The organism is Streptomyces sp. AP-93 (genome assembly GCF_022808175.1).
Classification (GTDB): domain Bacteria; phylum Actinomycetota; class Actinomycetes; order Streptomycetales; family Streptomycetaceae; genus Streptomyces.
Genome location: NZ_JALGBX010000004.1, coordinates 371,388 through 427,983 on the forward strand (window position 1 = coordinate 371,388; position 56,596 = coordinate 427,983).

A 56,596-nucleotide genomic window follows, 5' to 3' on the forward strand; every position below is an offset into this window, starting at 1 on the left:
GCCGCCGCGCACCCCCTGGTGACCCCGCTCCTCGTCGGGCTCGGCTGCGACTCACTCTCCGTCTCGCCCGCGGTCCTCGACGAGGTCCGGGCCCGCATCCGCCGTCTCAGCCATCAGACCTGCGCCGACGTGGCCGCCACCGCCCTGTCCCGGGAGAGCGCCGAGGACGTGTGGGAGCTCGTACGACAGCACTGCCTTCCCTCATTGCCCTGAACCGTGCCGTAGGGCCCCTGCCACGCATTCGCGGGCGCTTCAGGCGGTACGGGTCACCCGTCCAGCGCCGCACACCTTTCGCGGCCCTATCCGCCGCCATTGTGGCCCGCGGACACTGACGCGTGTCCGCGGGCCGGTTCACCGCCGGCCCCTTGCTACCTCAGACGGGCACGCCGCCGGCTCGCCCTTGCCCCGAAACCCTGTCGCGGATCACCACCCGCAACAGGGTTTCAGCGCATTCACACGGCTGCGCATTGCACTGACTCGCCTACCCGCTGACACCTCAAGTAGCCCTGAACATCGGTCAGTTGATCGCTGCGGAGTAAGACATTCTGTTAATGGTCTGGACCTCTTGACTGATTGGTCCAGACCTTTCTAGTCTCGCCGCAGCGCCATCGGCAAACGCCGCACAGTGCGCATCACGGACCACCCCCATGAGTTGCCCGTCCGCACCTTGAGGAGCACCGTTGAACACCCAACCCACCCCGAAACGCAGCCGGTTCAGATCCAGGACCGTCGCAGGTCTGACCGCGCTGCTGCTTCCGCTGGCCGCCATGGTCGGTCTCGCGGCCCCCGCGGAGGCCGCCACCTCGGCGACCGCCACCTTCAGCAAGCCCTCCGACTGGGGCTCCGGCTTCGAGGGCAAGTGGACGGTGAAGAACACCGGAACCACCGCCCTGACCTCATGGACCGTCGAGTGGGACTTCCCCTCCGGCACCACCGTCACCTCCGCCTGGGACGCCGTCGTCACCAGCTCCGGCAACCACTGGACAGCCAAGGACAAGGGCTGGAACGGAAGCCTCGCCCCCGGCGCCTCCGTCACCTTCGGCTTCAACGGCACCGGCACCGGCTCACCCAGCGGCTGCAAGCTCAACGGCGGCTCCTGCGACGGCACCAGCACCCCCGCCGACAATGCCCCCTCCGCCCCCGGAACCCCGAGCGCCTCCGACATCACCGACACTTCGGTGAAGCTGTCCTGGGCCGCCGCCACCGACGACAACGGCATCAAAAACTACGACGTCCTGCGCGACGGCACCAAGGTCGCCACCGTCACCGACCCGGCCTACGCCGACACCGGCCTCACCGCCGGCACCGACTACTCGTACACGGTCAAGGCCCGCGACACCGCCGACCAGACCGGGCCCGCCAGCGAGGCACGTTCCGTACGCACCACCGGCGACTCCACGACACCGGTCCCCAGCTCCACCGTCAAGCTGGGGTACTTCGCGAACTGGGGCGTCTACGGGCGCAACTACCACGTGAAGAACCTGAAGACGTCCGGCTCCGCCGGCAAGATCACCCACATCAACTACGCCTTCGGCAACGTCAAGGACGGCAAGTGCGTCGCCGGTGATTCCTACGCCGACTACGAGCGGTCCTACACGGCCGAGGAGTCCGTCGACGGGGTCGCCGACGTCTGGGACCAGCCGGTGCGCGGCAGCTTCAACCAACTGCTCAAGCTGAAGAAGGCCTACCCGGACCTCAAGGTGCTGTGGTCCTTCGGTGGCTGGACCTGGTCCGGAGGCTTCGGCAAGGCAGTGGAGAACCCGGACGCCTTCGCACAGTCCTGTTACGACCTGGTGGAGGACCCGCGCTGGGCCGGTGTCTTCGACGGCATCGACCTCGACTGGGAGTACCCCAACGCCTGCGGCCTGACCTGCGACACCAGCGGCCCGGACACCTTCAAGGCCATGATGAAGGCCATGCGCGCGAAGTTCGGTACGAGCAACCTGCTCACCGCGGCCGTCACCGCCGACGCCTCCGAGGGCGGCAACATCGACAAGGCCGACTACGCGGGCGCCGCGCAGTACATGGACTGGTTCAACGTCATGACCTACGACTTCTTCGGATCCTGGGCGGACAAGGGCCCCACCGCCCCGCACTCCCCGCTCACCGCCTACGACGGCATCCCCAAGGCCGGCTACGACTCCGCCGACGCGATCGCCAAGTACAAGGCGAAGGGCGTCCCGGCCGACAAGCTCCTCCTGGGCATCGGCTTCTACGGCCGCGGCTGGACCGGCGTCACTCAGGCCGCCCCCGGCGGAACCGCCACCGGAGCCGCCGAAGGCACCTACGAGAAGGGGATCGAGGACTACAAGGTCCTCAAGGCCTCCTGCCCGGCCACCGGCACGATCGCCGGCACCGCCTACGCCCACTGCGGCACCGACTGGTGGAGCTACGACACCCCGGAGACCGTCACGTCCAAGATGGGCTGGGCCAAGGACCAGAAGCTGCGAGGAGCGTTCTTCTGGGAGTTCAGCGGCGACACCAGCGACGGTGAGCTGGTCGGAGCCATCGACAGCGGTCTGAAGTAGCCGATCCCGGCAGCGACGGTCCGCCCGCCCTGCCCAAGGGCCGTCGCTGCCGGTTCGGCCCGGTGCCTCGGGGCCACGCGGTCCCGGGGCACCGTCTCACCCGGACCCCCTCAAGCCGCTCCCGTCCCCCCTCGCGCACCGATCCCGCGTGCGCCGACGCTCCCTCCTGGAGGAACGAGTGTTGATCCGATCCAAGGTCGCGCAGCGCCCCACCGCCGCCGGCCGTCAGGCGTCCGGCAGCCGGGTGGCCTTCACCGCCGGCGGCGCGGCGGCCGCGATGGCCGGACTGCTGGTCGCCGCCACCCTCGGCGTCGCGCCCTCGCAGGCCGCGGCTCCCGCCGACCACCAGTCGTGCCGCCCCGACGGCATGTACACCACGCCCGGCGTGGACGTCCCGTACTGCTCGGTCTACGACACCGAGGGCCGCGAGAAGATGGGCGCCGACCACCAGCGCCGCGTCATCGGCTACTTCACCGGCTGGCGCACCGGCAAGGACGGCACCCCGGCCTACCTGGTGAACAACATCCCCTGGGACAAGGTCACCCACCTCAACTACGCCTTCGCTCACGTCGGTTCCGACAACAAGCTCTCGGTCGGTACGGACGGCCCTGACAACGCCGCAACCGGGATGACCTTCCCCGGTGTCACCGGGGCGGAAATGGACCCGGACTACTCCTACAAGGGTCACTTCAACCTGCTGAGCAAGTACAAGAAGCAGCACCCGGACGTCAAAACCATGATCTCGGTGGGTGGTTGGGCCGAGACCGGCGGCTACTTCGGCGACGACGGCACGCGCGTCAACTCGGGCGGCTTCTACTCGATGACCGTCAACGCGGACGGGACCGTCAACCAGGCCGGCATCGACACCTTCTCGGACTCCGCCGTCGCCTTCGTCAAGAAGTACGGCTTCAACGGCGTAGACGTCGACTACGAGTACCCGACCTCGATGAAGGACGCCGGCAATCCGCTCGACTGGTCGATCGCCAACGACAAGCGCGGCTCACTGGTCAAGGGATACGCCGCCCTGATGAAGACCCTGCGCGAGAAGCTGGACCGGGCCGGCGCCGCCGACGGCAAGCACTACCTGCTGTCGATCGCCTCGCCGTCCTCCGGCTACCTGCTGCGCGGCATGGAGACCTTCCAGGTCACCCAGTACCTGGACTACGTCAACATCATGTCCTACGACCTGCACGGCGCCTGGAACAAGTACGTGGGCCCGAACGCCTCGCTCTTCGACGACGGCAAGGACGCCGAGCTTACGGCCGCCAACGTGTACGGCACGGAGCAGTACGGCGGCATCGGCTACCTCAACACCGACTGGGCCTACCACTACTTCCGCGGAGCGATGCCGGGCGGGCGCATCAACATCGGCCTGCCCTACTACACCCGCGGCTTCAAGAACGTGCAGGGCGGCACCGACGGCCTGTGGGGCACGTCCTCGACCAATACCTGTCCGGCCGGCTCCGGCCTGACCAGCTGCGGCGACGGCGCCTCGGGCATCGACAACCTCTGGCACGACAAGGACGACAACGGCAACGAGTCCCCGGCGGGCTCCAACCCGATGTGGCACGCCAAGAACCTGGAGAAGGGGATCGTCGGCGACTACGTCACCCAGTACGGCTTCCCCGCGAACACCACGCTGACCGGCACCTACGCCCGCAAGTACGACTCGACCCTGGTCGCGCCGTGGCTGTGGAACGACACCAAGAAGGTGTTCCTCTCCACCGAGGACGAGCAGTCCGTGGCCGCCAAGGCCGACTACGTCATTGACCAGGGCGCCGGCGGCACCATGATCTGGGAGCTCGCGGGCGACTACCGCTGGGACGCCACCGCCAACGGGGGCAGCGGCCAGTACGTCTCCGGCTCCACCCTGACCGCTTTGATGTACGACAAGTTCAAGAACGCCACGGCGTACAACGCGACCCGATCGACCATCGCGCTGCCGCAGCAGACCCTCCCGATCGAGGTGACGTTCACCGGCTTCGCCCTGGGCGACTCCAACTACCCCATCAACCCCAAGATCCACATCGTCAACAACTCGACGGTGAGCCTGCCGGGCGGCAGCGAGTTCCAGTTCGACTACGCCAACTCGGCCCCCGGCAACGCCAAGGACCAGTCGGGCTTCGGCCTCAAGGTGATCCGACAGGACCACACCGCCGCCAACAACATCGGCGGCCTCAAGGGCACCTACAACCGCGTCTCGGTCAAACTGCCGTCCTGGCAGGCCCTGGCCCCCGGCGAGTCGGTGGACATCGACTTCACCTACTACCAGCCCGTGTCGACCCCGGCCAACTGGACGGTCACCGTCGGAGACATCCTGTACGGCCTGACTGGCGACCTGACCCGCGGCACGACGGCCGGCAGCACTCCGTCCCCGTCCCCGACCGGGAGTCCCTCCAGCTCACCGTCATCCTCCCCGTCTCCGAGCGGCAGCCCGTCCAGCTCGCCGTCATCTTCCCCTTCCTCAACGCCCGGCACCTGCACCGCGCCGAGCTGGAAGGCCGACACCATCTACCCGACCGCGGGCTTCCAGGTCTCCTGGAAGGGCCGCACCTACACGAACAAGTGGTGGAGCCTGAACGAGGACCCCTCCGCCAGCGGCCCGGACGGAGTCTGGACCGACAACGGACCCTGCTGATCCCACACGCATCACCCCGGAAGCGTCTGGCCTGCATCCCGTGGGATGCAGGCCAGACCCGCGCTCAGTGAATGGTCGGATTCCATTGCGCGGTGTACTCGCGGAACTGCATTGCACCGAACTTCTGGATCCCATGCGGAGCCGCGGATCTGGATTACCCCGGCCCGGTACGCAGTCCAGACGGTCGACGAGCTCGCCGAGGCGATCGCCGAAGCCCTCGGTCCGCATCTGCTGGTCCATGCCAGCCTCGCTGATCAAAACCTGGCTGACGAGGCCGCCCTTGTCATCCCAGTAGCCATAGATCCAGCGCCCCGGTTCCCGGGGTGCACCGTTCACGTGCAACGGCGCCCCCCGGAAGGCCGCGAAGAACCCCGGCCCCAGGGGGCGGCACCGGCGTACAAGAGCGACGAGCGCGCTCCTGCTTCTTTTCGCCATTCACCATCGCGGTACGCCCGGAGGCGACTTCAGCCGCTCGCCGCAGGTGAGAGACACCCGCTCGGTGAATCTGCCAGGGCTGCGACGGGTGGGGCTCAGTGGCCGCGTAGGAGCCCGAGGCCCATATCCCGAGGTCAGCAGCCCAGGCTTCGAGTCATATGGGCAGCCAGGCAGTGCAATGGAGCTGGCTTGATGACGGCCTGGCCCAGATCGCTCTCGTGATGATCCATCAGTTTCTGTCAGTGGCCACTGCTACATCAATGAGTAGGGACGGGCCGCAACCGCGGCTCGCCGACGGGAGGGGACGTCATGTCGAAGGCGCCGGACGGGTTCCACTACGTAAGCCGGCACATCCGCCGCAATCCGAAGCCGGGCAGCGCGAAGCGGATGAGCGGCTGGATGATCGCCGGTCTTGCGGCCGGCATCTGGTTATGGGGGCAGGTGTTCGGGTTCGGCGAGGCCTCCACCACGAACCCGCCCACGCAACCGCAGCCGGCTGTCTCCGCTCCGGCCGCCCGCTGATGGGACGTAAGCGATTGCGCCTTCGGCGTCCTCACGGCGCGCCCGAGGTCCTCTCGGCCGCGGTCGTGGCCCTGGCGGCGCTGGTCCTGGCCGTTCGGATGGCCGTCGCGGCCGTCGGAGCACTCAGGGATGGATGGCCGTTCCTCCTGGTTCTTGTCCTGCTGGCGGGGGTCATCGGGGCCTGGCGGATGGCGCGTGCCGTGCGCGGTCGGCGGCGTGACGCCGAGAGGCTGGCTGCGCTGCGGATCACTCTGGCCGAGATCGATGCCCTGGACGACCGGCAGTTCGAGCATGCGCTGCGGGACCTGCTCGTCCGCGACGGCTGGCCGGCACGCCGCGTGGGCGGCGGCGGTGACCAGGCCGCCGACGTCATCGGCGAGCACACCCACCGTGGGCGGATCGTCGTCCAGGCCAAGCACACCCGGGTAGGCGGGAAGGTGGGGTCCTCCGTCATGTACGGGGTGAAGGGAACTGCAGGACCGGCCCACCGGGCCGACCACGCCGTCGTCGTCACCAACGGCACCTTCACCCGGGACGCCATGGCCTGGGGCGACCGGCACAACGTCCACTGGGTCGACCGGGACCGACTCGGGCGCTGGGCGGAGAACGGCACCCCGCTGCACGAGCTCCTCGGACTGTCCGCACGCTCCCGCCGCGCCCGGCTCAAGCGCGCCGCGTAACAGGCACTTCCCCATCATCATCGTCCCGGAGGTGCGGTGTTCGACGAAGACGGGTCACTCGACCCGCTGCTGAAGGTCCTGCTGTACACCGTCCTTGCCCTGGCCATCGGCAAGATGGTGTGGGAGTGGCTCACGAACGACGTCATCCAGTGGACCGTGGACCTGTGGGGCCTGGCCGCTGATCACCCGTGGTGGACCGGTCTCATCACCGCCACCGCGCTGCCCGTGATTCTCCTGCTCGGAAAGATCCTTTCTCTCCTATTCGGCGCCGCCACCTACATCGGTCCGGACGAAAACTTCGCTGCTTCGCCGGACGATTCGACCGACCCGGACGTGCCGACCTTCAAGATGAAGCAGCTTGCCGCCATGAGTCCGACGGGCTTCGAGCAGGCGTGCGCCGATCTCCTGGTCCGGGACGGGTTCCGCCGCACACTGCGGGTGGGCGGCGCCGGCGACCTCGGTGTGGACGTCACCGCCCGTGACCACGACGACCGCCTCCTGATCCTGCAATGCAAGCAGTATCAGAACCCGGTCGGCTCAGGTCACGTGCAGAAGTACAACGGAACGGCACGCCCACATCATGGAGCAGACGTCCCGATCATGATCGGCCTCAACGGCTTCACCCAGCCCGCGATCGACTTCGCCGCGCACCATGACCTCATCCTCATGGGCCGACCAGAGCTGAAGAGGTGGGCTCACGGCCAGCACCTATACGAGGTGCTGGGTATCTCGAGCTCAGCACAGTGACGCCAGCCCGAACACCATGCCGCCTGCAGGGCCCCGGCGCACCCGTGAGCCCCGGACCCCCTCCCGGTCCGCCCACGTCGACTCGACCAACACCCGTCCGGCCTTGTGTGCTTCCTCACAAGGCCGGACGGAGAAAGCATCACGATGCGCCGATGCAACGGGACACCGCCCCAAGCGGGATCCGCTCCGCAAAGCGACACGACCTGCGGGGGACACGGTCTGTGCGGAAACAAACCTGTTCCCGCTGCTCGTCGCCACCGACGCCCGGCAGTTCACCCTGCCGCTCGCACTGCGCACCCTGCGCGCCGACGAACAGGTCGGCGTGGGCGTACTGCTCGCCTCCGCGCTGCTCGCCCTGCTGCCCAGCGTCATCGCCTTCGTCGTCATGCAACGGCAGTTCATGCGCGGCCTGACCTCCGGCGCCGTCAAGGGCTGACACGCCCTCCCACTCACCCCCAAGGGGAACTCATGCGCCTGCACGGGCTGTTGTCCTTTCCGCTGACCCCGTTCACCGACATCGACGAGCACGACGAGCACCACAAGCGCTCCAGCCACGACGACCACGACGACAAGGTCGACCTGGCCGTCTTCGCCGAACACCTGGAGCAGCAGATCGCCGCCGGGCCCGCCGGCCTCTTCGTGGCCTGCGGCACCGGCGAGTTCACCGCGCTGTCACCCGACGAGTACCGCGAGGTGATCGCCACCGCCGTACGGGTGGCCGACGGCCGGCTGCCGGTCGTGGCCGGCTGCGGCGGCGGGCCGCGGATGGCCCGCGAGTTCGCCGTGACCGCCGCCGAATGCGGGGCCGACGGGCTGCTGTTGCTGCCGCCGTACCTCATCTCCTCGACGCCCGCCGGCCTCGTCGGCCACATCCGCTACGTCGCCTCCGGCACCGAACTGCCGATCACCGTCTACCAGCGGGCCAACGCCGTCCTCGACGAGGCCGCCGCCCTGGCCCTGCTCGACATCCCCACCGTCACCGGGATCAAGGACGGCCGGGGCGATGTGGACGCCATGCTCCGGCTGGTCACGGCCATCCGCAGCAGCGGCCACCCGCGCGCCGCCGAGTTCGGCTTCCTCAACGGGCTGCCCACGGCGGAGCTGTCCGTCCAGGCGTACGCGGCCATCGGCGTGGAGTGCTACTCCTCGGCCGTCCTCTGCTTCGCCCCGACATCGCCACCGCCTTCCACCTCGCGGTGCGCGCCGGCGACTCCGAGGCGGTGCGGGTGCTGCTCGCCGAGTTCTACCTGCCCTTCGTCGCCCTGCGCGACGCCGCCCCCGGCTACGCGGTCGCCCTGGTCAAGGCGGGTGCCCGGCTGGCCGGGCTGGCCGTGGGACCCGTCCGGCCGCCGCTCGTGGACGCCTCCCCCGAGCACGAGCGGCAGCTGGCCGGCATCATCGCCCGGGGCCGGGCCGCGCTCGCCGGGCTGACGGTGTGATGCGGATCGAGGAGGTCGTCATCACCCCGGTGGCGTTCCCCGACCCGCCGCTGCTCAACTCCGCCGGGGTGCACCAGCCGTGGGCGCTGCGGGCGATCGTGGAGCTGCGCTGCGGGGACGGCCTGGTCGGGCTCGGCGAGACCTACGGGGACGCGCCGCACCTCGCCCTGCTCCGGGCGGCGGGCCCGGCCCTGGTGGGGCTGGACCCGTACGACACCCACGGGCTGCTGCGCCGCATCCGGGCCGTCCTGGGCGATGCCGACACCCCGGACCGGCACGGGCTGACCGGCGGGTCCAGCCCGCGCAAGACCACCCTGCGGGTGCTCAGCCCCTTCGAGGTGGCCTGCCTGGACCTCCAGGGACAGCTCGCCGGGCGGCCGGTCGTCGATCTGCTGGGCGGCCGGGTGCGGGACCGGGTGCCGTACGCGGCGTACCTCTTCTACAAATGGGCCGGCTCCGATCCGTATGGGCAGGCACTCGACCCGGACGGCATCGTCGCGCAGGCCCGAGCCATGGTGGAGACGTACGGGTTCCGCTCGATCAAGCTCAAGGGCGGGGTACGGCCGCCGGGCGAGGAGATCGAGGCGGTCCGGGCCCTGCGGGACGCCTTCCCGGAGCACCCACTGCGACTTGATCCCAACCAGGCCTGGGGCGTGGAGACTTCCGTGAAGGTGGCCGCTGAGACCGCCGGTCTCCTGGAGTACCTGGAGGATCCGACGCCCGGGATCCCCGGCATGGCGGAGGTGGCCCGCTCGGCGTCCATGCCGCTGGCCACCAACATGGTCGTGGTGGGGCCGGACGACATCCCGGAGGGCTTCGGTCGGCGTGCGGTCGGCGTGGTGCTGGCCGACCACCACTACTGGGGCGGGCTCCGCAGGTCGGTCGAACTGGCCGCGGTCTGCGGGATGTTCGGCGTGGGGGTGTCCATGCACTCCAACAGTCACCTCGGCATCAGCCTGGCCGCCATGACGCATCTCGGCGCCTCGATACCGGAGTTGGCCTACGCGGCGGACACCCACACCCCCTGGCAGTGCGGGGTGGACGTGCTCGCCGAGCCGCTGGAGATCGCGGGAGGCTCGGTGGCGGTCCCCGACCGGCCGGGCCTCGGGGTGCGGCTGGATCCCGACGCCTTGGCCCGGCTGCACGAGAACTACCTGCGCTGCGGCATCCGGGAGCGCGACGACACCGCGTACATGCGGACCTTCGACCCCTCCTACGAGAAGAGGCGCCCCCGATGGTGAACGCGGACAGCCCGACGGTGAACGCGGGCAGCCCGACGGTATCGGCTCACGCCTACCCCTGGGACGTCCTGGGCGACCCCGCCTTCGCCGACCGGGTGAGGGCCGCCGGGATCGACTCCGTGACGCTGGCGGTGACCTACCACTCCACCCGGGCCGCCACCCCCCTCCACCCCGGGCGCCGCTTCGTGCACGCCCGCCACGCGGCCCTCTACCGGCCGGTCCGGCCCGGGCCGTGGAGCGGACGGCGGCTCGTGCCGGCGGGGGCCGACTGGGTGGACGGACCCGATCCGGCCGGGGCCGCCGTCGCCGCCCTGGCCGCCGAGGGCGTCCCGGTCAGCGCGTGGCTGGTGCTCGCCCACAACAGCCGGCTCGGCATCCTGCACCCCTCCCTCGCCGTCACCAACTGCTTCGGTGAGTCCTACCCCTACGCCCTGTGCCCCGGGCACCGGGAGGTGCGGGAGTTCTGCGCGACCCTCGCGGCCGAGGCCCTGCACGGGCTGCCGCCGGGCGCCGTGCAGGCGGTATCGCTGGAGTCCGCCGGACAGCTCGGGGCGGCGCACGCGGGGTGCCACGAGAAGACCGACGGCGCCTACCCGGCGGCGGTGCTGCGGGCCCTGTCCGTGTGCTGCTGCGGCGCGTGCCGGGAGGGATGGCGGCAGTCCGGCCTGGACGCGGACGAGGTGCTCGTCCTGCTGCGCCAGGCGGCGCGCACGGACGGGCCCGGGCTCCCACGGGAGGTGGCGGACGTACTGCTGCGGCTCCGGCACGCGGCGGCGGACGCGCTGCGCGGGGCGGTCCTGGCCGCCGTACGCGAGGCCCTCCCCGAGGCGTCCGTCACCTTGCACGCGCACCCCGACCCCTGGGCGACCGGCCCCTCGCCGGGCCTCACGGACCGGGCCGCCGCGGAGGTGGACTCCCTGCTGGTGCCGTGCTGGCCCACCGGGCCCGCGACCGCGGAACTGGTCCGCCGGGCCGCCGGGCGCGGGCCGGCGGTGGGCGCGTACGTCACCGCCCTGCCGCCGGCCGACCCCGCCCTGCTACCCGGCCACGTACGGCGGCTGCGTGCCGCCGGGGCGAGCCGGCTGAGCCTGTACCACCTCGGTCTGCTGCCCGCAGGGCGGCTGCCGCTACTGGCCGATCTGGCAAAGGAGTTCCGCTCGTGAACCAGCCCCGCACCCTCCTCCTCACCGGCGCCGCGGGTGGCATCGGCACCTTCCTGCGCACGAGCCTGCCCGGCTACGGGTACACGCTGCGCCTCGCCGACCTGAAGCCGGTCGAGGGGCCCGACGGCGCCGGGTCCCTGGTCTTCGACCTGGCCGACGCGGACGCGGTGCGCGCCGCGGTCCGGGGGGTCGACGCGGTCGTGCACCTCGGCGGGATCTCCCTGGAGGACCGCTTCGAGGCCGTCCTCGAAGCCAATGTCCGCGGGACGTACCACCTGTACGAGGCGGTACGCACGGAAGGCGTGCGCCGGGTCGTGTTCGCCAGCAGCAACCACGCCGTCGGGTACGTGCCGCTCGGCGGGGAGGCCCCGATAGGGAGCGCGATCCCCACCCGGCCGGACACGTACTACGGCCTGTCGAAGGCCTTCGGGGAGAACCTCGCCTCCCTCTACGCCGACAAGTACGGGGTGGAGACCGTCTCGATCCGGATCGGGTCCTGCTTCGCCGAGCCCCGAACGGTGCGGATGCTGGCCACCTGGCTCAGCCCCGCCGACTGCGCCCGCCTGGTCCACGCCGCGCTGACCGCGCCCGGGGTCGGCCACACCGTGGTGAACGGAATCAGTGCCAACACCCGCGCCTGGTGGGACCTCGCGGCGGCGCGGGCCCTGGGCTACGAGCCCCGGGACGACGCGGAGGTGTACGCGCAGGCGCTGCTCGCCGCGCACGGCGACCCGGGTCCGGACCACGTGGACGCGCGCTACGTCGGCGGCTCCTTCACCCTGACCGACCCGCATCACCGCCCGTCACCGGCTCGCGGTCACGCGCCCCAAGTGACCGGGAGGCTCTTCACCCCGTAGATGTCCGCGGTCTCCGGGCGCAGGGCAACGTCTTCGGCCGGTACGGCCAGGCGCAGTGTGGGGAAGCGAGCCAGCAGCGCGGAGAACGCGACGCGCATCTCGATACGGGCCAACTGCGCACCCAGGCACAGGTGGATGCCGTGGCCGAAGGCCAGGTGCCCGCCCTCCTGCCGGTGGAGATCGAGCGCGTGGGGGTCCGCGTAGCGCTCGGGGTCGCGGTTGGCGGTGTTGTACGAGAGGACGACGGTGGTGCCGGCCTCGATGGTCTGGCCGCCCACCTCGACGTCCTCCAGCGCGGTCCGCATGAACGTCTTGGCGACGCTCAGGTACCGCAGGAGCTCCTCCACGGCCTGGTCGATGAGCGCGGGATCGGCGCGCAGCGCTGCCAGCTGTTCCGGGTTCTGCAGCAGCGCGAAGGCCCCGAGGGCCAGCATGTTCGCGGTGGTGTCGAATCCGGCCGCCAGCAGGATCAGGCTGATCCCCTGCAGCTCCTCGTTCGTCAGGTCACTGTCGGCGAGTTCGCTGAGCACGTCGTCGGTGGGGTTCGCGCGCTTCGCGGCCACCAGCCCCGTGAGGTAGTTCTGGGTCGCGGTGTAGGCCGCTATCAGCTCCTCCTCGCCCGTCTCCCCGCCCATGAACGTGTCGATCTGCTCCTGGAAGGAGGCCCTGTCCTCGTACGGCACCCCCAGCAGCTCACAGATGATGACGGTGGGGATGGGCTTGGCGAACGCGGTCACCAGGTCCGCCGTCGGCCCGGCCTTCTCCATGGCGTCCAGGCAGTCGGTGGTGATCTGCTCGATGCGCTCGGTGAGCAGTCGCATCCGCCGTGCGGTGAACTTGCCCACCAGCGGCTTCCGGTAGCGCCCGTGCTGGGGTTCGTCCATGAGGAGGAACTCCCCGGGCGGCGCCGCAGGGATCTCGAAGTCGACGACGTTCAGCAGCTCCCTGCGCGAGCTGAACCGCGGGTCGGCCAGGACCGACCTGACCAGGTCGTACCCGGTGATCATCCAGCCGGATTTCCCGCCGGGATGGGTGTAGCGGCTTATGGGGCCGTGCCCGCGGGCCTCGATCAGCTCGGCCGGCGGATCGAAGGGACAACCGGGTCGACGCTCCGTCGGCAGCGTCGTAACAGTGTGCAGGGATTCATCCATGGCCATTCCTCACCTCGCGATAGTGCGCGTTCGACACAACCCGAAAGTTACGTTGCGTTCAGGGCGACCGCAATCCGCCACGAGGCATAAGTGCAGGTGAACTGCGTGAAGTTGATGCAATGACGCTGGGCTCGAATGCAACGGCCCGTTGGGCTGAGAGGGCGGTGAAGGCGATGGCGGCGGGCCGCGGCGACTCACCGGCCGCAACGATTCCTGATGCCCTGCGGCCGGGGCGCCGTCAGTGATCCGTATGGACTTGGCCGCCCGTCGTCAAGGTCCCGTCATGGGGCGACCATCGGCGCGGGAAGCGGGGAAGCTTCGGTGTCGTGCCCCGGACTGCCTCCCCGCATCCGGGGCCTCACCTGCCACTCGTGGATCCTCTGGGAGGGCCCCATGTGTTTGTTCCAGTACGACGACGACCCGGAGCCGGAGCCGGAGCCTGAAGCACGCGTCCCGGCCGGACCCCTGTACGTACCGGTCCTGCCGGGAAGGGCGGAGGTGGTGGTACGGCTGTTCCGCACCCCGCTGGGAGCCCGTACCGCCGTGGGCTTCACGACCGCGGAGCGGCTGGCGGCCACGCTCGGCGCCGGGCGGCCCTGGATACGGCTCTCCGCGTCCGCGCTCCGTGCGATCGCCGGGCCCGTCGGAGCGTCGCTGCTGACGGTCGATCCGACGCTGACCGCTCCTGCGGCCGCCCCGGCGGCGACCGTTCCGGTCACCGCGCCAGTGCCGCAGGATCCCGACGTCGCTGCCCGGACCGCCTGAAGGGGAACGCACCATGACCATCACCGACCTCCCCGATGCTGTGACCGCCGCCGGCGAAGGCGAACTGTCCGTGTGGCCCGCGTCCACCACCCCGCTGCCGCACGGCGACCTGGCCGTCGGTGGCGTGTCACTGGCAGAGATCGCCGACCGCTTCGGCACACCGGTCTACGTGCTGGACGAGGGCGAAGTCCGCGACCGGTGCCGCGCCTACCGCGCCGCCCTCCCCGAGGCCGACGTCCTCTACGCCGCCAAGGCGTTCCTCTCCCGCGCGATGGTGCGCTGGGTGGAGGAGGAGGGACTGGGCTTGGACGTGTGCTCCGCCGGGGAGTTGGAGCTCGCTGTGACGGCCGGTTTCCCCGCCGGGCGCATTGTGCTCCACGGCAACGCGAAGTCGCCCCGTGACCTGGAGGCGGCGCTGCGGCTGGGTGTGGGGCGGATCGTCATCGACAGCCCGTCCGAGATAGCCCGGATCGCTGCCGCCGTCGGGCCCGACGGGCGTCAGAAGGTGTTGGTGCGCGTCGTGCCGGGCGTCTCGGCCGGGGGCCACGCCAAGATCCGTACGGGTACGGAGGACCAGAAGTTCGGGCTCTCGCTCGCCGACGGGTCGGCGCAGCACGCCATCGTGCGCGTACTCGGCCGGCCGCAGCTCGAACTGACCGGCCTGCACTGCCACATCGGCTCGCAGGTCACCGAGGTCAAGCCCTACGTGGTGGCGCTCCGCCGGATGGTCGGGCTGATGGCCCGGGTCCGTGACGCGCACGGGGTCGTCCTGCCGGAGCTGGACATGGGCGGCGGTCACGGCATCGCCTACCGGCCCGGCGAACCCGCCCTCGATCTCCCCGCGCTCGCCCGCCGGATCCGCGCCGAGCTCGGCGAATCCTGCGCCGCCGCGGGCCTGCCCGTGCCCCGGCTCGTCATCGAACCGGGGCGTGCCGTCGTCGGGCCGGCCGGAGTCGCCCTGTACCGCGTACTGGCCGTCAAGCACACGGGCGAGACCGTTTTCGTCGCCGTCGACGGCGGCATGAGCGACAACCCGAGGCCCGCCCTGTACGGGGCGCGCTACGCGCCCCGCCTCATCGGCCGCCACTCGACGGCCGACCCGCACAGGGCGACCGTCGTGGGCCGGCACTGCGAAGCCGGCGACGTCCTCGCCGGCGATGTGGAACTGCCGGGCGACGTCCGCCCCGGAGATCTGCTCGCCGTTCCCGTGGCGGGCGCGTACCAGCTGTCCATGGCCTCCGGCTACAACATGGTCGGTCGGCCCCCGGTGATCGCGGTCCACGAAGGCACGGCCCGGACGCTCGTCCGGCGCGAAACACTGGACGATGTCCGCAGGCGCGACATCGGAGGCTAGCGCCGTGCCGTGCCGTGCAGCACCATTCGCCGACTGGAGGGCCAATGCTCTGACCGGGCGCTCGTCCTGGGGTTCCAGCGCGTGCCCGAGAAGAAAGCGGGCAAGAACCGCGTCCACGTCGACTTCGACTCTCCGGACCGCAGGGGCGAGGTCGACCGGCTCGTGAAGATGGGGGCGACGGTCGTCGGTGAGCACACTGCGCCGGGCTTCGAGTGGACCACCCTGCAGGACCCTGTCGGCAACGAGTTCTGCGTCTCCGGCTGACCCGTCCGGGACGGGGGTGTCGGATCTGGAGAGCCGCTGGGCGGCTGACGCCGCAGAACTGGGCGTTCACTCGGGCCGGTAGACGAGCTCGATCACCATCGCCGCGATGAGTCCCCAGACCCCGATTCCCAGGAGCCACATGACGTCGAGGGCAGCGCCGGTGGTGACGACCACCAGGCCTCCGGCCCCGAGGGCGAGTACGGTCCTGTGGATGCCGCGGTCGGGACGCCAGTCGATGGTCACAGCAGTGAGAATCCCGCCGGATCCCCCTCGCGTCGAGGAGCCGGCGGGATTCCTGTCGGTTTCTTGACGCCCCGTCGCCTGGCGTCAGCCGGCGTGGACGTGGGGGCGGCGGGTGCGGTCGGGTTCGGCCTCGCGGATGACCTCGCGGGTGACGGGGGCGACTTCGCCCTGTCCGAAGAGGAAGAAGCGCAGGAAGTTGGCCATCGGGTTGCCCTCGGTCCACTCGAAGTAGATGTGGGGGCGCTGACCGGTCTCGTCGCGGACGTGGAGCAGGAAGGCCGCCAGGGCGTTGGGGATGCTGGAGCTCTCCAGGGTCAGGACGCGGTAGCGGCCGTGGAGCACTTCGCCGCGTACCCGCATGCCGGACTCGAACTCGGACGCGTCCAGGACGGTGACCTCGACGAACATGACGTCGTCGCCGGGCGGGATGTCGTTGTCCGCGCGGATCTGTTCCTTCTTCTGCCGGTACTCGTCGAGGTCGCGGTTGTCGGGCTCGTTGGCGATGAAGCGGATCGTGCGGTTGGACGTGTCGCGGATGAAGCGCTGCGCCATGTCGTCCAGTTCCACGTCCGTGACGCGGAGCTCGAAGACGCGCGCCAGCCGGGAGAGCAGGGAGAGGGCCATGATGCCGGCGATGAAGCAGGCGCCGATCTTCACACCGTCCGGGCGCTCTACGACGTTCACGGCCGTGGTGTAGATGAAGACGGCGGAGATGACGCCGAAGCCGATGGTCCAGCCGCGCTCGCCGGCCCGGCGGGCCGCGATGGTCACCGCGACGGCGGCCGAGGTGATCAGGACCAGGACACCGGTGGCGTACGCGCCGCCCTGGGCGTCGACGTCGGCGTTGAAGATCCAGGTCACCAGGAACGCGACCAGGGTGAACACGATGACCATCGGGCGCAGGGCGCGGGCCCAGTGCGGGGCCATGCCGTAGCGGGGCAGGTAGCGCGGCATCAGGTTGAGCAGGCCGGCCATGGCCGAGGAGCCCGCGAACCACAGGATCATGATCGTGGAGATGTCGTAGAGCGTGCCGAAGGCGGAGCCCAGGTACTGGTGGGCGAGGTAGGCGAGGGCGCGGCCGTTCGCCTCGCCGCCCGGCTTGAACTGATCGGCCGGGATCAGGAGCGTGGTGATGAAGCTGGAGCTGATCAGGAAGACGCTCATGATGATGGCCGCGGTCGTCAGCAGCTTCTTGGCGCCGCGGATCCGGCCGGCCGGGTTGGCCTGGGTGTCCTCGGGGTCGCCCTTGACGTGCGGCATGACCGCGACACCGGTCTCGAACCCGGAGAGGCCGAGCGCGAGCTTCGGGAACACGATGAGCGCGATGGCGATCATCATGAACGGGTTGCCGTGCTCGGTGGTCAGCGCGGTCGTCCAGTCGGTGATGACGTGCGGTTCGGTCATCACGTTCCAGAGCCCGACGGCCACGACCACGACGTTCAGGCCGAGGTAGGTCGCCACCAGGACCACGGCGACGCCGATGGCCTCGCTGAACCCCTTGAGGAACACGGCCCCGAGCAGCGCGATCATGATCAGGGTGATCAGCACTTCATGGCCGTGGAGCGTGCTGGTGAGGTGCGGGTTCTCCACCAGGTGCGCGGTGGCGTCCGCGGCGGACAGGGTGATGGTGATGAGGAAGTCGGTCGCCGCGAACCCGAGCAGGGTCAGGACGAACAGCTTGCCCTTCCAGAACGTCAGCAGACGCTCCAGCATGGCGATGGAGCCCTCGCCGTTCGGGCTCTCCTCGGCGACCCGCCGGTAGACGGGGAGCGCGCCGAAGAGGGTGAGCAGGACGAGCACGATGGTCGCCAGCGGCGACAGCAGGCCGGCCGCCAGCGCCGCGATACCGGGCTGGTAGCCGAGGGTGGAGAAGTAGTCGAGACCCGTCAGGCACATGACCCGCCACCACGGACGGCCGTGCGGCTGGGCCGCCGCCTCCTTGGCGGCGGGCGAACTGTTCTCGGCGGTCAAGCCTTCCAGCATCCACGCCCGCAGGCGCGACGTGCGGGCAGGGGTGGCCATCGTGGTGGGCTCCTGTCGTACGGCAAAGAATCAGCCATCGACGTCGACGGCTGAGCAAGCGTACGCAGCCTGATCACTTATGCCCGGAGTTGAGCCAATCCTGACGCGTCCTTAACGGCCACCCTCCCGATGGCGTAGCGGACACACTCCCGCCGCCGCCGGATCCCCGCCTGCCAGGGCGGCGGTCGGCTGAGCCGGTTCCGCCCTTCGAGGCGCTCGGCCGGCACGCGGACGGCGTCGACGCTGACGTACGCGGCGAGTGCGAAGAAGGAGACGCGAGCCGTCCGGCCCCTGTCCCCCGCCGGGGCCGGACGGCTCATCTGGTGTGCGACGGCTGACCGGCGCGCGGTCGCATCGGCCCGTACCCCCACGGTGGGGCCATGCGTTTCCCCGGCGGTGTTCAGGTCACCGCCCACCAGCCGCGCGCCACCGGACCTCATCCGTTTCCGGCTCCGGCTCCGTCGCCACATCACTCTGCGCCGGGCCGACAGCCGCGACAACACTTCCTGACGCGTTCCTTCCGCGCCGTTGTCGATCTTTGATGCGGACCTGACGACCTGCACGAACCCAGCCGCGATTCCGTCACCAGAAGCGCGTCAGAACACTGTCAAGGACCCGTTCAGAGCCTTGTCCGCCCCTCCCGGATCCGCTGGGATGAGGACATGAACAGCGGTCCGCGCTACGAAGACCGGCCACCGTCACGACGTATCCGTCGCGCCGGGGCCACTTCTCCGCAGCCTGCAGCGCCCGCTGTCCGCCCGGCCTTCTGACACCGGCCGCGCGAGATATCGACGTACCCGCCTCCCCCTTCACCGGGGGCTGCCGGAACGCGTCTCGACCATCACCGCATGAGCTGAGCCCGCACCCCGCCATGTGCCGGGGCGCCGGGCCCGCCGGCCATGCCCGCTTCCAGGAACCAGGAATCCGACATGCCTTCATCCCTGTCCGGACGTACCGTCCTCGTCACCGGCGCCACCGCCGGCATCGGCTACGAGACCGCCCGCCAGCTCGCCGAGCGCGGCGCCACCGTCCTCCTCCACGGCCGCACGCCCGAGGAGGCCCGCGCCGCCGCCGACCGGCTGATCGCCACCGCCGGCGCCGGCGTCGACGGCTCCCTGCTCCGTCCGCTCGCCGCCGACTTCGCACGGCTGGAGGAGGTCGAGAACCTCGCCCACGGCGTCGTACGCGAACACCCGCGCCTGGACGTACTCGTCAACAACGCGGCCATCGCCGCGCCCGAGCGCCACACCCTCACCGCCGACGGCAACGAGATCTCCTTCCAGGTCAACTTCCTCGCCCACTACCTCCTGACCGATCTCCTGGCAGCCGCACTCACCACCGACCCCGGCGGCCGGGTCGTCAACGTCTCCTCCTCACACCACCGCACCGCGGCCATCCAGTGGAACGACCCGCAGCGCATCCGCCGGTACTCCCGCCTCGCGGCCTACGCACAGTCCCAGCTGGCGCTGACCGTCTTCGCGGCCGACCCGCGCGTCACCGCCGTCTCCGTCCACCCCGGCATCTGCGAGACCGGGCTCCTCCCCCTCTACGGCAACGAGGGCGGGTCCGCAGCCGAGGGCGCGGCCCACGTCGTACGGCTCTGCGACCCGGCCACCGAGATCGTCAACGGCGCCTACTACGACCGGGGCGAGCGCGTCGCCCCGGCTCCGGCCGCCACCGACGACCGCACCGTCAAGCGCCTCAACAAGCTCGCCGACCTCCTCGTCGGCCACACCGCCTGAAGGGATCCACAGCCATGTCGAAGCGCGCACGCAAGAAGAGGGCCCGTCGCAAGAAGGCCGCCAACCACGGCGGCCGAGCCTGCGGCTGACCGCTGTCCCACCTCGCGGGGCGGCCCCGACAGGGCCGCCCCGCTTCCCTGGCTAGGGGTCGGCCCTGGTCGGGTCAGTCGTGACGGGCGAGCTTGACCGCGGAGGCGAGCAGGACCACGGCCAGCACGGGGATGAGGACCGCGTTCGGGAACACACCGAGCAGAAGCCCGCCCAGAACGGCGCCGGCGATCGATCCCGCTGCCATCACCGCGGTGAAGCGGAGGTTGGCGCCGAGGACGGCGAAGCTGCCGTCACGGCTGTAGCGGGCGAAGGCCACCAGCATGGTCGGCAGGGAGACCAGCAGGGAGAGGCTCCCGGCGGTCTTGATGTCCTCTCCGAACAGCAGCACGATCGTCGGGATCAGCAGCTCGCCCCCGGCCACACCCATGATCGCCGCGACCACGCCGATCCCGAACCCGGCCACGACTCCGGCAGGCACCCGCGCCCACAGCGGCAGCGCAAGGGCGTCCAGGGGGGTGGTGTGGGTGACCACCAGGGCAGCGGCCATGAGCACCATCAACGCCGCGAGGACCTTGTACAGAGTGGCGGAGCGCATGCGTACCGCCCAGGCGGCTCCGGCCCAGGCGCCGAGCAGGCTGCCGGCCAGCAGGTTGACCGCGACCGGCCAGCGTGCGGCCACCTCGGCGGCCGGGACCGCGGCCAGCCGGGCGGGCAGCGCGACCAGGACCACGACCAGGCTCATCGCCTTGTTCAGGATGACCGCCGAGAGCGCCGCGAACCCGAAGAGACCGATCAGCAGCGGCAGGCGGAACTCCGCGCCGCCCAGCCCGATCATCCCGCCCAGAACGCCGATGGCCGCCCCCGCACCGAAGACGACGGGCGTCGATCGCGTCGATCGGAGGGAGGCAAGGTTCTGGTCAGTGCGCATGAACGACATCGTCGCTGGTCACAGGCCCGACCGCTACGGACCGACCCCACGTTCGGGGGAACCACCGGATACCCGCCCAGGGCTTTGTCAGGACCTCCGAGCACCAGACGCCTTTCGGTCCGCCGACTCGACGCTCTCACGCGTCGAAGCGGTACCCCATACCGGGGGCGGTGATCAGGTGGCGCGGGTGCGAGGGGTCCGCTTCGAGCTTGCGCCGGAGGTGGGCCATGTAGACGCGCAGGTAGTTGGTCTGCGTTCCGTAGGAGGAGCCCCAGACCTCCTGGAGCAGGCGCCGTTGGCTGACGAGCCGGCCCTTGTTGCGGATCAGGACTTCCAGCAGGTGCCATTCCGTCGGCGTGAGCCTGATGGTCTGCCCTCCGCGCCTGGCCTTCTTCGCGATCAGATCGACGGTGAACTCCTCGGTCTCGACGACCGATTCGCTCGCGGCGACCGGGGCGTGCGCGGGCGTTCGGCGAACGACCGATCCCAGCCGGGCCATCAGTTCGTCCATGCCGAAGGGCTTGGTGATGTAGTCGTCGGCGCCCGCGTCCAGGGCCCGGACCTTCTCCTCGGAGCCGTGGCGGGCGGAGACCACCAGGACGGGCACCCGCGACCACACCCGCAGCCGCTTGATCACGTCGATCCCGTCCATGTCGGGCAGTCCGAGATCGAGCAGGACCACGTCCGGGCGGCGGGTCGCCACGGCGTCCAGGGCCGTGCCGCCGTCCTGCGCGCAGTCCACGTCGTACTTCCGCGCTTTCAGATTGATGACCAGCAACCGCGCGAGCTGCGGTTCGTCGTCCACCACCAGCACCCGGGGCATCGGCGTGCCGCCTTCCTCTCGTACGTCAGTCGATGAAACAACCGTTTCCCGCTGCCTGGGCACGCCTTGACAGCGTCCATACGGCGAGGAGCGCGAGCTTGACGACCTCCATACGGGCACCCGCCCAAGGCGCCCCTGAAGCCGCTGCCGGCGCCCCGTCAAGATCTCGTCGCCGAGGCATCAGCAGTCCGTCAGGATGCGCTGCCGAGGGCCCGGTCCTCCTTAACGTCGCACGCATGGGACGACGAATCACCCGGTCGGAGAGCGGCATACGAACCGGACACGCGGGGCCTCCCGGCCCGCTCGCACAGGACGTCCACTGGGCCGGTGAGCGACGATCGGCGATCGGCGTCGCTTCCCTGTTCGGCACGGCCCTGTTCGTGATGGACGCAGGCGCCGGCCGACTCGACGTGACCCGCGGTGCCCTCTGGACCGGGCTGGCCGTACTCGTCTTCGTGATCATGCTGCCGCCCAGGGTCTCCGTCCTGCCCGGCGTACTGAGCACCTGCGGGCTGCTGGTGGCACGCAGGGTCCGCACCGACCGCCTCGTCTCGGTCCAGTGGTCGGACGGGGTGTCCCAGCGGCTGGTCCTCCGGGACACGGAGGGAGGCCGGGTCGAGATAGACCCGACCGTGCTCGTACGGAATCCGGCGATGTGGCGGTGTCTGGACAAGGACACCCGTACCTCCATCCGGCGCGGCACGCTGCGGTACGGCGCGACCGCCCTGTGCCGGTTGACCGCGCGCATCGACCGCGAGACGGCTCACACGGTCTTCAAGGCGTCCGGCCTGCGGTGACCGGCTCACGCCGCCTCCGCTCGCCGTACGGCCGCGGGCGTGTAGCCGGGGTGGATGGGTTGAGAGCGGTCAGGCGCACTGCCCGACGAGTTGGTCCGCGAGCTTGTTCAGCCGCTTGACCGTGCGGTCCCCGATTGCCCCTGCGGCGGGCTGCATCCGCTCGCCGCGGTCGTAGTAGGCGCCGTTGACGATCTCGACTGCCGGGTCGCACAGCCGCACGACGTGTGCGGCGCCCTCGGCGGGCGCCGCGCCCTCATGTCCGTACAGCGGCCTCAGCGCGGTCTCGCAGATGCCCGGGTTGACGGACACGGCGGTGACCCGGGGGTCGGCTGCGAAGACGGTGAGCGCGAGCTGCGACTGCGCGTAGGCCGCGAGGCGCGAGTAACGGCGTGTGCGGTTCGGGTCGTTCCACATGATCGAGGCGGTGCGGTGCATCGAGGAGGAGACGTTCACGACGCGTCCGCCCGGGTCGGTGGTGAGTGCGGGCTCCATGAGGTGCGTCAGGAGGTAGTGGGCGAGGAAGTTGACCTGGAAGGAGAGCTCGTTGCCGTCGCGAGTGATCGTGTGGCGCTCGGGGGCGGCGACGGCGGCGTTGTTGACCAGGACGTCGAGGTAGGGGTGGCCGGTGATGACCCGGTTGGCGAGCCGTTCGACCTCGTCGAGCCGCGTGAAGTCCGCGGCGCACGGCCGCAGGAGCTCCGCGTCGACATCAGCGGTGGCGAGGAGGCGCTTCACGGCCGACCGGGCCTCGTCCGGGGTGCGGCCGTGGAGCAGGACGGTGGCGCCGCTCTCGGCCAACTGGCGGGCGGTCTCGTAGCCGATGCCGGAGGTGGCACCGGTGACCATGATGGTCCGGCCGGACAGGAACGAAGACATGAGGGGATCCAGTCGACGGGCACGGTGGCGGGCGGCCGAAGAAGCCGGGGCTCAGCCGTGCGGTGAAGTGTGATCCCGAATCCCGTAGCGCGTATCGCAGATCGCGTATCGCAGATCGCGCATCCCGTAGCGCGTACGGGCTGGGGGCGCCTGCGGACCGGCGATTGGCCGGCGGGACCACGTCGTCCATCCAACTGGCCTGCAGGGCGCCGCTCAAGCGCCCTGACGGTCCTCTGACGCGGTTTTGCCGGACTTCAGCCGAGGCCGGGGATCGTGGACACCAGCAGGTCGATGAGCTTGATGCCGACGAAGGGCAGGATCAGGCCGCCGAGGCCGTAGACGCCGAGGTTGCGGCGCAGCAGGTCGTGTGCGGAGGCCGGCTTGTAGCGGACTCCGCGCAGGGCGAGCGGGATCAGGGCGACGATGATCAGGGCGTTGAAGATGATCGCCGAGGTGATCGCGGAGGTCGGGCTGTGCAGGCCCATGATGTTGAGGGCTTCGAGGCCGGGGTAGGCCGCGGTGAACATCGCGGGGATGATCGCGAAGTACTTCGCCACGTCGTTCGTGATCGAGAAGGTCGTGAGTGCGCCGCGTGTGATCAGGAGCTGTTTGCCGATCTCGACGATGTCGATGAGCTTGGTGGGGTTGGAGTCGAGGTCCACCATGTTCCCGGCCTCCTTGGCGGCCGAGGTGCCCGTGTTCATGGCCACGCCCACATCGGCCTGGGCGAGCGCCGGGGCGTCGTTCGTGCCGTCGCCCGTCATCGCGACGAGCTTGCCGCCCTCCTGCTCCCGCTTGATGAGTGCCAGCTTGTCCTCGGGGGTGGCCTCCGCGAGGTACTCGTCGACACCGGCCTCGGCGGCGATCGCGCGGGCCGTCAGCTCGTTGTCGCCGGTCACCATGACCGTACGGATCCCCATGGCGCGCAGCTCCGCGAACCGCTCCCGTATGCCCTCCTTGACCACGTCCTTGAGGTGGATGATCCCGAGGACCCGCGGGCCGTCCCAGTCGTGGACCGCGACCAGCAGCGGGGTACCGCCGGACTCGGAGACGGCGGCCGACCACTGGGCGGCCTGCGTCGGTACCGTCCCGCCACGTGCCACCACCCAGTCGCAGACCTGTGTCACCGCGCCCTTGCGGATGGCGCAGCCCGCGCCGTTGTCCCAGCTCAGGTTGACGCCGCTCATCCGGGTGCGGGCGCTGAACGCGGTGAAGCGCGGGTTGCTCAGGTCCTCCACGGCCACCGGCTCCAGGCCGTACTGCCGGGCGAGGGCGACCACCGACCTGCCCTCGGGGGTCTCGTCGGCGAGGGAGGACAGCTGGGCGGCGTCCGCGAGCTTGATGTGGTCCGTGCCGGGCAGCGGGATGAAGGACGCGGCCTCGCGGTTTCCGAGGGTGATGGTGCCGGTCTTGTCGAGGAGCAGGGTGTTCACGTCACCGGCCGCCTCCACCGCCCGGCCGCTCATCGCGATGACGTTGCGCTGGACGAGCCGGTCCATGCCCGCGATGCCGATCGCGGACAGCAGGGCGCCGATGGTGGTGGGGATGAGGGTGACGAGGAGGGCGACCAGAACGGTCGTGGACTGGGCGGCGCCCGCGTAGGCGGCCATCGGCTGGATGGCGAGGACCACCAGGACGAAGACGACGGTGAGCGCGGCCAGCAGGATGTTCAGCGCGATCTCGTTCGGGGTCTTCTGCCGGCTGGCACCCTCGACCAGGGCGATCATGCGGTCGATGAAGCTGTGCCCCGGGCGCGAGGTGACCCGTACGACGACCGCGTCGGACAGTACGGTCGTACCGCCCGTCACGCCGGACCGGTCGCCGCCCGACTCCCGTAGCACGGGAGCCGATTCACCGGTGACGGCGGACTCGTCCACCATCGCGGCGCCGTCGACCACATCACCGTCGGCCGGGATCAGCTCGCCGGCTTCGACGAGGACGAAGTCGAAGGGCTGGAGGTCGGCCGGCGTGACCACCTCGGTTTCGGCCCGGTTCAGGTTCGCCCCGTACGTCCAGTGGTTCAGGCGGACCGCGACCGTGTCCGTACGGGCCTTGCGCAGGGATTCGGCCTGGGCTTTCCCCCGGCCCTCGGCGACCGCCTCGGCGAGGTTGGCGAACAGGACGGTGAGCCAGAGCCAGACGCTGATCACCCAGGTGAAGACGGACGGGTGGAAGAGCGCCGACAGCGTGGTCAGAACGGATCCGACGGCGACGACGAACAGCACCGGCTTCTTGACCAGTTCGCGCGGGTGGAGCTTGGCCACGGCCTCCCGCGCGGAGGCGGCGAGGAGCTCGGGATCCACCACGTTCACCTGACCGGAGCGTTTCCGGGAGGGCCGGTTGACGGGGGCCCGGGGAGGGGTGCCGAGACCCGGGGGAACGTACTGCGCGGAGGCGGCGGGAGGCATGAAGCGACCTTCTGATTCAGTTCGGGGGGTGTGGCGGGGCCCCGGCAGTTCGTGGCCGGGGGGCGCGGAAGAGGGGGTGTCGCCGCCGGGGGCTGCCCTCCATGGACCCCCTCGGCCGTCACGTGAGCAGGCGAGACCCCGGCGGCGCAACATGCAGGAAACTACTGCCCGTTCCACAAATAACTCCCATCCGGGCGGGGGAATTGGCATCTTCTTGACGGCGGCGCACGAGACGCGTCAAGCCGCCGTCAAGGGCGCGTCAGCGTGCGCCGTCGGTGATCCGGAAGCGCAGTCGGCAGATGACGGCGTCGGTGTCGCGGCGGACGGCGTGGGCGACGACGGAGCCTCGCTGGTTCTGGAGCATCCGCTGCCACAGGTGGGCGGGTTCCGTCTCCGGGATCAGTACGGTCACCTGGGCGTCCGGGTGCGTCCGCGCGAGCTCTCGCACGTAGCCGGACAGCGGCCGGCCGAGCGACCGGGTGTCGGAGGAGAGCTCGGTCAGTTCGACGCCGGGCTTCCACAACTCCCAGTCCCTGCGCAGCGCTTCGACTGCCTCCCGGTCCTCGGGGGCCGGGTGCGTGACGGTCACGGCACGGACTTCGTCACCGAGGGAGCGGGCTGCGGTGAGGGCCTGGCAGGTCAGCTTCGACAGTCCGGAGACGGGGACCACGACGAGCGACCGGGCCCGGTGCGGCGGCTGCGGGACGCGGCCGAGTTCGAGGCGTTCGCCGATCTCGACGTAAGCGCGCTGGACCTTCTCGAAGCCGAGGACGATCAGCGGCAGGGCGAGGACGATCAGCCAGGCGCCCTCGGTGAACTTGGTCGCGGTGACGACGACTGCCGCGACGCCCGTCAGGACTGCGCCGAAGCCGTTGAGGGCGGCCTTGCCCTGCCAGCCCTTCGGACGCTCGCCGCGCCAGTGCAGGACCATGCCGACCTGGCAGATGGTGAAGCCGGCGAAGACGCCGATGGCGAAGAGCGGGACGAGGGTGTTGGTGTCGCCGCCCGAGAAGACGAGCAGGACGGCCGAGACGAGGGCCAGCCAGACCACGCCGTGGCGGTGGACCTGGCGGTCTGCCTTGAGGGCGAAGACGTGCGGCAGGTGGTTGTCGCGGGCCAGCAGGCTCATCAGCACGGGCAGGCCGCCGAAGGAGGTGTTCGCGGCGAGCGCGAGGAGCACCATCGTGGCGAACTGGACGACGTAGAAGGCCGCGTTGTGACCGAAGGAGGCGTCCGCGAGCTGAGCGAGGACGGTCACGCCTTCGACGGGCTGGAGGTGGAAGCGGCCGATGAGGATCGACAGGCCGATCAGCATCACGCCGAGGAGGACGCCGAGGGCGACCTCAGTGCGCTGGGCACGGCGGGCGGCCGGGGCCCGGAAGGACGGCACGGCGTTGGCGACGGCCTCGACACCGGTCAGCGCCGAACAGCCGGCGGCGAAGGCCTTCAGCAGCAGGAGTACGCCTACGGTCGTGGCGCCCTCGCCGAGCGCGGAGGCATGGCCGGCGGCGGAGGCGGTGCTGACCGGGCCGTCGCGGAAGAGGCCCACGGTGATCATCGCGAGGATCGAGCCGACGAAGAGGGCGGTCGGCACGAGGAAGGCCTTGGCGGAGTCGACGACCCCGCGCAGGTTCACGGCGGTGACCAGCACCAGCACGGACAGACAGATCCAGACCCGCTGACCGTGCAGGCCCGGGAACGCGGACGTCAGGGCGGCCACACCGGCGGTGACCGACACCGCGACGTTCAGCACGTAGTCGAGGATCAGCGAGGCCGCGGCCACCAGGCTCGTACGTCGGCCCAGGTGCTTCTTCGCCACGGCGTACGAGCCGCCGCCGTCGGGGAACGCCGCGATCACCTGCCGGTACGAGGCCACCAGCACGGCGAGCAGCGCGGCGATCGCCAGGGTGACGGGAAGGGTGAAACCGAGGCCGTACGCACCGGCCGCGGCCAGCACCAGCACGATCGACTCGGGCCCGTACGCGACCGACGCCATCGCGTCGAGCGACAGCGCGGCCAGGCCCTGGAGGGCGGTCAGCTTGTGCCGGTCCCCCGCCCCGCCCGCGCCCGTATCAGGAGGCTCCTCCTGACCCGGCCCCTGAACAGCCGCGGTCGGTTTCCCCAGGTGTATGGCCATGTCGCCGTTCCCTCCGAGTGAGCAAAGTTCCGAATGAGCAAGTTCCGCATGAGCAAAGTGAGGACAGCGTCGGAGGCCTGCCGCACGGCCGCCAGCACTCTTGGCGCCATTCATACGACTCCCCGGCCGCTCTTCACGTGTTCCATACGCGTGGGTGGCGGCGGCGTATGAAGGCCGTCAAAAGGGCGCAGTCGCGGGTCGTCCCGGCTCCGGCGAGAGGCAGGCTGGTCATGGGCGGCACCTGCCCCGCCCCAGCACCCGAGGAGAAGACTTGATGGACGCGGAGAACCTGGTCGGCCTGCTCATCGCCCTGGCACTGCTCGGCTACCTCGTGTTCGCTCTGATCAAGCCCGACAAGTTCTGATCAACGCTCTGGAAACAAGAGCGGCGGGTCCGGACGGGAGGCATCACATGTCCGGCTACTGGTACCGGTTCCGCGACCCCATCGCGCTGGTCGCGGGCCTCGTGGTCCCCTTCCTGGCGGCGCTCGCGCTCATGCCCTTCCGTACGGATCTCTCCGCGACGAACGCGGCGCTGATCCTCGTCGTCGCGGTGGTCGCCGTGGCCGCCCTGGGCAGCCGGCCGGCGGGAGCGATCGCCGCGCTCTCGGCGGCCGCCTGGTTCGACTTCTTCCTCACCCGGCCCTACCAGCGGTTCGCCATCTCCGACCGCGCCGACATCGAGACGGCCGTCCTGCTGCTCTGCGTCGGCCTGATCGTCTCCCAGCTCGCCGTGCGCGCACGCCGGCTCCAGGCCGTCGTGGTCACCGACGCCGCGCACCTGTCGAGCCTCCGGGGCACCGCCCGGCTCGCCGAGGACGGCGGCTCGCCCGAGGACGTGGTCGAGTACGTGCGCCGCGAACTCGTCGGCCTGCTGGGCCTGCGCGGCTGCCGCTTCGAGTACGGGACCCTGATGGGGAACCTGCCGCGCCTGGAGCACGGCGGCGGTCTCTGGCTCCGCCGCGGGAGCCGGATCACCGAGTACGCCGACTGGCCGGACGGAGCGACCGAACTGCGGGTCACCGGCGGCGGCCACTACTACGGCCGCTTCCTCCTCGACCCGCTCCCGGGCCGTCCCCTGCCCTCCGAGGAAGCCCGGCTCGTAGCCGTCGCGCTGGCCGCACAGGCCGGCTCCGCGCTGGACAGTGCGGGCCTCTCCCATCAGGGCTGACCCCTGGGAGCGGCCCTTCCCCGTAAGGACGGCGTTAAGGGTTCCCGTCCCGCCGTAAGGACCACGTCAAGGCGTATTAACACCCGGGTGAAGACACGGTTGTCTCGTCATCGGCCAGCTGGCCGATTCATCTCTTCCTCTTCACTCAGGAGCTCACGATGGCCGATCTGGCCTTCGTCGTCACCACGGTCGCGGTGTTCGCGCTGGTGGCTCTCATCGCCCGGGGGGTGACCAAGCTGTGACTGCCGAAAACATCGTCGGCCTCGTCGTGGCCGTCTCCCTGCTCGGCTACCTCGTCCTCGCCCTCGTGTACCCGGAGAGGTTCTAGCCACCGATGAGTCCCGTTCTCGCTGGTGTGCTCCAGCTCCTCGCACTGATCGCCGCGCTCGCCCTGGCCTACCGCCCGCTGGGCGACTACATGGCCAAGGTCTACTCCTCCGAGAAGCACTACAAGCCGGAGAAGTGGATCTACAAGGCCATCGGCGCCAACCCGTCGGCCGAAATGCGCTGGCCCGCCTACCTCCGCGGCGTCCTCGCCTTCTCGGCGGTCTCCGTCCTCTTCCTCTACGGCCTCCAGCGGGCCCAGGGCATCCTGCCCGGCTCGCTCGGCTTCTCCGCGATCGACCCGGACCAGGCCTTCAACACGGCCGCGTCCTTCGTCGCGAACACCAACTGGCAGTCGTACTACGGCGAGCAGGCCATGGGCCACGTCGTCCAGACCGGCGGCCTGGCGGTGCAGAACTTCGTCTCGGCGGCGGTCGGCATGGCCGTCGCGGTCGCCCTCGTACGGGGCTTCGCGCGCTCCCGAACGGGTGAACTCGGCAACTTCTGGGCCGACATGGTCCGCGGCGTCGTCCGCATCCTGCTCCCGATCTCCGTCGTCGGAGCGCTCGTCCTCGTCGCCTGCGGCGCGATCCAGAACTTCTCCGGCATCCACGAAGTCGGCCAGTTCACGGGGGGTTCGCAGCAGTGGAACGGCGGCGCGGTCGCCTCGCAGGAAGTGATCAAGGAGCTGGGTACGAACGGCGGCGGTTACTTCAACGCCAACTCCGCGCACCCCTTCGAGAACCCCAACCCGTTCTCGAACCTCTTCGAGATCTTCCTGATCCTGGTCATCCCGTTCTCGCTGACCCGCACCTTCGGCAAGCTCGTCGGCTCCGTCAAGCAGGGCTACGCGATCCTCGCCACGATGGCCACCATCTGGCTCTGCTTCACCGCGCTGATGATGTGGACCGAGTTCGCCCACCACGGTCCCGCGTTCGATGTCGCGGGCGGGGCGATGGAGGGCAAGGAGACGCGCTTCGGCATCGGCGCGTCCGCGATCTTCTCGGTCGCCACCACGCTCACGTCCACGGGTGCGGTCAACTCCTTCCACTCCTCCTACACCGGCCTCGGCGGCGGGATCCAGCTGCTGGGCATGCAGCTCGGCGAGATCGCGCCCGGCGGCGTCGGCTCCGGCCTCTACGGCATGCTGATCATGGCGATCATCGCGGTGTTCATCGCCGGCCTGATGGTCGGCCGCACCCCCGAGTACCTGGGCAAGAAGATCGGCACCCGCCAGATCAAGTTCGCCGCCTGCTACATCCTCATCACCCCGGCCCTGGTCCTCGGCTTCACCGCGGCGGCCATGGCCCTGCCCACCCCGGGCAACTCGATGACCAACTCCGGGGCGCACGGCTTCTCCGAGATCCTCTACGCCTACACCTCGGGCGCCAACAACAACGGCTCCGCCTTCGCCGGCCTGAACGCCGACACCCAGTGGTTCAACAGCACCATCGGCATCGCCATGCTGCTGGGCCGCTTCCTGCCCATGGTGTTCGTCCTCGCGCTGGCCGGCTCGCTGGCCGAGCAGAAGCCGGTCCCCGAGACGGCGGGCACGCTCCGCACCGACAAGCCGCTCTACACGGGCCTGCTCGTCGGCACGATCCTCATCATCACCGGTCTGACCTACTTCCCGGCCCTGGCGCTGGGTCCGCTCGCCGAAGGGCTCGCCTCATGAGCACCGCCACACCTACCAGGGCTCCGCACCAGGACGTGCCCACCGGACACAAGCCGGACTCCGGACGCGTGGGCGGCGGCCTCTTCGACCCCAAGCAGCTGCTGAAGTCCTTCCCGGACGCCGTCCGCAAGCTCGACCCGCGCGTCATGATCAAGTCGCCGGTCATGTTCGTCGTCCTGATCGGCTCGGTCGTCACGACCGTCCTGGCGATCAAGGACCCGACGGATTGGTTCGGCTGGGCGATCACGGCCTGGCTGTGGCTGACGACCGTCTTCGCCAACCTCGCCGAGGCGGTCGCGGAGGGCCGAGGGAAAGCCCAGGCCGACACCCTGCGCAAGGCCAAGACCGACACCGTCGCCCGCCGCCTCAACGGCTCGGCGGAGGAGCAGGTGCCCGGCACGGAGCTGCGTATCGGCGACCTCGTGGTCTGCGAGGCCGGGGACATCATCCCCGGCGACGGTGACGTGGTCGAAGGTGTCGCGTCCGTGGACGAGTCGGCCATCACCGGCGAATCGGCCCCGGTCATCCGGGAGTCGGGCGGCGACCGCTCCGCGGTGACCGGCGGAACGAAGGTGCTCTCCGACCGGATCGTCGTCAAGATCACGACGAAGCCCGGCGAGACCTTCATCGACCGGATGATCGCCCTGGTCGAGGGTGCGGCCCGGCAGAAGACGCCGAACGAGATCGCGCTGAACATCCTGCTCGCGTCCCTCACGATCGTGTTCCTGCTCGCGGTGGTCACCCTCCAGCCCTTCGCCATCTACGCGGGCGCCAAGCAGTCGATGATCGTGCTGACGGCCCTGCTGGTCTGCCTGATCCCCACCACCATCGGCGCCCTGCTCTCGGCCATCGGCATCGCGGGCATGGACCGGCTGGTCCAGCGCAACGTCCTGGCCATGTCCGGGCGGGCAGTCGAGGCCGCCGGCGACGTCTCGACCCTCCTGCTCGACAAGACCGGCACCATCACCCTCGGCAACCGTCAGGCCTCCGAGTTCGTACCGGTGAAGGGCACGACGGAAGCCGAGCTGGCCGATGCGGCCCAGCTGTCCTCGCTGGCCGACGAGACCCCCGAGGGCCGCTCCATCGTGGTCCTCGCGAAGGAGAAGTACGGCCTGCGCGAACGCCACCAGGGCGAGCTGACCGGCGCCGAGTGGGTGCCCTTCACCGCGCAGACCCGCATGTCCGGTGTCGACGTGGACGGCAAGAAGACCCGCAAGGGCGCGGCGGGCTCCGTGATCACCTGGGTCAAGGAACAGGGCGGCAGGGTCTCCGAGGATGCCGACCTCCTCGCCAACCGCATCTCCGAGGCTGGTGGTACACCGCTCCTGGTGGCCGTGGAGGACGGGCGCGGGGCCCGTGTCCTGGGCGTCATCCATCTCAAGGACGTGGTCAAGGAGGGCATGCGCGAACGCTTCGACGAGCTGCGGCGCATGGGCATCAAGACCATCATGATCACCGGCGACAACCCCCTGACCGCCAAGGCCATCGCCGAGGAGGCGGGCGTCGACGACTTCCTCGCCGAGGCCACCCCCGAAGACAAGATGGCCCTCATCAAGCGGGAACAGGCCGGCGGAAAGCTCGTCGCCATGACCGGCGACGGCACGAACGACGCCCCGGCCCTCGCCCAGGCCGACGTCGGCGTCGCCATGAACACCGGCACCTCGGCCGCCAAGGAAGCCGGGAACATGGTGGACCTGGACTCCAACCCCACCAAGCTCATCGAAATCGTCGAGATCGGCAAACAGTTGCTGATCACCCGCGGCGCCCTGACCACCTTCTCCATCGCCAACGACGTCGCCAAGTACTTCGCGATCATCCCCGCCATGTTCGCCGTGGTCTACCCGGGCCTCGACAAGCTCAACATCATGGGCCTGGCCTCGCCGGAGTCGGCGATCCTCTCCGCGGTCATCTTCAACGCGCTGATCATCATCGCGCTCGTCCCGCTCGCCCTCAAGGGCGTCCAATACAAGCCGACCAGCGCCGACAAGATGCTCCGCCGCAACATCGGAATCTACGGACTCGGCGGCCTCATCGCCCCGTTCATCGGCATCAAGATCATCGACCTGCTCATCTCCCTCATCCCCGGCCTCTCCTGATTAGGTGCGTGCTGATCCGTCATGAACAACTCCGTAGGAAACACCGCACGCCTGATCGGCGCGGGCCTCCGAGCGCTTCTCGTTCTGACCGTGGTCTGCGGGGTCATCTACCCGCTCGCCGTCACCGGGATCGCCCAGGCCGCGTTCAACAACAAGGCCAACGGCTCCGAGATCAAGGACAAGGACGGCCAGGTCGTCGGCTCCTCCCTCATCGGGCAGACCTACAACCTCCCGAAGAAGACTGCTTCTGATTCAACAACGGGGAACGACGCCGAGGAAGCGGTCAAGCCGGACCTCAAGTGGTTCCAGCCGCGCCCTTCCAACGGCCTCGGCAGCAACAGCGTCAACACCCAGTACTCGCTGATCCTCTCCGGCGCCACCAACCGGTCCGCCGACAACGGCGCCGTCAACGGCAAGTGCACCGACCAGGCGGAGGAAGGCACCCTCTGCGCCCAGGTCATCGCCGCCAAGGACGCCGTCATCGCGGACAACTCCACGGCCGGCTACACGGTCAAGCCCGAGGACGTGCCGGCCGACGCCGTCACCTCCTCCGGCTCCGGCCTGGACCCGGACATCTCCCCCGAGTACGCCGAGCTCCAGGTCCACCGGGTCGCCGAGCAGAACAAGCTCGACGTCGAGCAGGTCGAGAAGCTCGTCGCCGACCACACCACCGGCCGCGTCCTCGGCTTCATGGGCGAACCCCGCGTCAACGTCCTCGAACTCAACATCGCCCTCAGGGCACTGACCAAGAGCTGACGTTCCGCATGGCAAGTGTGCGGAGCCGGCGGGACGCGGAGCCCCCAGCCATCGCTGGGAGTGCCCCGGCCTCCCGTCGGCTCCGACCCGTACCCACTGGAAGAGGAAGGCCCCACACCGATGATCAAGGTGCTGGTGGTGGAAGACGACGCCCAGCTCGTCCGTGCGCTCCGGATCAACCTGGAGGCACGGAAGTTCGAGGTGGAGACGGCTTCCGACGGAAAGACCGCCCTGAGGCTCGCGGCCACCCGCAAGCCGGACGCCATCCTGCTGGACCTCGGTCTGCCGGACATGGACGGCATCGACGTGATCAAGGAGGTACGGGAGACCAGCGGCGTACCGATCCTCGTCCTCTCCGCCCGCCACACCTCCGAGGAGAAGATCCGCGCCCTGGACGCGGGGGCCGACGACTACGTCACCAAGCCGTTCAGCATGGACGAACTCCTCGCCCGGCTGCGGGCCGCCGTACGGCGCCGGGAGGTCGCGGCGCCCGCCCATGAGGTGGCCGTGGTCACGACGGACGAGTTCACCGTCGACCTGATCGCGAAGAAGGTGATCCGCAACGACCGCAGCGTGCGGCTGACGCCGACCGAGTGGCACCTCCTGGAGATCCTCATCACCCACCCGGGCCGCCTGATCAGCCAGCGCAAGCTCCTGCTCGACGTCTGGGGGCCCACCTACTCCGAACACACCAACTACCTGCGGGTCTACATGGCCCAACTGCGCCGCAAACTGGAAGCGGACCCCTCTCACCCGAGATACCTGATCACCGAGCCCGGCATGGGCTACCGCTTCGAGGAATGACGTAATCACCATGGGACGCGGCAAGTTTCGTATCTACCTGGGCTCGGCCCCCGGCGTCGGCAAGACGTACGCGATGCTCTCGGAGGGCCACCGCCGGGTGGAGCGCGGCACCGATGTGGCCGTCGCCTTCGTGGAGCACCACCACCGTCCGCGCACCGAGGTGATGCTGCACGGGCTGGACCAGATCCCCCGGCGCGAGCTGGAGTACCGGGGCTCCACCTTCACGGAGATGGACGTGGACGCCATCCTCGCGCGGCGCCCCGCCGTCGCGCTCGTGGACGAGCTGGCCCACACCAACGTCCCCGGCTCGCGCAACACCAAGCGCTGGCAGGACGTCGAGGAACTCCTCCGGGCCGGCATCGACGTCGTCTCCACCGTCAACATCCAGCACCTCGAATCACTGGGTGACGTCGTCGAGACGATCACCGGCGTGCGGCAGCGGGAGACCGTCCCCGACGAGGTCGTACGGCGCGCCGACCAGATCGAACTCGTCGACATGTCCCCCCAGGCCCTGCGCCGCCGCATGGCCCACGGCAACATCTACAAGGCCGACAAGGTCGACGCGGCCCTCTCCAACTACTTCCGCCCCGGAAACCTCACCGCCCTGCGCGAGCTCGCCCTGCTCTGGGTCGCCGACCGGGTCGACGCGTACCTCCAGGAGTACCGCAGCGAGCACAACATCCGCTCCACCTGGCAGGCCCGCGAACGCATCGTCGTCGGCCTCACCGGCGGCCCGGAAGGCCGTACGCTCATCCGCCGCGCCGCCCGCCTGGCCGAGAAGGGCTCGGGCGGCGAGGTCCTCGCCGTCTACATCGCGCGCAGCGACGGGCTGACCGCCGCCTCCCCGAAGGAACTCGCCGTCCAGCGCACCCTGGTCGAGGACCTCGGCGGCACCTTCCACCACGTCATCGGTGACAACGTCTCCGACGCGCTGCTGGAGTTCGCCCGCGGCTGCAACGCCACCCAGATCGTGCTCGGCGTCAGCCGCCGCCGCTCCTGGCAGTCCGTGTTCCGCCCCGGTGTCAGCGCCACCGTCGCCCGCGAGTCCGGTCCCGACCTGGACGTCCACATCGTCACCCACGACGAGGCCGCCAAGGGCCGCACCCTGCCCGTCGCCCGCAGCGCGCGGCTCGGCCGCTCCCGCATCATCTGGGGCTGGCTCATCGGCGTGGCCGGCCCCGCCCTGCTCGCGCTGCTGCTGAACCAGGTCGTCCCCGACCTCGGGCTCGCCAACGACATGCTGCTCTTCCTCACCTTCACCGTGGCGGCAGCCCTGCTCGGCGGCCTCCTCCCCGCCCTGGCCTCGGCAGCCTTCGGCTCGCTCCTCCTCAACTACTACTTCACTCCGCCGCTCCACGAGTTCACCATCTCCGACCCCAAGAACATCGTCGCCATCGCGATCTTCGTCGGCGTGGCCGTCTCCGTGGCCTCCGTCGTCGACCTGGCCGCCCGCCGCACCCACCAGGCCGCCCGGCTGCGCGCCGAATCCGAGATCCTCTCCTTCCTCGCGGGCAGCATCCTGCGCGGCGAAACGGCCCTCGACGCCCTGCTGGAGCGCGTGCGCGAGACCTTCGCCATGGAATCCGTGGCCCTGCTGGAGCGCGAGAGCGACGTGGACCCGTGGACCTGCGCGGGCAGCACCGGACGCAACCCCGTCTCCCGCCCCGAGGACGCCGCCGTCGACATGCCCATCGGCGAGAACATGGCCCTGGCCCTCACCGGCCGGGTCCTGCCGGCCGAGGACCGGCGCGTCCTCGGGGCCTTCGCCGCCCAGGCCGCCGTCGTACTCGACCGCCAGCGCCTGGTCGACGAGGCCGAGGAGGCCCGCCGGCTCGTCGAGGGCAACCAGATCCGTACGGCCCTGCTCGCCGCAGTCAGCCACGACCTCCGTACACCGCTCGCCTCGATCAAGGTCTCCGTCACCTCGCTGCGTTCCACCGACGTGCAGTGGTCCGACGAGGACCGGGCCGACCTCCTGGAAGGCATCGAGGACGGCGCCGACCGCCTCGACCACCTGATCGGCAACCTCCTCGACATGTCCCGCCTCCAGACGGGCACCGTGGTCCCGCTCATCCGGGAAACGGACCTCGACGAGGTCGTCCCGATGGGCCTGGCCGGCGTACCCGACGACAGCGTGGTCCTCGACATCCCCGAGACCCTGCCCATGGTCGCCGTCGACCGCGGCCTGCTGGAGCGGGCCGTCGCCAACATCGTCGAGAACGCCGTCAAGTACAGCCCGCCCGGTCAGACCGTCCTCGTCGCCGCCAGCGTCCTCGCCGACCGCCTCGAGCTGCGCGTCGTCGACCGCGGCCCCGGTGTCCCCGACGAGGCGAAGGTCCGGATATTCGAACCCTTCCAGCGGTACGGAGACGCACCGGCGGGCGCCGGGGTCGGCCTCGGCCTGGCCGTCGCCCGAGGCTTCCTGGAAGCCATGAACGGCACCCTCACCGCCGAGGACACCCCCGGCGGCGGACTCACCATGGTGATCACTCTGCCCATCAAGGAGGGCACTCCGCTATCCCGCCCCGTCCTCCCCACGGACGCGACGACGTGACGTTCCGGTGTCGCTCTGCAGCCGTCGCACGGTGCTCCCTCCGGTTCCGCTCAGCTCCAGGTGAGCCCGGGCGGGCGCACCGCAGCGCACACGGGCATCCCGCAAGCGTCCGTCAGCCCGAGCCGCGCTTCGGCGGCGCCCCGTTCGACGGCCTGCGGCGGGAGGCCGTCGAGCATCAGCTTGGCGCGGCGGAACATCGTGAACGCGCCGCCGGGCGGCAGCTCTCCCCACGTCAGATACAGGAACCGGGCCCCGCGTCGCCCGTGGACGTAGGGGCCGCGAAAGTCCCAAGCGCCGTCCGGCGCCGCGACCGCCTCCACGGTGAACTCCCAGACCGCCTCAGCCGCATCCCCGGGCACAGCGGCTTCCGCCTCGCGCCCTCGCTGCACGGCGACGTGGACGTCCCGGTAGCCGCCGCATTCACGACCCGGGAGATCACGGCCGATGATCCGCAGCGAGAGTGGTGGCATGCGCACCACTCTGCCACGCACCGCATTCCCGGGCATTCAGTCGTCCCGCAGGAGCGGGCCGAAGGTCTGCTGCCCGATCTCGATGGCGCGTGCCTGGCTGACGATCTCCCCGCGTATTGAGGGGTGCGCCTGCTTCCACCGCCCGGCCGAAGAGGGACCGGCGAAGAAGTTCAGGCTGTCGCAGCACACCGCGGCGGCCGGGCCCCGCCCATCGCGGCGCCCGACGAACACGACGGCGCCGGGGGGCTGCCAGGTTGCGGTTCCGTCCGCGAAGGTGACCGTCACCGGCCGGCCGTCGACGGGGTCGGTGGAGGAGATGGTCAGGTCCTGGCCGAGCATCGCGGAGATACCGAGGGCGTCGATCGCGCACATCGAGGACACGCTCACGCCGTTGGCCAGGTGCACAGTGTGCCGCGTCCGTCCCGCCGAGAACGGGTAGGCGGCCTGGATGCGTCCCGATGCGTCGAGGGTCAGGAAATCCTCGTGGTCCAGCTCGGCCAGGACCTCGGCGGCCGACCGCCCCGCTTCGGCCGCCAGGCCTTCGAGCAGAGCGGCATCGGGCGCACGCCCCGTGGCGGCGAAGTGCCGCAGGACCGCCTGCTGGACCAGCCGCAGACCGCGCTCGGCGGGCGCACGCCGACCCCGCCCTCCCCGGCCGATCGAATCCAGCGGGTCCAGCGGGTCCAGGGAGTCCAGCGGGTCCAGGGAGCTCAGGGGGTCCAGGGGGACCAGGGGGTCCGTCTCGCAGCACCCCTGCTCTTCGTCCTGCTGGGGCCGGCGCGCTCCCGCCAACGCCTCCCGCAGGGCCCGGACGCTCGGCGCACCGTCGATCCGGCCCTCCGCGTCGCGATAGAGCCGACACGAAACCGACGGCGGAGCACCAGGCATCGCAAACGGGTCGACTCCGTCAAGGAGCACGGTCGGAGAGCCCGTCATGCCCCACCGGGCCGCCTCTCGCTCCCCGGACACCTCGACCAGCTCGATCCCGGCTGCTCGACCGTCGAGCGCCGCCGCCAGCCGCTCTCGCACGACGGGTACGTTCGGGCACTCCGGCACCGTGAGGATCACGATCCGCATCCCGCGCTCCCTTCCGTTCCCCTTCACCGAGTCCTGAACCGACCGTAGACCTTCCACCACACTGGAAGGTCAAGGCGTAGCGTGGAGGGATGCGCATCGGTGACCTCGCAGCGGCGGGCCAGGTAACGACCAAGACCATCCGCTTCTACGAGCAGGCCGGCCTCCTCCCCGCCCCGCCCCGTACAACCGCGGGCTACCGCGACTACCCTCCAGAGACGACCAGCCGGCTCGCATTCATCCGCGACGCCCAGGGCGCGGGCCTGACCCTCGCCGAGATCCGGTCCGTCCTGGACATCCGGGACAACGGCCAGGCCCCCTGCGGACACGTCACCAGCCTCATCGACCAACGGCTCGCGGACATCGAGCAGCGCATGACCGAACTCCGCCAGACCCGCACCGCACTGCGCGAACTCGCCCGCCGGGCCGCCACCACCGACCCCGACACCTGCTCCGAGAGCGACATCTGCACCATCCTCACCCGGCCGTGACCGGCATACGCGGACGACCGCGCCGATGGCCCCGACGACCAGGGTCCGCGTCCACGTGCGGCTGAGGCTGCCTGCCACAACCCAGTCGGGCCGGCAGCGGACACCTGCTTCCGGGCAGATCCGCAGGGCCTGCCGACCACGCCCCGGCCTTCGGCCGGTAGGTGCACACGTGCACGCCGGTGCCGCTGACGACCGTGGAGACCAGTTCGAACGTGCGGAGGTGGCCATCGGTCGGGTAGATCGACTTACCGCCGCCGACGAGCACCGGCAGGATCATGAGCCGCAGCTCGTCGACCAGCCCCTCGGCCAGCAGGGTTCGGGTGAGGGACGCGCTGCCCATGACCACCAGGTCGCGGCCTTCGGCCTCGCGCAGCTTCTTGATCCGGTCCAGGGCCTGGTCGCCGGGGATGCACGTGGTGTTGTTCCACGTCAGCTCGTCCTCGCCGAGGGTGCTGGACACGACGTACTTGGTGACGCTGTTCATGTGGTCGGCGAACGGGTCGCCGGCCCGGGCCGGCCACGCCGCGGCCATGGTCTGCCAGGTGCGGCGCCCGAACAGCAGGGCACCGGTGCCTGCCTGCCACTCGGCCAGGGCGCCGCCCATCACCTCCGGCTCGAAGAACGGGTGGCTCCAGCCACCGTGCGCGATCGAATCATTGCAATGACCTGAAGGTGAACGCGCACTGGCGGCCAGCATGGACTACTTCGCCTCGCCCTGCGAGAGCCAACCACGGCGCCGCGCGGTGACCTGGCCCCTCTGACACCGAGCGCCGCATCCCGACCGCACCGGCGATCAGCAGGGCGCCGGCGAAGGTACGCCGACGCAGGCTCAAACTCAAGCTCAGGCGAACAACTCGGCGAGCAGCTCGGGGCCGATCGCGATGGGAGCGGGGCGGTAGGCAGGCGGCTGGGTACCCAGCAACTCGCGGACCAGGAAGCCCCAGCAGCATGTACGGCCATAGGACAAGTGGTCGATGAACGTGTTGGCGAGGTCGATGTCGGAAGTGCGGCCCCAGGCCTCGGGGTTGTCCACGCCGTCCCAGGCCTCCACGAAGCCGGCGTTGAAATGACGGGCGTCGTGCGAGCCGGAGAGGACGGCTCCCACCTTGTACGTCTCGGGGAAAACCAGCACCGCGCGGGCCGCGGCGAAGCCGCCGCCGGAGTGGCCGAACACGCCCGGTAGCGGCGGGCGGGGTCGAACCCCCGGGGGTGGCCCGGAGGCAGTGAAGTACGCCACCCGCTCGGCCTCGTCGACGCGCAGGATCTGCCGCACCGCCCACTGTCCGGAGGTGACCTGCCCCGAGCAGCTCGCCCGTGTGCAGGTCATACCGGTACAGGTGGCCCCAGCCGTCCCGCTGCGAGTACCACAGCACCTCGTCGGCCAGGACCCGCACGATCGGCGGCTCGTACCCGAACTGGTTGGGCTCGACACGGGTCACCCCGGTCTCGCTGAGAACCGTGGTGACCTCGCCGGTGGCCGCGCCCAGCCGGTACAGGGCGAGCGTGCGCACGTCGCGGGGCCACCCGAGCGTACGACCGCTCTGCGCGGACCACCCGCGATGATTGACGCAGTTCAGCGCGTCCTTCCCCTGGGCTTCAAGCGAGTTGGGGGAAGTTCCGGGGCCGGAATCGGAGGGCCGTCGTAGCCCTTGACCTCGCCGTAGCGGGTGCCCTTCATCCAGTCCTCGCGGAAGCCTGCGATGTCCTCTTGGGAGCGTCCGATCCAGTTCCAGAACAAGTATTCGCTCAGACAAGTTTTCGCAGGTCGGAGAGGTACCGGATCACTGGCGGTCAGCAAATCGTCAGCATCGGTCCGAGGAGCGGCACGCAGATGGCACCAACGAGTCTGGCACACGGCATGGGCACCGTGTTCAAGGAATGCGGGCACGACCAGGCCTACTGGCCCCGCTGCCCGCACCCCTACAAGATCCGCTACCGCAACACCATGGGACGCCAGCAGCAGGAATCAGGGTTCACCAGCCGGGAAGCGGCCATCACCCGCCTGGTGGCTGTCTACAACGAGCGCAAGTCCGCCCCGGCCAACCAGACCCGCACCGAGCGCCTCGCGAAGTACGGCCCCATGACCTTCCGCGAGTACACCCGGGAGTGGAAGCAGGGCCAACGCCACCTCGCGCCGGCCTCCCTCCTCCACCTCGACTCGCTCCTTGAGCACCACCTCTTCCCGGCCCTGGGCACCTGGCGCATGGACTCCTTCGACCACAAGGTCGTCGAGCACTTCATCCGCGCCATGGAACAAGCCGGCACCGGCCTGGCCACGCAGGCCAACGCCTTCGACAAGCTCAAGGCCATCCTCCTCGACGCCCACCGCCTCGGCATCTACCTCGACAGCCCGCTCCTCGGCGTCCAAGCCCCTGTCTACGACCCCAAACGCGCCGTCATCCCCTCCCCCGCACAGCTCCGCGTCCTACGCACGGTCGGCGACGACGCCTTCCAGCTGCTCGTCGATCTCATGAGCGGCTGCGGACTGCGCAACGGTGAGGCAGCAGCCGTCAACCTCAACAACATCGTCGCCGCCGACACCTACCGCGTCACCGAGCAGGTCAACCGCACCACCAAGCAGTACGACCGACTCAAGCACCGCAAGAAGGGCGAGCACCGGGACGTCCCCCTGCCCCCGCAGGTGAAGGAAACCATCGAGCGATACGCGGCAACGCACGGGACAGTGGACGGCTACCTCCTCCGCCACCCGCAGGACCGCTCCCGCCCCTACGCCAGCTACCTACTCAACAACCAGTGGCGCCGCATCAAGCAGACCCAGAAGCTCGACATGCCGGATGGCATGGTCCTCTACGGCTTCCGCCACTTCTTCGCATCCAACTGCCTCGCCCACCGCATCCCCATCACCGACGTCGCCGAATGGATGGGCCACACGAACCTCGAGATCACCTTCAAGACCTACCGCCACCTCATGCCCGGCACCATCGGCCAAGCCGCCATCATCCTGAACACCACCCTCACCGCATGAGGGTCTATCAGGGATTTCCGATAGACGACCCCGTTCCGGCCGGGTGTGATCCACGGGCCGCCGGTGCCGGGTTTCCTGAGAACCAGAGGCATGAAAGGTCTGTGGGTGCCGTCATGCGGGCTTCACCAGGCCCGTGTCGTAGGCGAAGATCACAGCCTGGACCCGGTCGCGGGCACCGATCTTCGCGAGGACATGACTGACGTGCGTTTTGACGGTCGAATCGGCCAGCGACAGCCGCTCGGCAATCTCGGGGTTGCTCCAGCCGGACGCGACGGCGGTGAGCACCTCGCGTTCGCGCTGGGTGAGGGAGGCGAGTCGGCGTTCCTGGTCGGGGGTACGGCCGGGGAAGCGGTCGGAGAAGGCGTCGATGAGCCGGCGCGTCAGGCCGGGGGCGATGACGGCGTCCCCGGCGGCCACCGCGCGGATGCCCGCGATCAGTTCGTCGGGCTGCGCGTCCTTGAGGAGGAAGCCGCTGGCCCCGGCGCGCAGGGCGGCGTACGCGTACTCGTCCAGGTCGAAGGTGGTCAGCACCAGGATGCGGGAGTTGCCTCCGGATTCCACGATGCGGCGGGTCGCCTCGATGCCGTCCATCCCTGGCATGCGGACGTCCATCAGGACCACGTCGGGGCGTAGGTCGGCGGTTCTGCGGACTGCTTCCGCTCCGTGGGTGGCCTCACCGACCACGGCCATGTCGGCGTACTGCTCCATGAGCATGCTGAAGCCGAGGCGCTGCAGGGCCTGGTCGTCGACGATGAGGACGGTGGTCATTTCGGGCTGCTCTCCGTGGAAGCGGTAGTGGGCTGGTGCGGTGTGGCTGCCAGGCCGGCGCGGACGGTCCAGCCGCCGCGGGAGTTGGGGCCCGCAGTGACCTCGCCTTGGTAGAGGGCGGCCCGCTCGCGCATGCCGACCAGCCCCTGGCCTGTGTGCTCGCGGTGGCCCTGAGGTGTGGGGCGGGAAGGTCCGGAGTCCTCGACGGTGATGTGCACGGCTTGGTGGCCGGCCGTGACCACGACGGACACCGTGGTGTCGGGCGCTGCATGCTTGAGGGTGTTGGTCAGGGCTTCTTGGACGATGCGGTACATCGCCAGCTGGAGTCCCTGGGAGAGGCCGGTCAGGTCGCCTTCGGTGTGCAGGGCGACGGTGGGCCCGGCGGCCCGGACCCGTTCCAGCAGGGCGCCGAGGTCGGCCACGCCCGGTTGCGGGGCGAGTGGGGCGTCGGGGTCGCTGCGCCCGTCGCCGATGACGCCGAGCAGGCGGCGCAGCTCGGCCAGGGCGCCGCGGCCGCTGTCGGCGATGATCCTCAGGGTGTCGGCGCCCCGTTTGGGCGAGCGCTCGGCGAGACCGGCGGCGCCGTCGGCGAGGCCGACGATGACGGCGAGGGTGTGGCCGAGGATGTCGTGCATCTCCCGGGCAACACGGGCACGCTCCGTGGCGACTGCCAGGCGAGCCCGCTGATCCCGCTCCACCTCCAGCCGCAGTGTGCGCTCCTCCAGGGCCGCGATGTAGGAACGCGCCACCCGGCTGGCCAAGCCCAGTCCCGCCATCGCCACGGTGCAGACCACCAACAGGCTCACGAGCGCCGGGAGCTGCCTGAGGCTCGTCGCCGACCCGTCGGCCGACAGGACGAAGCCCGTAGCGACCACCTCCGGAATGCTGACCGCGAGAGCGAGGGCCACCTGCCCGGGGGTTCCGAAGCGAGCCAGGCTGTACAAGGCCACCAGACGGCTGGCGGTGGAGCCCATCTCCAGGGCTATGCCCACCGCAGACAGGCAGGCAATGACCCAGAAGACCAGGAGGGGGCGGCGTTCCCGCCACAGGAGCGGCAGGGAGAAGCCGGCCACCAGTACCAGCAACACCGCCAAGCGGGTCTCGGAGCTGCCGGGCATGTTCAGCAGGGACAGGATGCCGAGCAGGGCGACGCCGGCCGGCACCCCCCACCGTCTGACCCGCGGATGGGCCTGGTCCGCGCGCCCCACCGACGTCAGCCAGGACAGCAGCCGGACGATCGTGCGGTGCTCGGAGTCGGCCAGCAGGGATCCGGGCTCGACGGGACGGACCGTCGGATCTGATGAGGTCACTGCGCACACCCCTCTCGGTGCAGGCGGGGATGGGAGATGTGGCAGGTGGGCGTCCGCACGGCCGGCCGGAACTGTCGTTCTGGTGCGGATGCTACGGCCGCCCGGTCAGCTCCTGGCGGACGCGGGGCGTGAGCCGCTTCATCACGCTAGCCGCGCTCCCGGAGGCCTCTGCGGCACGCAGGGACCGAACATCGGTCAGCGCTCTAGTACCCAGGTACTAGAGCGCCTCGTTCCCGAGGCCCACGCCGCGCTGTGCCTTCGACGCGTACGGTCCCCTCACCGGCGGCCACCGCAAGGCATCAACCCATCTGGTCTGCGGTGGAGAGGTGCTCGACCGTCTTGCCGGTCTCGGTGAAGGTGCGCGTCACGTGGCCGGACGAATACACCCACAGGATGCGCAGGGGACGGTCGCCGATGTTACGGAACAGGTGCGGGATCGGGGAAGGGACGTACGTGGTGTCGAACTGCTCCAGCTTCGTCACCTCACCGTCCACCACCACCTCGGCCTCACCCTCCAGGATCGTGACGTGCTCGTCGCAGTTATGTGAGTGCAGGGGCGCCCCCGAGCCCACGGGATAGACGCTGATCCCGCTGGTGATGCGGTTCTCACCCCCCGCAGCCGACGCCGTGATCAGTGGCGTCGTGACGACCGAGCCGCCCCGGTCGAGCAGGGGTACCGACGCGGCTTTGATGATGGTGGTCATCCTGGGTTCCTCTCGAATTCACGGCCGTGCGTCAACCGACCGTAGGCCGTACCTCGGCGGTTGAGTGCCCCACGATGCGCAGCTTTACGTTGCGCGTCCGGGGGGATGGGCATCCCCGAGCCCAGCTGTACGGTCACCACTCATCGCACGGCGTCCTGTTCCGTGACGGAAACACGTTGGAAAGAAAAGGCAGGTATCGGCCAGATGAGGCTCCCCGTTCTCCAGCATGAGGAAATGGACCCGCGGCAGCAGGAGTTGGCGGCCCGCATCGCGGGGCGGCGCGGCGCCGTCCGAGGCCCGTTCCGGGTCTGGCTGCACAGCCCGGAGATGTGCGAGCGCGCCGAATCCCTCGGCGCCTTCGCCCGCTTCGACTGCAGCCTCCCCAAGCACCTGCGCGAACTCACCCTCCTGATGGCCGCACGGAATTGGGACGCGCAGTACTCCTGGAACGCGCACGTGCACCAGGCGATCGAGGCAGGTATTCCGGAGGCTGCGGTCAAGGCGATCGCCGAGAAGCGCGAGGCGGTCTTCGAAGAGGAGAAGGATCAGTCCTTCTACCAGTTCTGCCGAGAGATCCTCGAAGAGCACTTTGTCTCCGACGAGACCTTCGCCCGCGCCCACGCGCACTTCGGTTCCAAGGGTCTGGTCGACACGATTGGTGCGCTCGGCAACTTCACCATGCTCGGCATGTGCCTGAACACCTTCCAAGTGGATCTGCAGGACAAGGAGCCCCCGTTCCCGGACGTCCGCGGCTACGGGCGGGTCATTCCCGGCGGCAACGGGGGACACTCGTGACGTCCCCGCCGGCGCCCGCCGCTGTCGTCCGCGTCCGCGGTGTCACCAAGAGCTTCGGTGGGGCGGCCGCGCTCAAAGAGGTGGATCTCGATCTGAACCCCGGCGAGATACACGCGCTGATGGGGATGAACGGGGCGGGGAAATCCACCCTGGTGCAGGTGCTCGCCGGGGTGCACCAGCCCGACCGGGGCGGCGTCGAGATCGACGGCCGGACCCACGCGGCCTTGACGATGCGCCAGGCTCGTCGGCTCGGCGTATCCATGGTCCCCCAGCGCCGCGAGCTCGTCATGGGGCTCACCGTCGCCGAGAACATCCTGCTGGGCGACCTCCCGGTCCGCCGCGGCCGGGTGAACTGGCGGACGGTGAAGGCGCAGGCCCGTGAGGCACTCGAGGCCCTGGACATCGTCCTCGACGTGGAGCAGCCGGCCGGGGAGCTGACCGTGGCCGAGCAGACCATGGTGGAGATCGCCCGCGAGGTCCGCCGCGGCGGTCGGGTGCTCATCCTCGACGAGCCCACGGCCTGCCTGGGCGCGGAAGCCGCGCAGCAGGTCAAGACGCTGATCCGCAGGCTCCGGGACGAGGGCATCGCGATCGTCTACATCTCGCACTACATCGACGAGGTGCTGGACGTCGCCGACCGCGTCACCGTGATGCGGGACGGACGGGTCGTGCACACCGCGCCCGCCCTCGAACTCGACGGTCCCGGCCTGGTCCGCCACATGGTGGGCCGTGACGTGGTCTCCCGGCGCCCCGAACGGTCCGCGCCCAGGGAGGAGATCGGGCTACGGGTCAGCGGCCTGAGCCGGGGTCGCTTCATCCGCGACTTCGGCGTAGAGGTACAGAAGGGCGAGGTGGTCGGCGTCCTGGGAGCAGCCGGCGACGCCCAGTCCTTCCTCTTCGACCTGCTCTCCGGCAGGCTCCGGCCGGACGGCGGGACCCTGCACGTGGGCGGCCGGAGGGTGCCCCTGGGACGGGTACGCCATTCCCTGGACAGCGGACTGCGGTGCGTGAGCGGAGACCGCCGCAACCTCGGCCTCATCCCCGGCCTGTCCGTGAACGAGAACCTCATGCTCGCCGGCGACCGCTTCGCCCGGCGTCGGCTGCACCGCGAACCCGAACTGGCCCTCCGCGCCGCACCCCACCGCGATGCCTACGGCGTGGTCACGCTCTCGCGCAATCCGCCCGTCAGCACGCTGTCGGGCGGCAACCAGCAGAAGGTCCTCCTCGCCAAATGGCTGGAGACCTCGCCCACGGCGGTCTTCCTCGAAGACCCCACCAACGGGGTCGACGTGGCGGCCATGGCCGACATCCACACGATCATCGACGACCTGGCGGGCCGGGGCGTGGCGGTCCTGCTCGCCTCCTCCTCCGCCGAGGAGATCATGCGCCTGGCCGACCGCGCGGTGGTCGTGCGCTCGGGCCACGTCGTGGCCGAACAGGACATCGCCCGCACCACTCGCGACGAGCTCGTCTCGACCGCCCTCGGAGGTACCCACCCATGAGCCTCAAAACCGCACCCCGGGCCCGGAATCCCGTCGGCTCCCGGCAACCGACGGGCAACAGTGGGAAGGGCGGCCTGCTGGCCAGGGCGCAGCAGATCCCGCACTTCGGCCTGCTGGGTGTACTCGCCCTGGTGGCTATCGTCGTGGGAACACAGAGCGGCGCGTTCTTCACCGGCGACAACGTCCTCAACGTGGTCCGCCAGGTGAGCATCGCGGCCGTCATCGCGGCCGCCCTCACCCTGGTGATGACGGCCGGCGGCATGGACTTCTCCATGGGCAGCAACGTCTACGTGATTGCGGCCTTCGCCGCGCAGCTGATCCACTCGGGCACCTCCGTCACGGTCACGATCCTCACCTCCATCGCCCTGGCCACCGTGATAGGCCTGGTCAACGGGCTCATCGTCACCTACACGAACGTGGCGCCCTTCGTGGTGACTCTGGCCACCGCCACCATCCTGGACGGCGTCTGCCTGGTCGTCCTCGACGGCAAGACGGTGTCGAGCGGCGACGCGCTGTCCGGTTTGGGCGCCGGCCACACCCTCGGACTGCCCAACCTGACCCTCCTGGCGGTCGTCGTCCTCGCGATCACCGCTCTGATCATGAAGTACACGACCTTCGGCCGCGACCTCTTCGCCATCGGCGGCAACGAGCACGTCGCCCGCCTCAGCGGCATCGGCGTCAACCGCAACAAGCTGGTGCTGTACGCGGCCGCGGGCGCGCTCTCCGGCCTCGCCGGAATCATGCTGCTGTCCCGCCTGGTCTCCAGCAGCCCCAGCCCGGGCGGAGGCCTCATGCTCCAGCTCGGCGCGGTGGCCGCGGTCGTCATCGGCGGCACCGCACTGGCGGGCGGACACGGCACGGTGGCAGGCACCGTGCTCGGGGTGCTGCTGCTAGGCGTGGTCGCCAACGCGCTGAACCTGCTGCAGATCTCCTCCTTCTACCAGCCCGTCTCGGTCGGCACGGTGCTGGTGATCGCGGCCGTCGCCAACCAGTTCCAGAAGTCGCGCCACGCCCACTGACGCAGGGCGGCGCACCCCCGCGAACCCCACACCCGTAACCCCTCATTGCACACGCCCCGGCCCGTGGTGCGCAGCCGCACCCGGTACATCCGCACGCCCTACGGAAGGCACCGCAAAATGAGAGTCACCCACCGCCGCCAGGCCCTCCTCGCCACCGCCATCGGCACGGGACTGCTGCTCACCGGCTGCGCCGAAGACGCCGGCCAGGGCGGCGACGGCAAGTACACCATCGGCTTCGTCAACGGCAGCAACACCGAGTTCCACACCTGTCTGCAGAAGTCGATCGAGCTGAAGGCCAAGGAGCTGGAGGTCGAGCTCTACACGGCCAACTCCACCCAGGACGCCGGCAAAGAGCTGTCCAACATCGAGGACATGATCGCCCGCGGTATCGACGCGGTCATCGTCCAGACCGTCAACGTGGACGCCCTGTCCGCGGACATAGCCAAGGCCAAGGCCGCCAACGTCCCGATCTTCCTCACCTCGGTCCTCCCCGGGGACATGAAGGACGTGCTCGGCGCCTCGGTCGTACCGCTCGCTGAGGTCGGCAAGATGGACGCCCAGCAGGTCGGCCACGACGCCCAGGGCAAGAACGTCAAGATCGGCATCATCGCCGGCGCCCCCGGAGCCGCCTCCGACGTGCTGGTGGGCGGCTTCAAGGACAACCTCCCGGCGAACGCGACGGTGGTGGCGAACCAGCCCGGCATGTTCTCCCCGGCCAAAGCACAGGAAGTGGCCGAGAACATGATCCAGGCCCACCCCGACTTGGACTATGTCTTCATCGCCAATGAGGAGATGGCCTTCGGCGCGGTTAACGCCTTCAAGGCCGCGAAGGCGGACGTCAAGATCGTGACCAACAACGGCACCGAGCGCGGCGTCGAGGCCGTCAAGAACGGCACCTTCCTCGCCACGATCTCCAACTCGGCGGCGGTCACCGGGGCCACCGCGCTGGAGAACACCGTCCGGCTCCTCGACGGCTACAAGGGCATCGACAAGATCGCGCGCACCCGGCTCGTCGCCGTGACCAAGGCCAATGCGGACGACGCTCCGGCGTACTGCCCCAAGTAGCCCCGCGGGCGGGCAGCGGGCCTCGGCCGGGTTCTGGGCCAGCGCACAGGAAGCGCCCCTACCGTCCCCCTCCAACACCCGCCGCTCCTGCCCGGCCTCGGCGGCCCCGTCAGCACCACCCCGCTCCATCAGCACGACAACCGGCCCGGGACCTACGGTCCCGGGTAGTCGGAGGAACCATGGACCGCCTGCTCGTCATGCACAGCTTCATCACCGTCGCCCAGAGCGGAAGTTTCAACGGCGCCGCCAAGAAGCTGGGCTCTTCCGGCTCCCTCGTGTCACGGCACGTCGCCGAACTGGAGCGCCAGGTGGGCGTCCGGCTCGTCCACCGCACGGCCCGCTCGGTGAGTCTGACCGAACAAGGCCAGAGATACGCGGAATTCTGCGCGCGCATCCTCGGGGAGATCGAGCAGGAGGACGTATCCATCGCCCAGCTCCACGACCGCGCCGAAGGGACGCTCAGCATCAACTGCCCGAAATGGATCGGCGGCTTGGACCTGGGCGACGCCATCGCCGCATTTTCCGTGACGCATCCGAAGATCCAGGTCAAATTCGAACTCGGTGGAATGTCGGACCGGACGTACGATTTCCTGGACGGCGGTTTCGACATCGCTTTCCACACCAGGGACCTGCGTGATTCCGGTGTGCGGCTGAAGAAAATCGCATCGCTGCCGTTCGTCCTGTGCGCCGCACCCTCCTACCTGGACCGCAACGGCCCGCTGGACGAGCCCAACGGCGTCGCCGCGCACGACTGCCTCGTCCACGTCAACGACCCCGTCTGGCGCATCGGCCACGGGCACGCCTCCACCCTGCACAAGATCCGCAACGTGGCGTTCTCCTCCAACTCCTACATCGCGCTGCAGAAAGCCGCGGTGCACGGCCGAGGCATCGGACTCCTACCGCAGCGGCCGGCGTACGACGATCTGATCTCCGGCGCCCTCAAGGTCCTCCTGCCGGAGCGGGGCGTTCCAGACCGTCCGCTCTACGCGATCTACGGCCCCGGGCCGTCCACACCCAGGAAAGTCAGCGCATTCCTCGAATTCCTCACCGAATGGTTCTCGAAGAATCCCATTCCGAGGATTTCCGGCAGCGCATGACCCGCAGGCCGCGCAGGGTGCAATCAACGATTGCGAACCCCGCACGCCGGATCCGTTGAGGCGGACCGCAGGCACATCTACGCTCGCCGGGAAACGGTGACGGGACCGAGTTCCGCGATATCAGCGAAGTGAGGAATCCATGGGTATCCAGAGGGTCGAGTCGGTCACCTACGGCGTCGAGGACCTCGAAGAGTCTGTGCGGTTCTTCGAGGACTTCGGCCTCCTCCTCGTGGAGAGGACCGACGAACACGCGGTCTTCGAGACCCTCGCCAGACAGACCGTGCACCTCGACACCCGTCCCTCCTCGACCCTGCCCGCCCCGGTCGAGCAGGGGCCCACCCTGCGCGAGGTGGTGTGGGGCGTGGACACCGCGCCGGAGCTGGCCCGCCTGGTGGCCGCAGCGGGACGGGACCGCACCGTCCGCGCGGCCGCGGACGGCGTGCACCACACCGTCGACGAGACCGGTTTCGGGGTGGGCCTCACCCTCGCACGGCCCAAGCCACTGCCCGCCCGGCACCGGCCCTCCAACGTCTCCGGCGCGGTCGACCGCTGGAACTCCCCGCTGGACTCGGTGGGGCGGGTCCGCCCGCTGCGCATGTGCCACATCGCCCTCAACATCCCCAAGGACGGGCGCGAGCAGGCCGTCGCCTTCTACACCGACCGCCTCGGCTTCCGCCCGACCGACGTCATCAAGCCCATGGGCGTCTTCATGCAGGCTCCCGGCGACGACGACCAGCACACCTTCCTGCTGTGCCACCGGCCCGACCGGGCGGGGATCAACCACATCGCCTACGAGGTCCCGGGCTTCGACGACGTCGTCGAAGGCGGCAACCACATGATCGACAGTGGCTGGCGCGAGGCCCGGAAACTGGGCCGCCACACCATCGGCTCCAACGTCTTCCGCTTCCTCCACGCCCCGTGCGGAGGCCGCGTCGAGTACGCCTGCGACATGGACCGCGTCGACGACTCGTACGAGACCCGCGTCCACGAGACCGCGCCGCCGCACACCATCTGGTCGCTGCGCACCAACCGCGACGCGTCGCCGGCCGCCTGAACCACCACACCCCATCCGCTGAGAGGGCCCACGCATGACCACCGACAACGGCTATCCCGCCGTCCGCATGTACATCGCGGGCGAGTGGTGCCAGGGCGGTACCGGATGGACCGCCCCCATCGTGAACCCGGCCACCGAGGAGGTGATCGGCGAGGTCCCGCTCGCCACCACCGTCGATCTGGACCGTGCCGCTGCCGCCGCCGCCGAGGGCTTCGAGATCTGGCGCTCCACCCCCGTGGCCCGCCGCACCGAGATCCTGCACGCGGCCGCGGACCTCGTGGCCGAACGCGCCGGGGAGATCGGCCGCGTCATGACCCTGGAGCAGGGCAAGCCGCTCGCCGAGGCGGCCGGGGAGGCCCGCCGGGTCGCGGACACGCTGCGCTGGCACGCGGAGGACGCCCGCCGCGCCTACGGCCGCGTCATACCCTCGGCGCCCGGCACCCTCCTCTCCGTGCGCCGCGCGCCCATCGGCCCCGTCGCCGCCTTCGTACCGTGGAACTTCCCGGCCGGCGGGCCCATGCGGAAGATGTCCTCGGCGCTCTCCGCCGGCTGCTCCCTGGTCATCAAGGCCTCCGAGGAGACCCCTGCCACCGCGTGCGCGCTCGTGCAGTGCTTCGAGGACGCGGGCCTGCCGGCCGGCGTCCTCAACCTCGTCTTCGGCGAACCGGCCGAGGTCTCCGCCCACCTCATCGCCCACCCGGACACCCGGCTCATCGCCTTCACCGGCTCGGTCCCCGTCGGCAGACTGCTCGCCGCGGAAGCGGGCGCGCACATGAAGCCCTCGCTGATGGAACTCGGCGGCCATGCCCCGGTGATCGTGTGCGCGGACGCCGATCCCACTGTCGCCGCGCGCCATGCGGCCGCCGCGAAGTTCGTCAACGCCGGGCAGGTGTGCACCTCGCCCAGCCGCTTCCTGGTTCACGAGAGCCTCGTGGACGAGTTCACCGCCGCGTTCGTCAAGGCGACCGAGGCCGTCCGGGTCGGTGACGGGCTCACGGAGGGGACGACCATGGGGCCGCTCACCAACGAACGCCGCCTCGCCGCGATGGAGCGGCTCACCGCCGACGCCGTCTCGCGCGGGGCCACGGTGGTGACCGGCGGCGACCGGCTTGACCGGCCCGGCTACTTCTTCCGGCCGACGGTCCTGACCGGTGTACCTGCCGACGCGCACGTGATGGTGGAGGAGCCCTTCGGCCCGATCGCCCCGATCGTCGCGTTCTGCGAGCTGGACGAGGCCCTCGCCGCCGCCAACGCGACGCCTTACGGCCTGGCCGCGTACGGATTCACCGAGTCCGCCGCGACCGCGGAACGGCTGGTGAGCGAGCTCCAGGCCGGCATCCTCTCGATCAACCACTGCGGCGGCTCCGTCCACGAGGCCCCGTCCGGCGGTATGAAGGACAGCGGTTACGGGCGCGAGGGCGGCCCCGAGGGACTGGACGCCTATCTCGCGACCAAGCGCGTCTCCCACCTGCTCGTCGGCTGAACCGCGATGCGATACACGCGTCTGTCGGTCCGCGGATTCGCGGTCTGGGGCCGGGTGGGCGAAGAGCACGTGGAACTGCTCTCCGGGTCCCCCCTGGAGGGCTGCCCCACCGTCATCGGATCGGTGGCCCGGTCCGAGGCGGTGTGGCTGCCCCCGGTGGTCCCGCCCGTCTTCTACGCCGTCGGCATGAACTACACCCGCCACATCGAGCACGCCCGCGCGCTCGGAGACACCAAGGCGGTACTGCCGAAGCGCCCGGAGATCGGCTACCGGGCCAACAACGCTCTCACCGGCCACCTTTCCCCGATCGTGAAGCCGGTGGAAGTGGCCGGCCGCTTCGAGGCGGAGCCGGAACTCGTCGCCGTCATCGGCCGCACCCTGCACCGGGCCTCCTACGAGGAGGCCCGGTCCGGGGTCTTCGGCTGGACGATCGGCAACGACGTCAGCGCCCGCACCTGGCAGCACGAGGACCGCACCTTCTGGCGCAGCAAGAACGCCGACACCTTCAAGCCGATGGGCCCGTGGATCGAGACCGAAGTGGACGCCATGGCCCAGACCACCACGCTACGGGTGGATGGCGAGGTGCGGGCCTCCTTCCCGACCGGCGGGATGGTCTTCGACCCGTACGACTACGTCGTCGAGATGACCAGATACCTCACCCTGCACCCCGGCGACGTCCTGTGGATGGGGGCCGAGTCCACCTGCCAGCTGGAGCCGGGGAACACCGTGGACGTCGAGATCAGCGGCATCGGCGTCCTCACCAACCCCGTACATCTCGAAGGGAATCACCCATGAGCAAGGACCCCCTCTACATTCACCACGTCAACTTCCCCACCACCGACTCCGACCGGACCGCCGCCTGGTACGGACAAGTCTTCGGGATGAAGCGGATCACGCCCAAGTCCAACACCCGGGTCGTGCTGATGACCCGCGGCAACTTCGACCTGCACTTCACCCCGGTCGAGGAAATGGAACGGATGGCGCCCTACCACTTCGCCGTGGAGGTCGACGACTGGGACGGGTTCCTCGCGCATCTGAAGGAGCTGGGCATCCGGCACACCCGTCCGATCGAACGGCCCGAGAACCAGTCCAAGTTCTGCTACATCCACGACCCCGACCACACGATGATCGAACTGGTCTTCCACGGCCGCCGCCCCAGGTAATCGTTCCTTGCGAGGAGTTGTTCCCATGCCTTACGCCGATTCCAACGGCACCTCCATCTACTACGAGCGGCACGGCAGTGGACCCGTGATCTTCTTCGTGCACGGTTCCGGCGGCCACCACTCGATCTGGTGGCAGCAGGTCGCGGCGCTCCGCGACGAGTTCACGCTCGTCACCTTCGACCTGCGGGGCTTCGGCAAGTCCGATTCCTCCATGCCCGAGTTCGACGGCCAGGACTTCCCCGGGGACCTGATCGCCGTCCTCGAGGCCGAGGACCTCACCGATGTCATGCTCGTCGGCCAGTCCATCGGCTCCGTCGCCGCGCTGCGCGCCGCACTGGACCGCCCCGACCGGGTCTCCTGCGTCGTCCTCGGGCACTCCCTCGGCGGCATCAGCCACCCCGAACTGACCGAACTGGCCGCTGCCGACCGCGCCGAAGCCGTCAAGCTGCCCGTCATCGACCGACTGCTCACGGCCGGGTTCCAGCGGGAGCGGGCCGATCTCACCTTCCTGTTCCAGCAGATGGGCACCTTCAACGTCGCGAGGATGCAGGACCTGCGCAATCTCGACACCAACGGCCCGAGCCTTCAGGACATCCAGGAGTCAGGGGTGAAGGTCGCCTTCCTCGCCGGCGAGAAGGACGCGGTCCTCAGCGTGAAGACCGTGACCCGCGCCCACGAGCTGCTCCCCGGCTCCCACCTGGAGATCGTCCCCGGCGCCCCGCACTCCATGTACTGGGAGACCCCGCAGGCCTACAACGAGGCCGTCGCCCGCCTGCGCCGCACCCTCACCGCACCGAAGGACATCGCATGAGCAGCCTCACCCTCGACGCCGCCGAGGAGATCACCGGAGCCGTCCTCCAGCGCGCCCGGTCGCTCGGGAAGGCGGTGAGCGTCGCCGTCGTGGACGCCGGCGGATTCCCGGTCAGCGTCCGCCGCTCCGACGGCGCCCGCCCGCTCACCCCGGACATCGCCCGCGCCAAGGCGTACACCGCGGCCGTGATGCAGCGCCCCGGCACGATGCTGAAGAAGTGGCAGGAGAGCCAGCCGGTGTTCTTCTCCCAGCTCTCCCAGTTGCCCGGCGCGGCCATGCCGATCATGGCCGCCGAAGGCAGCGTCACGATCAAGAAGGACGGCGAGATCATCGGCGGCCTCGGCGTGGCCGGCGGCACCGCCGACGAGGACCAGCAGGTCGCCGACGAGGTCCTCGAAGCCCTCGGGTACGAACTGGAGTTCCCCGCCTGGGGCGTCCCGGGTGCGCAGAAGGGCAAGGAGTAGCCATGGCGGACACCTTCAACTACCGAATCGACCACCACGGCAGCCTGGTCCGCCCCGAGGCCCTGCTGGCGGCACGTGAGCAGTACGCACACGGGGAGGTCGACGTCGAGGCACTGCACGGCGCCGAACGCGTGGCCGTCGAGGATGTGGTGACCCTCCAGCGCAAGCTGCGCTCCACCGTGGTCACCGACGGGGACTTCCCCCGTAGCGACTTCCGAAGCGCCGTCCTCGACGGCCTGACGGGCCTCAAGTGCACGGGCGAAGGGGTGGGCGGGCTGTCCCGGTGGGTCGCCGAGTCCCTGCCCAAGACCGACGGTCCGCTGCTCTCGGACTGGGCGGACACGGCCGCCTCCCTGACCGTGATCGCACCCAAGGTCTCCCTGCCGTCCCCGGCCTATCTCGCCGCCACCTGCTTCGATCCGGGCCTGGCCGCCTCGGGCGGGCCTTCCTCGGCCCGCGCCCTCGGCGAGGCGCTCGCGGAGATCGTCCACGCGGAGATCGAACTGCTCGTCGCCCGGGGCGTGAAGCTCATCCAGCTCAACAACCCGCTGCTCCTCGCGGGCGTCCGCGCCGAGCCCGGCGCTCCGGGGACGCTCTCGTTCGAGGACGCCCTCGCGGTGGAGACCCTGGCGGTACGGCTCGACCAGCGCCCCGAGGGCGTACGCATCGGCCTCTGCCCCGGCTGGCGGGCGCCGGCCGCGGTGGACCGGGCCAGGGTCGAGCGGATGTACGGCGAGATCCCGGTGGACCGCTGGATCCTGCCGTACGACCAGGGCACCGGGGCAGAGCTCGACCTGATCAGAGCGCTGCCCGAAGACCGGGACGTGTGCCTGGGCGTCGTTGACGCGACCACGCCCGAGCTGGAGGAAATCGACACGGTCATGGCCCGGATCGATGCCGCCGCCGAGATCAAGGACATCGAGGACATGGCCCTCTCCCCGTCCCGCGGCTTCGCCGACACGGCCGCCCGGCCGCTGCTCGGCGCCGAGGACCAGCGCCGCAAACTCGTACTCGTGGAGACCCTGGCGCGCTACTGCTGGGGCAACGAGTTCTGACACCTGGAACGCGGGGTCCTGGACAGCTCCCGCGTTGCAGGACAAGCCCGAAGGCCGGGAAGCGCCCCAGGGGTGCGCTTCCCGGCCTTCGGGCA

52 protein-coding genes and 2 pseudogenes (1 of these 54 running past the window's edge) are annotated in these 56,596 nt (G+C 70.0%); 38 read left to right on the forward strand and 16 right to left on the reverse strand.

Translation table 11 applies throughout. The features are described 5' to 3' along the window. The 11 genes from MTF69_RS09495 to MTF69_RS09545 all read left to right on the forward strand — a co-directional run. On the forward strand, positions 1-213 hold the final stretch of the coding sequence (locus tag MTF69_RS09495; protein WP_243332503.1) for a phosphoenolpyruvate--protein phosphotransferase. The gene continues 1,473 nt to the left of window position 1, outside the view; the window shows 213 of its 1,686 coding nt (coding positions 1,474-1,686); the start codon falls outside the window, past its left edge; its stop codon occupies positions 211-213. Between the two features lie 467 nt (positions 214-680). Further along, positions 681-2,528 (forward strand): glycosyl hydrolase family 18 protein, encoded by a 1,848-nt coding sequence (locus MTF69_RS09500; protein ID WP_374322553.1) that lies wholly within the window; start codon positions 681-683, stop codon positions 2,526-2,528. A 277-nt stretch (positions 2,529-2,805) separates the two neighbouring features. Then, positions 2,806-5,166, forward strand: coding sequence for a chitinase C-terminal domain-containing protein (locus tag MTF69_RS09505; RefSeq protein ID WP_243332671.1), 2,361 nt, complete (start codon positions 2,806-2,808; stop codon positions 5,164-5,166). 744 nt (positions 5,167-5,910) lie between these two features. Further along, the gene (locus MTF69_RS09510) at positions 5,911-6,123 is read left to right on the forward strand and encodes a hypothetical protein (protein WP_243332505.1); all 213 of its coding nucleotides are present in this window, start codon (positions 5,911-5,913) and stop codon (positions 6,121-6,123) included. Next, positions 6,123-6,803: a restriction endonuclease gene (locus tag MTF69_RS09515; protein ID WP_243332507.1), complete on the forward strand. Its 681-nt coding sequence runs from the start codon at positions 6,123-6,125 to the stop codon at positions 6,801-6,803. Before MTF69_RS09510 ends, MTF69_RS09515 begins: the two co-directional genes overlap by 1 nt. A 36-nt stretch (positions 6,804-6,839) precedes the next feature. Next, positions 6,840-7,550 (forward strand): restriction endonuclease, encoded by a 711-nt coding sequence (locus tag MTF69_RS09520; RefSeq protein ID WP_243332509.1) that lies wholly within the window; start codon positions 6,840-6,842, stop codon positions 7,548-7,550. 16 nt (positions 7,551-7,566) lie between these two features. Then, entirely contained in the window at positions 7,567-7,986 is a 420-nt protein-coding gene (locus MTF69_RS09525; RefSeq protein ID WP_243332511.1) for a hypothetical protein, read from the forward strand. Between the two features lie 32 nt (positions 7,987-8,018). Beyond that, positions 8,019-8,981 (forward strand): dihydrodipicolinate synthase family protein, encoded by a 963-nt coding sequence (locus MTF69_RS09530; protein ID WP_308401382.1) that lies wholly within the window; start codon positions 8,019-8,021, stop codon positions 8,979-8,981. A 7-nt stretch (positions 8,982-8,988) separates the two neighbouring features. Continuing rightward, positions 8,989-10,230: a glucarate dehydratase family protein gene (locus MTF69_RS09535; RefSeq protein WP_243332513.1), complete on the forward strand. Its 1,242-nt coding sequence runs from the start codon at positions 8,989-8,991 to the stop codon at positions 10,228-10,230. After that, a complete protein-coding gene (locus MTF69_RS09540; RefSeq protein WP_243332514.1) occupies positions 10,224-11,393 on the forward strand; it encodes a hypothetical protein in 1,170 nt (389 codons plus the stop codon). The genes MTF69_RS09535 and MTF69_RS09540 overlap by 7 nt, the downstream gene beginning before the upstream one ends. Continuing rightward, positions 11,390-12,250 (forward strand): NAD(P)-dependent oxidoreductase, encoded by an 861-nt coding sequence (locus MTF69_RS09545; RefSeq protein ID WP_243332516.1) that lies wholly within the window; start codon positions 11,390-11,392, stop codon positions 12,248-12,250. Before MTF69_RS09540 ends, MTF69_RS09545 begins: the two co-directional genes overlap by 4 nt. Here the strand turns inward: MTF69_RS09545 and MTF69_RS09550 are convergent. Beyond that, the gene (locus MTF69_RS09550) at positions 12,211-13,401 is read right to left on the reverse strand and encodes a cytochrome P450 (protein ID WP_243332517.1); all 1,191 of its coding nucleotides are present in this window, start codon (positions 13,399-13,401) and stop codon (positions 12,211-12,213) included. The genes MTF69_RS09545 and MTF69_RS09550 overlap by 40 nt on opposite strands. Positions 13,402-13,794: 393 nt before the next feature. Here MTF69_RS09550 and MTF69_RS09555 point away from each other — a divergent pair, with 393 nt between their 5' ends. Genes MTF69_RS09555 through MTF69_RS09565 form a run of 3 tightly spaced genes read left to right on the forward strand, consistent with a single transcriptional unit; the run spans position 13,795 to position 15,784 of the window. Beyond that, positions 13,795-14,166, forward strand: a complete 372-nt coding sequence (locus MTF69_RS09555; RefSeq protein ID WP_243332519.1) for an SAV_915 family protein — start codon at positions 13,795-13,797, stop codon at positions 14,164-14,166. A 13-nt stretch (positions 14,167-14,179) separates the two neighbouring features. Beyond that, positions 14,180-15,520, forward strand: a complete 1,341-nt coding sequence (gene lysA / locus MTF69_RS09560; protein ID WP_243332521.1) for a diaminopimelate decarboxylase — start codon at positions 14,180-14,182, stop codon at positions 15,518-15,520. A 9-nt stretch (positions 15,521-15,529) separates the two neighbouring features. Next, positions 15,530-15,784, forward strand: a complete 255-nt coding sequence (locus MTF69_RS09565) for a VOC family protein (protein ID WP_308401383.1) — start codon at positions 15,530-15,532, stop codon at positions 15,782-15,784. A 66-nt stretch (positions 15,785-15,850) separates the two neighbouring features. Here MTF69_RS09565 and MTF69_RS09570 read toward each other — a convergent pair whose 3' ends face one another. Both MTF69_RS09570 and MTF69_RS09575 read right to left on the reverse strand, forming a co-directional pair. After that, positions 15,851-16,027, reverse strand: coding sequence for a hypothetical protein (locus MTF69_RS09570; protein ID WP_243332524.1), 177 nt, complete (start codon positions 16,025-16,027; stop codon positions 15,851-15,853). An 84-nt stretch (positions 16,028-16,111) separates the two neighbouring features. After that, a complete protein-coding gene (locus MTF69_RS09575; protein ID WP_243332526.1) occupies positions 16,112-18,049 on the reverse strand; it encodes an APC family permease in 1,938 nt (645 codons plus the stop codon). A 929-nt stretch (positions 18,050-18,978) separates the two neighbouring features. Between MTF69_RS09575 and MTF69_RS09580 the strand changes: the two genes are divergently transcribed. After that, positions 18,979-19,791, forward strand: coding sequence for an SDR family NAD(P)-dependent oxidoreductase (locus MTF69_RS09580; RefSeq protein ID WP_243332528.1), 813 nt, complete (start codon positions 18,979-18,981; stop codon positions 19,789-19,791). 163 nt (positions 19,792-19,954) lie between these two features. On the opposite strand, the gene MTF69_RS09585 is transcribed toward MTF69_RS09580, so the two are convergent. Both MTF69_RS09585 and MTF69_RS09590 read right to left on the reverse strand, forming a co-directional pair. Continuing rightward, positions 19,955-20,770: a sulfite exporter TauE/SafE family protein gene (locus MTF69_RS09585; RefSeq protein WP_243332530.1), complete on the reverse strand. Its 816-nt coding sequence runs from the start codon at positions 20,768-20,770 to the stop codon at positions 19,955-19,957. A 136-nt stretch (positions 20,771-20,906) separates the two neighbouring features. After that, the gene (locus tag MTF69_RS09590; RefSeq protein ID WP_243332531.1) at positions 20,907-21,593 is read right to left on the reverse strand and encodes a response regulator; all 687 of its coding nucleotides are present in this window, start codon (positions 21,591-21,593) and stop codon (positions 20,907-20,909) included. A 236-nt stretch (positions 21,594-21,829) separates the two neighbouring features. Between MTF69_RS09590 and MTF69_RS09595 the strand changes: the two genes are divergently transcribed. Beyond that, the gene (locus tag MTF69_RS09595) at positions 21,830-22,390 is read left to right on the forward strand and encodes a hypothetical protein (RefSeq protein ID WP_243332533.1); all 561 of its coding nucleotides are present in this window, start codon (positions 21,830-21,832) and stop codon (positions 22,388-22,390) included. Between the two features lie 69 nt (positions 22,391-22,459). Here MTF69_RS09595 and MTF69_RS09600 read toward each other — a convergent pair whose 3' ends face one another. The 3 genes from MTF69_RS09600 to MTF69_RS09610 form a co-directional block, all read right to left on the reverse strand. Beyond that, positions 22,460-23,266: an SDR family NAD(P)-dependent oxidoreductase gene (locus tag MTF69_RS09600; protein WP_243332535.1), complete on the reverse strand. Its 807-nt coding sequence runs from the start codon at positions 23,264-23,266 to the stop codon at positions 22,460-22,462. A gap of 254 nt (positions 23,267-23,520) precedes the next feature. Continuing rightward, positions 23,521-25,674 (reverse strand): potassium-transporting ATPase subunit KdpB, encoded by a 2,154-nt coding sequence (gene kdpB / locus MTF69_RS09605; protein ID WP_243332537.1) that lies wholly within the window; start codon positions 25,672-25,674, stop codon positions 23,521-23,523. Positions 25,675-25,933: 259 nt separating this feature from the next. Then, entirely contained in the window at positions 25,934-27,811 is a 1,878-nt protein-coding gene (locus MTF69_RS09610) for an APC family permease (protein ID WP_243332541.1), read from the reverse strand. Between the two features lie 274 nt (positions 27,812-28,085). On the opposite strand from MTF69_RS09610, the gene kdpF (MTF69_RS09615) reads away from it, so the two are divergent. The 8 genes from kdpF (MTF69_RS09615) to MTF69_RS09650 all read left to right on the forward strand — a co-directional run bounded on the left by kdpF (MTF69_RS09615) (position 28,086) and on the right by MTF69_RS09650 (position 37,190). Beyond that, positions 28,086-28,175: a K(+)-transporting ATPase subunit F gene (gene kdpF / locus MTF69_RS09615; RefSeq protein WP_243332542.1), complete on the forward strand. Its 90-nt coding sequence runs from the start codon at positions 28,086-28,088 to the stop codon at positions 28,173-28,175. Positions 28,176-28,222: 47 nt separating this feature from the next. Then, a complete protein-coding gene (locus MTF69_RS09620; protein WP_243332544.1) occupies positions 28,223-28,981 on the forward strand; it encodes a DUF4118 domain-containing protein in 759 nt (252 codons plus the stop codon). A gap of 238 nt (positions 28,982-29,219) precedes the next feature. Next, complete coding sequence (kdpF, locus tag MTF69_RS09625; protein ID WP_063789431.1) at positions 29,220-29,309, forward strand: K(+)-transporting ATPase subunit F; 90 nt, start codon at positions 29,220-29,222, stop codon at positions 29,307-29,309. A gap of 6 nt (positions 29,310-29,315) precedes the next feature. Continuing rightward, entirely contained in the window at positions 29,316-30,980 is a 1,665-nt protein-coding gene (gene kdpA / locus MTF69_RS09630; protein ID WP_243332546.1) for a potassium-transporting ATPase subunit KdpA, read from the forward strand. Beyond that, complete coding sequence (gene kdpB, locus MTF69_RS09635) at positions 30,977-33,076, forward strand: potassium-transporting ATPase subunit KdpB (protein ID WP_243332548.1); 2,100 nt, start codon at positions 30,977-30,979, stop codon at positions 33,074-33,076. The genes kdpA and kdpB (MTF69_RS09635) overlap by 4 nt, the downstream gene beginning before the upstream one ends. Before the next feature lie 21 nt (positions 33,077-33,097). Further along, positions 33,098-33,832, forward strand: coding sequence for a potassium-transporting ATPase subunit C (locus MTF69_RS09640; RefSeq protein ID WP_243332551.1), 735 nt, complete (start codon positions 33,098-33,100; stop codon positions 33,830-33,832). A 120-nt stretch (positions 33,833-33,952) separates the two neighbouring features. Next, entirely contained in the window at positions 33,953-34,636 is a 684-nt protein-coding gene (locus tag MTF69_RS09645; protein ID WP_243332553.1) for a response regulator, read from the forward strand. Positions 34,637-34,646: 10 nt separating this feature from the next. After that, positions 34,647-37,190: a sensor histidine kinase KdpD gene (locus MTF69_RS09650; protein WP_243332555.1), complete on the forward strand. Its 2,544-nt coding sequence runs from the start codon at positions 34,647-34,649 to the stop codon at positions 37,188-37,190. A gap of 50 nt (positions 37,191-37,240) precedes the next feature. On the opposite strand, the gene MTF69_RS09655 is transcribed toward MTF69_RS09650, so the two are convergent. Together MTF69_RS09655 and MTF69_RS09660 are read right to left on the reverse strand one after the other, a co-directional pair. Continuing rightward, positions 37,241-37,660: a DUF5990 family protein gene (locus MTF69_RS09655; RefSeq protein ID WP_243332556.1), complete on the reverse strand. Its 420-nt coding sequence runs from the start codon at positions 37,658-37,660 to the stop codon at positions 37,241-37,243. Positions 37,661-37,696: 36 nt separating this feature from the next. Continuing rightward, complete coding sequence (locus MTF69_RS09660) at positions 37,697-38,737, reverse strand: alkylmercury lyase family protein (RefSeq protein ID WP_243332558.1); 1,041 nt, start codon at positions 38,735-38,737, stop codon at positions 37,697-37,699. Between the two features lie 89 nt (positions 38,738-38,826). Between MTF69_RS09660 and MTF69_RS09665 the strand changes: the two genes are divergently transcribed. Continuing rightward, on the forward strand, positions 38,827-39,225 hold the full coding sequence (locus MTF69_RS09665) for a heavy metal-responsive transcriptional regulator (RefSeq protein ID WP_243332560.1): 399 nt from the start codon (positions 38,827-38,829) through the stop codon (positions 39,223-39,225). Between the two features lie 145 nt (positions 39,226-39,370). Here MTF69_RS09665 and MTF69_RS09670 read toward each other — a convergent pair. The 3 genes and pseudogenes from MTF69_RS09670 to MTF69_RS09680 all read right to left on the reverse strand — a co-directional run. Then, positions 39,371-39,874, reverse strand: a pseudogene (locus tag MTF69_RS09670) (dihydrofolate reductase family protein); the annotation flags it as partial. Positions 39,875-40,066: 192 nt separating this feature from the next. After that, entirely contained in the window at positions 40,067-40,552 is a 486-nt protein-coding gene (locus MTF69_RS09675) for a S9 family peptidase (protein WP_243332562.1), read from the reverse strand. A 246-nt stretch (positions 40,553-40,798) separates the two neighbouring features. Next, positions 40,799-40,963 (reverse strand): annotated as a pseudogene (locus tag MTF69_RS09680) (pirin family protein); the annotation flags it as partial. Between the two features lie 93 nt (positions 40,964-41,056). Here MTF69_RS09680 and MTF69_RS09685 point away from each other — a divergent pair. Continuing rightward, complete coding sequence (locus MTF69_RS09685; protein WP_243332564.1) at positions 41,057-42,211, forward strand: tyrosine-type recombinase/integrase; 1,155 nt, start codon at positions 41,057-41,059, stop codon at positions 42,209-42,211. 111 nt (positions 42,212-42,322) lie between these two features. Here the strand turns inward: MTF69_RS09685 and MTF69_RS09690 are convergent, their stop codons facing one another. The 3 genes from MTF69_RS09690 to MTF69_RS09700 form a co-directional block, all read right to left on the reverse strand. Beyond that, positions 42,323-42,979, reverse strand: a complete 657-nt coding sequence (locus tag MTF69_RS09690; RefSeq protein ID WP_243332566.1) for a response regulator transcription factor — start codon at positions 42,977-42,979, stop codon at positions 42,323-42,325. After that, the gene (locus MTF69_RS09695) at positions 42,976-44,289 is read right to left on the reverse strand and encodes a histidine kinase (RefSeq protein ID WP_308401384.1); all 1,314 of its coding nucleotides are present in this window, start codon (positions 44,287-44,289) and stop codon (positions 42,976-42,978) included. The genes MTF69_RS09690 and MTF69_RS09695 overlap by 4 nt, the downstream gene beginning before the upstream one ends. Positions 44,290-44,588: 299 nt before the next feature. After that, positions 44,589-44,993, reverse strand: a complete 405-nt coding sequence (locus MTF69_RS09700; protein ID WP_243332570.1) for a cupin domain-containing protein — start codon at positions 44,991-44,993, stop codon at positions 44,589-44,591. A gap of 234 nt (positions 44,994-45,227) precedes the next feature. Here MTF69_RS09700 and MTF69_RS09705 point away from each other — a divergent pair, with 234 nt between their 5' ends. The 12 genes from MTF69_RS09705 (at position 45,228) to MTF69_RS09760 (ending at position 56,501) form a co-directional block, all read left to right on the forward strand. After that, a complete protein-coding gene (locus MTF69_RS09705) occupies positions 45,228-45,788 on the forward strand; it encodes a carboxymuconolactone decarboxylase family protein (protein WP_243332572.1) in 561 nt (186 codons plus the stop codon). Beyond that, a complete protein-coding gene (locus MTF69_RS43355) occupies positions 45,785-47,290 on the forward strand; it encodes a sugar ABC transporter ATP-binding protein (protein ID WP_243332574.1) in 1,506 nt (501 codons plus the stop codon). Before MTF69_RS09705 ends, MTF69_RS43355 begins: the two co-directional genes overlap by 4 nt. After that, positions 47,287-48,309 (forward strand): ABC transporter permease, encoded by a 1,023-nt coding sequence (locus tag MTF69_RS09715; RefSeq protein ID WP_243332576.1) that lies wholly within the window; start codon positions 47,287-47,289, stop codon positions 48,307-48,309. The genes MTF69_RS43355 and MTF69_RS09715 overlap by 4 nt, the downstream gene beginning before the upstream one ends. A gap of 117 nt (positions 48,310-48,426) precedes the next feature. Continuing rightward, positions 48,427-49,374: a sugar ABC transporter substrate-binding protein gene (locus MTF69_RS09720; RefSeq protein ID WP_243332579.1), complete on the forward strand. Its 948-nt coding sequence runs from the start codon at positions 48,427-48,429 to the stop codon at positions 49,372-49,374. A gap of 179 nt (positions 49,375-49,553) precedes the next feature. Continuing rightward, on the forward strand, positions 49,554-50,471 hold the full coding sequence (locus tag MTF69_RS09725) for a LysR family transcriptional regulator (RefSeq protein ID WP_243332582.1): 918 nt from the start codon (positions 49,554-49,556) through the stop codon (positions 50,469-50,471). 139 nt (positions 50,472-50,610) lie between these two features. Further along, positions 50,611-51,525, forward strand: coding sequence for a VOC family protein (locus tag MTF69_RS09730; protein WP_243332583.1), 915 nt, complete (start codon positions 50,611-50,613; stop codon positions 51,523-51,525). Between the two features lie 34 nt (positions 51,526-51,559). Beyond that, on the forward strand, positions 51,560-53,008 hold the full coding sequence (locus MTF69_RS09735) for an NAD-dependent succinate-semialdehyde dehydrogenase (RefSeq protein WP_243332585.1): 1,449 nt from the start codon (positions 51,560-51,562) through the stop codon (positions 53,006-53,008). 6 nt (positions 53,009-53,014) lie between these two features. Then, a complete protein-coding gene (locus MTF69_RS09740; protein ID WP_243332586.1) occupies positions 53,015-53,803 on the forward strand; it encodes a fumarylacetoacetate hydrolase family protein in 789 nt (262 codons plus the stop codon). Beyond that, complete coding sequence (locus tag MTF69_RS09745) at positions 53,800-54,171, forward strand: VOC family protein (RefSeq protein ID WP_243332587.1); 372 nt, start codon at positions 53,800-53,802, stop codon at positions 54,169-54,171. The genes MTF69_RS09740 and MTF69_RS09745 overlap by 4 nt, the downstream gene beginning before the upstream one ends. Positions 54,172-54,196: 25 nt before the next feature. Further along, complete coding sequence (locus MTF69_RS09750; RefSeq protein WP_243332588.1) at positions 54,197-54,982, forward strand: alpha/beta fold hydrolase; 786 nt, start codon at positions 54,197-54,199, stop codon at positions 54,980-54,982. Further along, on the forward strand, positions 54,979-55,446 hold the full coding sequence (locus tag MTF69_RS09755) for a heme-binding protein (protein WP_243332589.1): 468 nt from the start codon (positions 54,979-54,981) through the stop codon (positions 55,444-55,446). Before MTF69_RS09750 ends, MTF69_RS09755 begins: the two co-directional genes overlap by 4 nt. A 2-nt stretch (positions 55,447-55,448) precedes the next feature. Continuing rightward, positions 55,449-56,501, forward strand: a complete 1,053-nt coding sequence (locus MTF69_RS09760; protein WP_243332590.1) for a methionine synthase II (cobalamin-independent)-like protein — start codon at positions 55,449-55,451, stop codon at positions 56,499-56,501. Positions 56,502-56,596 lie beyond the last annotated feature (95 nt).

Bases quoted from the DNA above. Each gene is read 5' to 3' on its own strand.
- MTF69_RS09540 (WP_243332514.1), top strand. From the start codon at position 10,224: ATGGTGAACGCGGACAGCCCGACGGTGAACGCGGGCAGCCCGACGGTA.
- MTF69_RS09700 (WP_243332570.1), bottom strand. From the start codon at position 44,993: ATGACCACCATCATCAAAGCCGCGTCGGTACCCCTGCTCGACCGGGGC.
- MTF69_RS09580 (WP_243332528.1), top strand. From the start codon at position 18,979: ATGCCTTCATCCCTGTCCGGACGTACCGTCCTCGTCACCGGCGCCACC.
- MTF69_RS09515 (WP_243332507.1), top strand. From the start codon at position 6,123: ATGGGACGTAAGCGATTGCGCCTTCGGCGTCCTCACGGCGCGCCCGAG.
- MTF69_RS09555 (WP_243332519.1), top strand. From the start codon at position 13,795: ATGTGTTTGTTCCAGTACGACGACGACCCGGAGCCGGAGCCGGAGCCT.
- lysA (WP_243332521.1), top strand. From the start codon at position 14,180: ATGACCATCACCGACCTCCCCGATGCTGTGACCGCCGCCGGCGAAGGC.
- MTF69_RS09505 (WP_243332671.1), top strand. From the start codon at position 2,806: ATGGCCGGACTGCTGGTCGCCGCCACCCTCGGCGTCGCGCCCTCGCAG.
- MTF69_RS09740 (WP_243332586.1), top strand. From the start codon at position 53,015: ATGCGATACACGCGTCTGTCGGTCCGCGGATTCGCGGTCTGGGGCCGG.
- MTF69_RS09590 (WP_243332531.1), bottom strand. From the start codon at position 21,593: ATGCCCCGGGTGCTGGTGGTGGACGACGAACCGCAGCTCGCGCGGTTG.
- MTF69_RS09675 (WP_243332562.1), bottom strand. From the start codon at position 40,552: ATGACCTGCACACGGGCGAGCTGCTCGGGGCAGGTCACCTCCGGACAG.
- MTF69_RS09725 (WP_243332582.1), top strand. From the start codon at position 49,554: ATGGACCGCCTGCTCGTCATGCACAGCTTCATCACCGTCGCCCAGAGC.
- MTF69_RS09690 (WP_243332566.1), bottom strand. From the start codon at position 42,979: ATGACCACCGTCCTCATCGTCGACGACCAGGCCCTGCAGCGCCTCGGC.
- MTF69_RS09705 (WP_243332572.1), top strand. From the start codon at position 45,228: ATGGACCCGCGGCAGCAGGAGTTGGCGGCCCGCATCGCGGGGCGGCGC.
- kdpB (WP_243332548.1), top strand. From the start codon at position 30,977: ATGAGCACCGCCACACCTACCAGGGCTCCGCACCAGGACGTGCCCACC.
- MTF69_RS09665 (WP_243332560.1), top strand. From the start codon at position 38,827: ATGCGCATCGGTGACCTCGCAGCGGCGGGCCAGGTAACGACCAAGACC.
- kdpB (WP_243332537.1), bottom strand. From the start codon at position 25,674: ATGCCTCCCGCCGCCTCCGCGCAGTACGTTCCCCCGGGTCTCGGCACC.
- MTF69_RS09595 (WP_243332533.1), top strand. From the start codon at position 21,830: ATGGGACGACGAATCACCCGGTCGGAGAGCGGCATACGAACCGGACAC.
- MTF69_RS09715 (WP_243332576.1), top strand. From the start codon at position 47,287: ATGAGCCTCAAAACCGCACCCCGGGCCCGGAATCCCGTCGGCTCCCGG.
- MTF69_RS09735 (WP_243332585.1), top strand. From the start codon at position 51,560: ATGACCACCGACAACGGCTATCCCGCCGTCCGCATGTACATCGCGGGC.
- MTF69_RS09730 (WP_243332583.1), top strand. From the start codon at position 50,611: ATGGGTATCCAGAGGGTCGAGTCGGTCACCTACGGCGTCGAGGACCTC.
- MTF69_RS09510 (WP_243332505.1), top strand. From the start codon at position 5,911: ATGTCGAAGGCGCCGGACGGGTTCCACTACGTAAGCCGGCACATCCGC.
- MTF69_RS09525 (WP_243332511.1), top strand. From the start codon at position 7,567: ATGCCGCCTGCAGGGCCCCGGCGCACCCGTGAGCCCCGGACCCCCTCC.
- MTF69_RS09575 (WP_243332526.1), bottom strand. From the start codon at position 18,049: ATGGCCACCCCTGCCCGCACGTCGCGCCTGCGGGCGTGGATGCTGGAA.
- MTF69_RS09750 (WP_243332588.1), top strand. From the start codon at position 54,197: ATGCCTTACGCCGATTCCAACGGCACCTCCATCTACTACGAGCGGCAC.
- MTF69_RS09755 (WP_243332589.1), top strand. From the start codon at position 54,979: ATGAGCAGCCTCACCCTCGACGCCGCCGAGGAGATCACCGGAGCCGTC.
- MTF69_RS09645 (WP_243332553.1), top strand. From the start codon at position 33,953: ATGATCAAGGTGCTGGTGGTGGAAGACGACGCCCAGCTCGTCCGTGCG.
- MTF69_RS09745 (WP_243332587.1), top strand. From the start codon at position 53,800: ATGAGCAAGGACCCCCTCTACATTCACCACGTCAACTTCCCCACCACC.
- MTF69_RS09620 (WP_243332544.1), top strand. From the start codon at position 28,223: ATGTCCGGCTACTGGTACCGGTTCCGCGACCCCATCGCGCTGGTCGCG.
- MTF69_RS09640 (WP_243332551.1), top strand. From the start codon at position 33,098: ATGAACAACTCCGTAGGAAACACCGCACGCCTGATCGGCGCGGGCCTC.
- MTF69_RS09685 (WP_243332564.1), top strand. From the start codon at position 41,057: ATGGCACCAACGAGTCTGGCACACGGCATGGGCACCGTGTTCAAGGAA.
- MTF69_RS09550 (WP_243332517.1), bottom strand. From the start codon at position 13,401: ATGGATGAATCCCTGCACACTGTTACGACGCTGCCGACGGAGCGTCGA.
- MTF69_RS09600 (WP_243332535.1), bottom strand. From the start codon at position 23,266: ATGTCTTCGTTCCTGTCCGGCCGGACCATCATGGTCACCGGTGCCACC.
- MTF69_RS09610 (WP_243332541.1), bottom strand. From the start codon at position 27,811: ATGGCCATACACCTGGGGAAACCGACCGCGGCTGTTCAGGGGCCGGGT.
- MTF69_RS09535 (WP_243332513.1), top strand. From the start codon at position 8,989: ATGCGGATCGAGGAGGTCGTCATCACCCCGGTGGCGTTCCCCGACCCG.
- MTF69_RS09760 (WP_243332590.1), top strand. From the start codon at position 55,449: ATGGCGGACACCTTCAACTACCGAATCGACCACCACGGCAGCCTGGTC.
- MTF69_RS09650 (WP_243332555.1), top strand. From the start codon at position 34,647: ATGGGACGCGGCAAGTTTCGTATCTACCTGGGCTCGGCCCCCGGCGTC.
- MTF69_RS09585 (WP_243332530.1), bottom strand. From the start codon at position 20,770: ATGCGCACTGACCAGAACCTTGCCTCCCTCCGATCGACGCGATCGACG.
- MTF69_RS09720 (WP_243332579.1), top strand. From the start codon at position 48,427: ATGAGAGTCACCCACCGCCGCCAGGCCCTCCTCGCCACCGCCATCGGC.
- MTF69_RS09655 (WP_243332556.1), bottom strand. From the start codon at position 37,660: ATGCCACCACTCTCGCTGCGGATCATCGGCCGTGATCTCCCGGGTCGT.
- kdpF (WP_243332542.1), top strand. From the start codon at position 28,086: ATGGACGCGGAGAACCTGGTCGGCCTGCTCATCGCCCTGGCACTGCTC.
- MTF69_RS09660 (WP_243332558.1), bottom strand. From the start codon at position 38,737: ATGCGGATCGTGATCCTCACGGTGCCGGAGTGCCCGAACGTACCCGTC.
- kdpA (WP_243332546.1), top strand. From the start codon at position 29,316: ATGAGTCCCGTTCTCGCTGGTGTGCTCCAGCTCCTCGCACTGATCGCC.
- MTF69_RS09530 (WP_308401382.1), top strand. From the start codon at position 8,019: ATGCGCCTGCACGGGCTGTTGTCCTTTCCGCTGACCCCGTTCACCGAC.